Genomic DNA, 55,200 nt, shown 5'->3' on the forward strand with positions numbered 1-55,200 from the left:
TGATCAGAGCTTGAAGCTCAGCACGGTCGGCGGGGCCAAGGTAAAGGCAAATGTCATTGCGTCTCATGTCCCGAATATAGCACATCAGGCCCTCAATGGGAATCCTGTGTCAGGTGGGGAACACTAGCTACTACATCAACAGGAAACTTCTTGTTTGATATTAATGTGCGTCTTCTTCCGACCATAAGTAGACCGCACGCAACTAACCAATTTGTTAATCAAAGCGTCTTCAATACTGTAAGCTACCTTGCTGGTGTGCGCCGAGTAGATATAACAAGAGTATATCCCGAAGCCCTCGAAGACGCACGCCTTCTTCCAAGTGGTGCCGATTTAGCTTTGAATAAGCTAACGCACCACGATGGGACGGCCTTATCATTCTGGTCAGAAGCTCGCCCCAAAATCCTTGCCCAAGGCGAAGCTTGGCGCTTCTGGGTTGAGTGGTATGAAAACGCGCTCTATGGCCGCCCGCAAGACTACGACCTGCTCACCACGATCGCCCTCATCGACCCCGCCGACTGGGACAAAGGCGCCGACCACGTCAACGCGCTGATCGCGAAAATCTGGCTCGAACACATCGCCGAAACCCGTCCCTTGGGCGAGGACGAGATCGACATCGGCCCCGATGGTCTGTGGCACCGCACCGGCAAATCCGACATCGACGGTGACATTTTTCAAGACGCCGTCGAAAGCGTGCAGGATGAGATCGCAAACTTGCGAAGCAAGCTGCAAGGCCCGCAGGGCAACATGTTCACGGCGCTTGTGTCTGACCTCGACCTGCTCGACCAACGCATCGCCCGGCACCCCGACCGCCCTTTGCGCCTGCATGACGTATTCATCCGCGTCCAAGGCCACATCGCGCGCAACTTGCAGAGCGGCGAGTTGCCCGATGATGATTGCGTGCGCGACCTGTCCTCGGTTCTCGGCAACGCCGCGCTCGATATGTGCAACGCCTTCGACAAGACGAAATCGGTCGTTCAGAAGCGGATCGCTGTGCGGTTTGATGAGGCGGACGAACAGACTCGCGATGATCTGAAACTGATTGCCGACGGTGCGGCGCAGATTTCCGATGCAGAACTTGCAAAAGAGTTCATCGACGATGCAGAGGTAATTGCGGATGAAGCAATCCCGCTCGCGGAAAAGACGTCCACGCTCTACCGCTTGCAAACGAGGCTCGCTCGGATCGTTAGCAAAGATGGCAAAAACCTTGTTGATGCGCTCTGTTTAATTGGTGCAATGGGGAGTGGCATGGGCGGTTTGGCATGGGTCACAATGACGCTTCTTCGTTTTATCATCGGTCCCTAACCCCCTTCATCTTGCCCCAAATACTCACACTCCCGCCGCCCCACCACCAAGCGACCGCCCCGCATATCTGGACACCCTCCGCAACCTGCGCTACCCCACCCACATGCAACCCGACCAGATCGCCATACGCGGCCAACTCACCCCGAACCGCCCGCTCGACAGTCTGACATGGCTGCGCGTGGGTGGGCCTGCGGATTGGTTGTTCCAGCCCGCCGATGCGGAGGATCTGGCCGATTTCCTGCGCCAGCTTGCGCCTGAAATCCCTGTGTTCCCCATGGGTGTCGGGTCCAACCTCATTGTGCGGGATGGCGGTATTCGGGCGGTGGTGATCCGGCTGGGGCGGGGCTTCAACGGCATCGACATCGCCGAGCATATCACCGCCGGGGCCGCCGCGCTGGACGCCCATGTTGCCCGCAAGGCGGCGGATGCGGGGCGTGACCTGACCTTCCTGCGCACCATCCCCGGCAGCATCGGAGGTGCTGTGCGGATGAATGCGGGGTGCTACGGGTCATATGTCAAAGATCACCTGATCGAGATCACCGCCATCGACCGCACGGGCGTGACACACACCATCCCGGCGGACGCGCTGAACTTAACCTACCGCCAATCCGACCTGCCCGAGGGCATGGTCATCACCCAAGCCCGCTTTCACGCGTCCGAAGGCGACCCGGCCAGCTTGCATGCCCGAATGGAAGATCAACTCGCCAAGCGTGATGCAACGCAACCCACCAAGGACCGCAGCGCGGGATCGACCTTTCGCAACCCGGCGGGGTTTTCATCCACGGGCCAAGCGGATGACAGCCACGAGCTGAAAGCGTGGAAGGTGATTGACGCCGCAGGCTTGCGCGGGGCAAAGCTGGGCGGCGCACAAATGTCGCCCAAGCACCCGAATTTTCTGGTCAACACCGGTGGCGCATCCGCCACGGAGTTGGAGGCTTTGGGCGAGGAAGTGCGAAAAAGGGTTTTGCAAGCCCGCGGCCTTTCGCTACACTGGGAAATCATGCGTGTGGGCGAAGCAGGCCCATCCGCAAATCTGCCACCGTTGGTAACGGACGGGGCAGGGGCAGAATAACGCTTCGGAAAATCGAGGCATAACAGGCAACGGAATTGGGCATGTCGAGCAGGGCAGCCCCCCGTATATGTGTTTTGAAGGGCGGACTCTCGGCTGAGCGCGAGGTGTCCCTGTCTTCGGGCCATGAATGCGCGCAGGCGCTACGGGTGGCAGGATTCGAGGTGATCGAACTGGACGCGCGCGGCGATGTCGCGCAGCGTTTGACAGAGATTGCTCCCGATATCGTGTTCAACGCGCTGCATGGCCGGTTCGGTGAGGATGGCTGCGTTCAGGGTATCCTTGAATGGCTGCGCATTCCTTATACGCATTCCGGCGTTCTGGCTTCGGCCTTGGCGATGGACAAGGCGCGGGCGAAAGCGGCCTATGTCGCGGTGGGATTGCCTGTGGTCGACAGCCGGATTGCGCCCAAGGCCGAGGTCATGGCCGCACATGTGTTGCCGCCGCCCTATGTTGTCAAACCCAACAATGAGGGGTCGTCTGTCGGCGTCTATCTGGTGCAGGAAGGTGCGAACACACCGCCGCGCCTGTCTGACGATATGCCCGCAGAGGTCATGGTCGAAGCCTTCGCGCCGGGGCGCGAGTTGACGACCACAGTGCTGGGCGACCGCGCGCTGACCGTGACCGACATCCTCACAGATGGCTGGTATGATTACGACGCGAAATACAAACCCGGCGGATCGCGCCATGTGCTGCCTGCCGATGTGCCGCAAGACATCTTTGACGCATGTCTGGATTACGCGATGCGCGCGCATCGTGTGCTGGGCTGCCGCGGCATCAGCCGCACCGATTTTCGGTGGGACGAGAGCCGGGGGCTGGACGGGTTGATCTTGCTAGAGACCAACACCCAGCCCGGTATGACACCGACATCGCTTGTGCCCGAACAGGCGGCGCAGTGTGGAACCGCTTTTGCCGATTTGTGCCGTCTTCTGGTCGAGGATGCCTCATGCGACCGGTAAGGGATGATATGGATCGGGGCGGCGCGCCGGTTTCCGCGCAATCGCTGGAGCATTGCTTTTGGGACCATCTTGGCGCAACCCGTGCAGAGGAATACGCGTCGGAAGATATTCTGGACCTGTGTCCGGAGCCGGTGATGTTTCAAGACCCGCCTTTGGCGCCGGCGGAGCATCCTGAACCGGTCCAGGATCTGACAGGCGGTTTCGACGACACCCTGCACGTCGCGCCGATGGAAGATCCGCAATCCGAGCGTCCGGCGCAGCACGGGTTCAGAACCGATCCTGCCGTGCGGTGGGACAATATTCGACCGGTTCCTCCGCAGACGCTGCGCAAGGCCGTGTCATTGGCGCAGACCCGTCGCGCGCGCTTGGCATACCGGCTGCAACGTATCTGGCTGACGCCATTTTACCGTGCATGCATCACGCGGGGCCTGCCGCTTTTCTTGGTTCTGGGTGTGGTCGCGCTTGTGCTGTCCAATGCGCAGAACCGCGCTCAGATCGCACTTTGGGGCGACGCGGCCTATGCCGCGGTCGTTGATCGCCCCGAATTCATGGTGTCGTCGGTCACGGTGTCGCCTGTCGCGCCAGAACTGGACCGCTCTATCCGTGCGCGCTTGGCGGTGGAATTGCCTCGGTCGTCCTTTCGACTGGACCTGCCCGCGTTGCGTGCCGAAATCGAAGCTTACGACTCTGTCGCCGAAGCGGCGTTGCGCCTTGGCGCGGATGGCGCGCTGGTCGTGACGGTTCAGGAACGCGCGCCGGTCGTGTTGTGGCATTCCGGGCGTGAGCGGCAGTTGCTGGATATTGACGGGCATCGCGTTGCCATGCTGTCCGATGAGGCGGCCTTGCCCGATCTGCCCCTGATCGCGGGCGAAGGCGCCCAGGCCCATGTCCGAGAGGCGTTGGCGCTGCTGGATGCCGCGCTGCCCTTGGGGGAACGGTTGCGCGGGCTTGTGCGCGTCGGCGCGCGGCGTTGGGATGTGGTTCTGGACCGCGACCAACGTATCCGGCTGCCCGAGCGCGGTGCGATGCAGGCGCTGGAACGGGTTCTGGCGCTGGATCACGCCCAAGACCTGTTGGCGCGCGATGTTCTGTCTGTCGATATGCGTAACCCCGCACGCCCCATTTTGCATGTTAGCCCCGGCGCGCTCGAAACCCTGCGCGCGATACGGGTCAATCCTTCGGAGGCTTCACAGTGATACCCGACCCCTACGCGTCCCAACGTGCCATGCGCCAGATGCGGCGTCTTGCCATTCAGCGCGGTGTGATTGGCGTGATCGACATTGGCAGCTATAAAGTGGCCGCTCTTGTCCTGAAGCTGGAACAGACCGGCCCCCGCGCCACGCCGGGCATTGGCAATATGGCAGGGCAGGCGGGGTTTCGGGTGATCGGTGCGGGCACCACCCAATCTTGCGGCGTGCGCTTTGGCGAAATCGCCGCGATGGCCGAAACCGAAAGTGCCGTGCGCACTGCATTGCAGGCCGCGCAGAAAATGGCGCGCGCGCGGGTGGATCATGTCATCGTCTGCCTGTCGGGGGGGGCACCGCGCTCTTACGGGCTGGCGGGCGAGGTGGCGATCGACGGCGCCAGTGTGGTTGAAAACGATATCGCGCAGGTCATGGCGAATTGCGACATGCCCGATATTGGGCGCGGGCGCGATGTTCTGCATGCCCAACCCATCAATTTTGCGCTGGACCACCGCACCGGCCTGTCGGACCCGCGCGGCCAGTCGGGCCGGAGCCTGTCTTGCGATATGCATATGGTCACCGTCGATACCGCCTTGGTGCGCGACATCTGCAACTGCCTTCGCCGTTGCGACGTGGAGGTCGCCGGTGTAACCGCAAGCGCCTATGCCACCGGCATGTCGGCACTGGTCGAGGATGAGCAGGAACTGGGCGCCGCCTGTATAGACCTTGGGGCGGGCGTGTCGGGTGTGTCGATCTTCATGAAAAAGCACATGATCTATACCGACAGCGTGCGCATGGGCGGCGCGCTTGTGACCTCTGACATCAGTCAGGGCTTGCAGGTGGATTTCGCCACGGCGGAACGGCTGAAAACAATCCACGGCGGGGTGCAAGCCACCTCTATGGACGACCGCGAGATGATCGAGATCGGCGGCAATTCCGGCGACTGGGACAAGGATCGCCGCACCATCAGCCGGTCAGAGCTGATCGGCATAATGCGCCCGCGCATCGAAGAGATCCTTGAGCATGTCCGCGCGCGTCTGGATGCGGCGGGCTTCAACCATCTGCCCAGCCAGCAGGTCGTTCTGACCGGCGGGGCCGCGCAGGTGCCGGGGCTGGACGGGTTGGCGGCGCGCATTTTCGGCCAGCAGGTCCGGCTTGGCCGCCCCGTGCGTGTGCGCGGGTTGCCGCAAGCCGCCTCTGGCCCCGCGTTTTCCAGCGCTGTGGGTCTGTGCGTGCTGGCAACCCACCCGCAAGATGAATGGTGGGATTTCGACCTGCCCATCGAAAGCTACCCGGCGCGTTCACTGAAGCGCGCTGTCAAGTGGTTTCGCGACAACTGGTAACACCAATATATGCTTAGGCTGTGGAAATGCGGCAGTTTTACAACAAGGTAGGTGCAGATTTGGTGGCAAAACGTGACTTTTTTGATGACCTCTGCGGGCAAGACCTGTAGGATTCCTAGAAAATCGGCAAAACCGGCGCGCAGGGTGGTCTGCACAACGGCCGGTCAAAAAGAGGCGGAGTAGGCAATGGCATTGAATTTCGTGCAGACAGAACAGCGCAACGAACTGGCACCGCGCATCACCGTATTCGGTGTGGGCGGCGCAGGCGGCAATGCCGTCAACAACATGATCGAGCAAAGCCTTGAAGGCGTCGATTTCGTTGTGGCCAATACCGATGCGCAGGCCCTGCAACAAAACCGCGCGCAGGGGCGCATTCAGATGGGTGTGAAAATCACCGAAGGTCTGGGTGCCGGCGCGCGCGCCTCTGTCGGCTCTGCCGCCGCCGAGGAAACCATTGAAGAGATCATCGACCATCTGGCGGGCGCGCATATGTGCTTTATCACTGCTGGTATGGGCGGCGGGACCGGCACGGGTGCCGCCCCGATCATCGCGCAGGCTGCGCGTGAATTGGGCGTTCTGACCGTTGGTGTTGTCACCAAGCCGTTCCAGTTCGAAGGCGGCAAGCGCATGCGTCAGGCCGAAGAGGGCATCGAGGCGCTGCAAAAGGTGGTCGACACGCTGATCATCATTCCCAACCAGAACCTGTTCCGTCTGGCCAATGAGCGTACCACCTTCACCGAAGCCTTCGCCATGGCTGATGACGTGCTCTATCAGGGCGTGAAGGGTGTGACCGACCTGATGGTGCGCCCGGGCCTGATCAACCTCGATTTTGCCGATGTTCGGGCCGTGATGGACGAAATGGGCAAGGCGATGATGGGCACGGGCGAAGCGTCCGGCGAAGATCGTGCTGTGCAGGCCGCCGAAAAGGCCATCGCCAACCCGCTTCTGGATGAAATCAGCCTGAATGGCGCGCGTGGTGTCCTGATCAACATCACCGGCGGGCATGATCTGACTCTCTTCGAGCTTGACGATGCCGCCAACCGCATCCGCGAGAAGGTCGACCCAGAGGCGAATATCATCATCGGCTCCACGCTGGACCCGTCGATGGAAGGGATGATCCGGGTCTCTGTCGTGGCCACTGGCATTGATGTCGATGTCGAACACAAGGCCGAGGCACCGCGTGAGGCCGCGTCCTTTGTTGACCGCGCCGCCGCCGAGCCGTTGCGCATGGCTGAACCCGTGGCACGCGCGCCGCAGCCCCAGCCTGCGCCGCAAGCGCAGCCGGAACAAGCCAACCTGTTTGCGTCCGAGCGTGCGGCGCCTGCGCACGAGCAGCCCGCCGCCTACCAGCCGCGTCAGGCAGAAGCTCAGCCGCGGCCCTATGCACCAGAGCCACAGCGTCCGCGTTTCGGCGGCCAAGCCGCGCCGCAACCAAGCCCTGCAGCCTATCAACCCCAGCAACCGCAGCACCATGCCGAAGAGCGGTTCGACCTGGATGAGGTGTTCGAAGAACAGGCGCCGGCCGCTGAGCAGTCCGGCCCTTCAGGCTTTACCGCGCCGCGTCGCAATGCACCGGGTAGCCCGTCACCTGAAACGCTGGCTCGGTTGCAGCAGGCGGTTCGCAAAGAGCCGGAGAACCGCGGTGGCTACAGCCGTCCCGCGCATGCTCCGATGCCGCCGCGAGAGGCACCTGTCGCGGATCGCGCACCCCGTGCGCAGCCACAGCAACAGCCAGAGGCCGAGAAAACAGGGCGCTTTGGTATCGGGTCTTTCATAAGCCGGATGGCAGGGCAATCGCATGACAGCGGCAATGCGCATGCGCGTCACGCCGCCCAGCCGACCCCGTCTTACGAGGAAGAAGCAGAGCGTGCGCATCCCGATGAGCGGATTGAAATTCCCGCTTTCTTGCGGCGTCAGGCCAACTGACGCGCGAACACCGATCACATTGCAATCAAGAAATTGGCCGGATTACCCGGCCTTTTTCTATTTATATCAGTGTGTTGAGAGTGTTTTTTCAAAATGTGCGGTTTTTCGCCAATTGTCACGCCCGTTGTTACAATGGGTCACAATCTGTGAGTTGCGATTGAGGCGCCATCAGGATTACCAACGCGTAAACAGGCCCGCAGAGGTCACAGGCGTAGGTGGTAGACATGCAAAGAACGGTAACACGCGACATCGCGATCAATGGGATCGGGCTTCATGGTGGCAAGCCGGTGCGCATGGTTGTGCGTCCGGCACCGGCCGATACTGGCCTGTCCTTTTACCGTACCGACCTTGGCGGCAAGATAGCCGTGGACCCCGCGAACTGGGTGGAAGCCAGCCTTTGCACTATTCTGCGCAATGATGCAGGGCAAGAGGTGCGCACGGTCGAACACTTGCTGGCCGCGTTGCATGGCTGCGGCGTCCACAATGCGCTGATCGAAATTGACGGGCCGGAAGTGCCTATCCTTGATGGTAGCGCCGCACCTTTCGTGCGCCGGATTCTGGAAGCGGGAATGACCGAATGCAGCGCTCCCTTGACTGTGTTGCGTATCCTGCGGGAAGTCACCGTGCGGCGTGAAGAGGCGCGCGCGACTTTGCGGCCCGCCGATGAATTCCGCATGTCGTTCGATATTGCCTTCGCAGATCCTGCCATCGGCACCCAAACCGCCAGCATGGGCCTGCACAATGGCACATTTCTGCGCGAACTCAGCGATTGCCGTACATTTTGCATGCGCGGCGATGTCGAGAAAATGCAAGCGAACGGATTGGCGCTTGGCGGCACGCTGGAAAACGCTGTCGTGTTCGACCGCGGCCGCGTGCTGAGCCCCGGCGGCCTGCGCCGCCGGGATGAGCCTGTCCGCCACAAGATGCTTGATGCAATGGGCGATCTGTATGTTCTGGGCCGTCCGTTGCTGGGCCATTACGAGGGCGTTCGCGCCGGACATGCGTTGACCGGTCTGCTGTTGAAAGCACTTCTGGCAGACCCGCAAAACTACCGCATGGAGCAGTGCGATGCGCAGTTGCGTGCGCGGTTGCCCGGTATGGGAACAAGTTTGCGCGACCTTCCACTTTCCGCCTGACCGGCGCTTTGCGCAAAGTCGCAAAAGGCGTTTTGCGCCCGTGATTTTTCTGTGCTACGACCTTTCAAGATGCTGACGGGATGGGGTGCTGCCGACATGATCGCTGATCGTGGAATTCTGCGTTTTGGGCTGACATGCGCTGTCGTGGCGCTGCTTGCCGGTTGTGCGGCAAAGGATGGGCCCGACGAATCCCTGTCGTCCTTCTCTGCCGAAGAAATTTACAAGCGCGGCGAATATGAATTGGAAACATCACGCCGGTCTTCGGACTCGCTGCGGTATTTCAAGGAAATTGAACGGCTGTATCCGTATACCGAATGGTCGCGCAGAGCATTGATCATGCAGGCCTTCGCGCATCACCGCGCGCGCGAGTACGAGGATAGCCGCGCCGCGGCGCAGCGTTTTCTGGACACATATCCCGGCGATAAGGACGCGCCCTATGCTGCCTACCTGCTGGCGTTGTCGTTTTATGACCAGATCGACGAAGTGGGGCGCGATCAGGGGCTGACATTCCAAGCATTGCAGCATTTGCGCCGTGTGATCGAGGAATATCCCGATACCGATTATGCCCGGTCCGCGGTTTTGAAATTTGAGCTGGCTTTCGACCATCTGGCGGCCAAGGAAATGGAAATCGGTCGCTACTACCTGAAGCGCGGCAATTACAATGCGGCGATCAACCGGTTCCGCGTTGTGGTCGAGGATTTCCAGACTTCGACCCACACGCCCGAAGCGCTGCACCGGCTGGTAGAGGCCTATCTCTCACTTGGCCTGCGTGACGAGGCGCAGACCGCTGGCGCCGTTCTGGGTTACAACTTCGAGGCCAACCCCTTCTATCAGGATAGTTTTGCGCTGCTGACCGGGCAGGGGCTGTCCCCAGAGGTGCAGGGAGAGGGCTGGTTGCAATCCATCTACCGCCAGTCGATTCTGGGGAGATGGCTCTGACCGCGCAGACCTCTGCGCGGGCGGGCTGACCGCTCTCATGCTATTGTCGCTCGACATTCGCGATGTGCTGATCATCGACCATCTGGAACTCGCCTTCCAGCCGGGTCTGAACGTGTTGACCGGTGAGACGGGGGCGGGCAAATCCATCTTGCTGGACAGTCTGGGCTTCGTTCTGGGGTGGCGCGGTCGGGCCGAACTGGTGCGCCAAGGTGCGTCCCAAGGCGAGGTGATCGCCGAATTCGCGCTGGAGGATGACCATCCGGCACATGCCATCCTGTCCGAAGCGGGACTGCCACAGAGCGATACCTTGTTGCTGCGCCGGGTCAATTCGCGGGACGGGCGCAAAACCGGCTGGGTCAATGACCGCCGTGTCTCTGGCGAGGTGTTGCGCGCGTTGTCCGACACGCTGGTCGAATTGCACGGTCAGCAGGATGACCGCGGGCTGCTGAACCCGCGTGTGCATCGCGACCTGTTGGACAGTTTCGCGGGCGTGGACCTTGGTCCTGTGCGCGCGGCGTGGGCCGGATTGTCGCAAGCGCGCAAGGCACTGGCCCATGCCGAGGGCCAGTTGCAAAGCGTGCAGGCCGAAGAAGAGTTCTTGCGCCATGCGGTGGCAGAGCTGGACGCGCTTGCCCCCGAACCCGGCGAAGAAGCCCAGCTTGATGCGCAGCGCCGTCTGATGCAGCAGTCCGAACGTGTCAGCGCCGATATTGCCCGCGCCGCCACCGCCTTGTCCGATGAGGGTGCAGAGCGGTTGGTCGGCGATGCGGCGCGCTGGCTTGAAGATGTGGCCGATGCGGTCGAGGGGCGACTGGACCCCGCGCTTGATGCGCTGTCGCGTGCGATGGACGCTTTGGGCGAAGCGCACTCGACCGTGACCGCCTGCATGGATGCGCTGGAATTTCATCCCGGCGCGCTGGAGGAGTTGGAAGACCGTCTTTTCGCCATTCGCGGTCTGGCGCGCAAGCATGGCGTGCTGCCCGATGAGCTGAGCGCATTCGCCGATGATCTGCGCGGGCGGCTGGACCGTCTGGACAACTCCGCCCGTGACATTGCCGCGCTGAAACGGGACGTGACCGAAGCGCAGGCGGCCTATAGCGCCGCCGCCGCCACAGTTTCGGACACGCGGTCAGCGGCCGCACAAAGGCTGGATGCCGAGATGGCGGGCGAACTGGCGCCCCTGAAGATGGAGCGCGCGCAATTCGCCACGACGATCAAACCCGCCGAGGCGGGACAGGATGGCCAAGACAGTGTGACATTCGAGGTCGCGACAAACCCCGGCGCGCCGAAAGGGGCCTTGTCGAAAATCGCATCCGGCGGGGAATTGTCGCGCTTTCTGCTGGCGCTCAAAGTCTGTCTGACACGGGGTCAGCCCGGCATGACCATTATTTTTGACGAAATTGACCGTGGTGTGGGCGGGGCAACTGCCGATGCCGTGGGCCGACGCCTGCGCGCTTTGGCGCAAGACGCGCAAGTGCTGGTCGTCACCCATTCGCCGCAGGTGGCCGCGCTTGGGGCGCATCATTGGCGGGTCGAGAAATCCGTGACCGACGGACAGACCCTGTCGCGGGTTGTGCCACTTTCCGCCGAAGACCGGGTGCAAGAGATTGCACGCATGCTGTCGGGTGATAGGGTGACAGATGCCGCGCGGGCGGCGGCAGAGGATCTGCTATCCGCCGCGCCTCAGTCACAGTAAGAGGCTTGCCCATGTCCGTATCCCGCGCCGTTTGCATTCTTGCCGCTGCCGCCAGCCTTGGCGCCTGCACCCTGAACCCGATGACGCGGGCCTTGCCGATTGTGCCCGCGCCGGGCGGCGGGACACCGCCTGCGCCCGCAACCGCCGGGATGGACGGGGCAGAAGCCGCTTGCACCAATGCCGGGCGCGAGCGCGGTCTGGACGTGCTGGGCGTGGTCAGCACCCGTGATGTCACCGGCGCAACCGGCGCGCCAGAGCGCGATGTGATGCTGCGTGTCGCCCGCGACGGCACCCAGTTGGACGTGCGTTGCAATTACCAGCCCGAATCCGGGTTGGCGCGGATCATGCTTATCTAGCCCTTGCGCCCTTTCGGCTTGCCGGTCGTGCCGCGCGCCGCTTGCGCGGCCACGCGCAACTCTTCTGCGATTTCGTCGGCTTCGTCTGGATCGAAATCCATCGGCAGATCAACACCGTTTCCGGCAATATAGATGCGGACCATCCCCGTATCGGTCGGCCCGATCTGCAAATCCGCCGAAATCTCGGTTTCCGAATTGATGCCCATATGTGTGCCCTTTCAAAGCCCATGTCGCTTGGCATTGCGATAAGCCGGATGCAGGGCATTTTCAAGCGTAGCCCCTATTGCAATCGCCCGCCTGCGGCGGTATTTGCGCACGCAGGCCGCCTTAGCTCAGTTGGTTAGAGCGCTGGATTGTGGATCCAGAGGTCCCCCGTTCAAGCCGGGGAGGCGGTACCATCCCCCTCTTGTCAGTATGGGTTCCACCCTGTAGTGCGCAGCGGTGCCACCGTGCGTCAGAGGATCGACCTTGCCTGTTTTGCCGCGATATCAACTGCCGCACGCACCAGACGGGGCGACAGTCGGGCTTTTCGGCGGCTCTTTCGATCCCGCCCATGCCGGGCATGTCCATGTCACACGTCATGCCTTGCGCGCGCTCAAGCTGGACCGGATGTGGTGGCTGGTCAGCCCCGGCAACCCGCTCAAACCCAACGCGCCCGCTTCACTTGCTGCGCGGATGGAACATGCCCGCCGGTTGATAGATGACCCGCGTGTCATCGTCTCTGACGTAGAAGCGCGGCTTGGTACGCGCGCAACCTGCGACACGCTGGCCGCCCTGCAAACCCGATTTCCGCGCCTGCGCTTCGTCTGGATCATGGGGGCCGACAATCTGGCAGGGTTTCACCATTGGGAAAACTGGCGGTCGATTGCCGCGCGCGTGCCGATGGCGGTTATCGCGCGGCCCGGCGCGCAGCAAGCGGCGCTGGGGTCGGTGGCCGCGCGCAGCCTGCGCGGGCATCGTGTGCCACAGGCCCAAGCCGCGGCGCTTGCCTATCGCCCGGCCCCTGCTTGGTGCTTTATGACCATCCCGATGCGGGCAATTTCTTCCAGCGAGTTGCGCGCGACGGGGCGCTGGCCCAAGCGCTGATCAGATCGGAAACGCAGTGTTTCGCAAATGTGATCTGTGAATTCTCTTCTCTGCACGCTCGAATCACGGTTAAAACAACCATAGGCGAAGTTTTGCCAATTTGAGTTGGAATTTTTGGTGCAGGACGAATTGCCAATGAAGTTGCGGCGGCGCGATTTTCTCACGGCCCTAGCGGGGACGGGGGCGACACTTGCGCTTCCGGCTTGCGCGAACGCTCCCGAACGGTCGCTTATTCCGCCCCTGAAACCGGCGCAATCGGCTGACGGTATTGTCAGCCGCGCGGGGCTGGGCGGCGATATTGCCTATACACTTCTGGATATGAAAAACGGCAACCTACTGGAAGGGCGCGGCAGCAATACGCCGCTGCCGCCCGCAAGTGTGGCCAAGACGATCACGGCGCTCTACGCATTGGAAAAGCTGGGTCCGGACTACCGTTTCGCAACACGGCTACTGGCCACCGGACCGGTGCAGAACGGCGTTTTGCGCGGTGATCTGGTGCTGGCAGGCGGCGGCGACCCAACTTTGGACACAGATGCGTTGGCAAGTCTGGCCGCAACGCTTGCGCAGGGCGGTTTGCGCCGTGTCGAAGGGCGCTTTCTGGTCTGGGGCGGCGCATTGCCGGCTGTTGAGCAAATTGCCGACGATCAGGCCGTGCAGGCGGGCTATAACCCATCCGTCGGCGGGCTGAACCTGAATTTCAACCGTGTCTATTTCGAATGGGCGCGCCAGTCGAACGATTACCGCGTCACGATGGATGCCCGCTCTGACAGGTTCCGCCCCGAAGTGCGATTGGCACAGATGCAAATCGCCAACCGTGCCAGCCCGCTCTATACGTTCCGCATGGCCCGCGGGCGCGAGCAGTGGTCGGTGGCGCGGTCGGCCTTGGGCAATAGCGGGTCACGCTGGTTGCCGGTGCGCCAGCCGGACCTGTATGCGGGCGAGGCGTTTCAGGCCCTTGCCGCCGCGCAGGGGATCACGCTCTCTGCGCCCGCGCGCGCATCCACCGCGCCGCAAGGGCAACTTCTGGCGCAGCACCGCTCTGATAGTCTGGCGGAGATTCTGCGCGCGACCCTGCGCTATTCCACCAATCTCAGCGCAGAGTCGATTGGCCTGAGCGCGACGGTGGCCAGTGGCACGATGCCGCGGGATCTGTCCGCATCGGGCGCGGCAATGTCGGCTTGGGCGCGGGCGCGCTACGGGATGACCAGCCTACGGATGGTCGATCATTCCGGCTTGGGGGCCGCGTCGCGCGTGTCGATGTCGGACCTTGCCAATATGTTCCACCGCGCCGGGCGCGCGGGCGCGATCAAGCCCTTGCTGCGCGAACATCCGTTCCGCGATGGCAATGGTCGTCTTTTGCCCAACCAGCCTTTCGAGGTGCGCGCGAAAACCGGCACGCTCTATTTCGTATCGGCTTTGGCCGGGTATATGCGCAGCCCCGGAGGTCAGGACATGGCGTTTGCCATCTGCTCGTCCGATCTGAGGCGCCGCGCGCAAGTCGTCGGCTCGGGGCAAGACCGTCCAGAGGGCACGGCGGAATGGGCCCGCACCGCGCGCACCATGCAACAGGATTTGCTGTATCGCTGGGCGCGCGCCTATTCCTGACAGGCGCATGCGCCGCCTATTCGGGCTGGGGCGCCTCCAGGAACTTTTCCAGCCAATGGATGTTGTAATCGCCGGTCAGCACGTCGTGCTGGTCCAGAAGTGCGCGGAACAGCGGGATAGAGGTGTCGACACCGTCGATAATCAACTCTCCCAGGGCGCGGTTCAGCCGGGCCAGCGCTTCGGGCCGGTCGCGGCCATGCACGATCAGCTTGGCGATCAGACTGTCGTAATAGGGCGGGATCGTATAGCCGGAATACAGCGCGCTATCCATCCGCACCCCCAGGCCGCCGGGTGCATGGTAGGTGTTGACCTTGCCGGGGCAGGGGGTGAAATTCGGCAGCTTTTCCGCGTTGATGCGCACTTCAATGGCGTGGCCATTGACCTGCAACGTGTCCTGCGTGAATGACAGGGTCTCTCCTGCTGCGACGCGGATCTGCTCGCGCACAAGGTCGACACCAAAGATCGCTTCGGTCACGGGGTGTTCGACCTGTAGACGGGTGTTCATCTCGATGAAGAAGAACTCGCCGTTTTCATACAGAAATTCGATGGTGCCCGCGCCGCGATAACCAATATCGGCCACAGCCTTTGCGCAGGTCTCGCCAATACGCGCGCGGGTTTCGGAATCGATTGCGGGACCGGGCGCTTCTTCCAGCACTTTCTGGTGGCGGCGCTGCAAAGAGCAGTCGCGCTCGCCCAGATGCACCGCATTGCCGCGCCCGTCGCCAAAGACCTGCACTTCGATGTGGCGCGGCGCGCCCAGATACTTTTCGATGTACACTTCGTCATTGCCGAATGCGGCCTTGGCCTCTACCCGCGCGGTGCGAAACGCCGTTTCCAAGTCGCTTGCGTTGCGCGCCAGTTTCATGCCGCGCCCGCCACCGCCCGCCGTGGCCTTTATGATGACCGGGTAGCCGATGCCCTCTGCTACGGCCTGCGCGGTTTGCAGATGTGCCACGCCGCCGTCCGATCCGGGCACGCAGGGCACGCCCAGTGCCTTCATCGTGTCCTTGGCAGTGATTTTGTCGCCCATCATGCGGATATGTTCCGCCGATGGACCGATGAAGGCGATCCCGTGATCTTCGACCACTTGCACGAATTCGGCGTTTTCCGACAGGAACCCATAGCCGGGGTGGATCGCCTCTGCGCCCGAAATTTCGCAGGCTGAAATAATCGACGGCACCGAAAGGTAGCTATGGGTTGACGACGGCGGGCCGATGCAGATCGCCTCGTCGGCCATGCGCACATGCATGGCATTCGCGTCGGCCGTGGAATGCACGGCGACAGAGATGATCCCCATCTCGCGGCAGGCTCGGATCACGCGAAGCGCGATCTCGCCGCGATTTGCGATCAGGATTTTCTTGAACATGCCCACCCCGGTTTATTCGATGATCATCAGCGGCGCGCCGAATTCGACAGGCGACGTGTCGCCCACCAGAATGCGTTTGACCACGCCCGCGCGCGGGGCGGGAATATGGTTCATCGTTTTCATCGCTTCGATAATCAAGAGCGTGTCGCCCTCGGCCACCTGGCTGCCCACGCTGACAAAATTCGACGCGCCGGGTTCCGGTGCCAGATAGATCGTGCCGACCATTGGCGACGTGACGGCGCCGGGATGATCGGCCGGGTTGCCGCCTGTGCTGCTCTCATCCGATGGTTGCGGGGCTGCCGCAGGGGCAGGCGCAGCTGCGGGTGCGACAGGCGCTGCCTGCGTCTGCACAACCTGCGCGACCGATTTAGATACACGCACGTTCAGGCTGTCATTCTCGCCGTATTCGCGTTTGACGTTCACCTCTGTCAGCTCGTTCTCGTTCAGCAATTCTGCAAGGGCTTTGATGAAGGCGACATCTGCGTCGTTGCGGGACATGAATACCTCTATGACTGGCGAAAGGCGGCAAATTTTGCCACGCGTTTGGCCGCGGCTTATACGGGCTAACACAGGTGGTGTGAAGCGGCGTTTTCGCCAGTAGACCGCTTTGCCAGTCTGTCTGATCTTCACAGGCTTGTCAAAACCTGTAAATTGGTGCGCTGGAGGATCGTAAATGTCTCGCAGCGCCCTGACCGGCACCAGAATTCGTGCGCGCCGCACCCTGCGCGGCATACGCCAGACCGACCTTGCGCGGCGGGTTGGGGTGTCGCCATCCTATCTGAACCTGATTGAACATAACCGGCGCAAGGTCAGCGCGCCGCTTTTGAGTGCCTTGGCAACCGCGCTCGGGGTGTCTGCCGATGCGTTGGTCGAAGATAGCGACGCACGGCTTGTCGAGGGTGCGCGCGCCGCCGCGCTGCGGTCGGATACCGATCTGGGAGAGCTGGAGCGTATCGACGAATTGATCGGACGCTTTCCCGGCTGGGCGGCGGTACTGGCGGATACGCATGCGCGGGTCGAGCGGCTGGAGCGCGTGGTCGAGCAGTTGAACGATCGCATGACCCATGACCCTTATCTGGGGGATGCGCTGCATGAGATCATCTCTGCTGTGACCTCTGTGCAATCGACCGCTGCCATCCTGAACGATGATGATGCGCTTGCCCCGGAATGGCAGGACCGGTTCCACCAGAACATTCTGGATGATTCGGGGCGTCTTGCCGAAGGCGCGGTGGCATTGGTCAATTATATCGACAGCGCCAAAACCGGCGAGACCGGCATCGCGGCCCCACAAGAAGAGGTCGAGGCATGGTTGGCGCGGCAAGAGTTCCACCTGGATATCGCCGAGCGCCCGTCGCTGGACGGGGCAGAGGCGTATCTGGCGACGCAGGTCGAACTGGCCTCTGGCGCGGCGCGGCAACTAGCGGCGACATGGTTGGCGCAGATGTATGCCGATGCACAGGCCATTCCGCTAAGGGCATTGCGCGACGGGCTGGCCGAGCATGGCATGGCCCCCGATGTGCTGGCCGCGCATTTTGCGTGCGGTCTGGATGTCGTGCTGCGGCGGTTGGCCCATCTGCCCCCAGCGTTCCGGACGGAACTTGGGCTGCCAGTTGCCGGGCTGGCGATTTGCGACATGTCGGGCACGCTGTTGTTTCGCCGCCCCGTAGAGGGGTTTCCCTTTCCGCGCTTTGGCGGCGGGTGCCCGCTCTGGCCGCTTTATCAGGCCTTGCGCCAGCCGCACATGCCGCTACGCACCAAGCTTGTGACGGCGGGGCGCATGGGGCGACGGTTTACCGCCTATGCCATGGCTGCTGTCACGGGCCCGGCCCGTCTGGATGCGCCCCCGGTGCTGCGCGCGACCATGTTGCTGTTACCCGAAGAGGGGCAGGGCCCCGACAGCGCGGCGATTGCCGTCGGGGCCAGTTGCCGGACTTGCCCGCAACTCGATTGCGCCGCGCGACGCGAGCCGTCGATACTGGTCGCAGGCGGCTAGCGCGATGCTTGGGTCACATGCGGCTTTGACAGACCTGTCATAATGCTGAATAAAGTATCAGCGCCGCGTCGGGAGGAGCGGTGACGCTGGCGCGGACAATGGCCGCGTGCGCAGGGCGCACGCGGCAACTGCCAAGTGTCGTCCAAGCGACTGGGCTTTGACCGGGAGGGGTGGCCTATGGTGCAAAAGCGTGTGCTGGTGATTGAAGACGAGCCGAATATTTCAGAGGCGATCCGCTTTATCCTTACCCGCAATGGCTGGCAGGTCGATGTAGAAGCCGACGGGTTCGCCGCCTTGGCGCGCCTGCGCTCCGCCCCGCCCGATGCGCTGATCCTTGATCTGATGCTGCCAGATATGGACGGGTTTGAAATACTGCGCAACCTGCGCGCCGAGGCACCGACCCGCGATTTGCCGGTCCTGATGCTGACGGCCAAGGGGCAGGTCGCCGACCGTGATCTGGCGGCCAAGCTGGGGGTAACGCGCTTTATGACCAAACCCTTCGCCAATGCCGAAGTGGTCTCTGCGCTGCATGACATGGTTGCGTCGTGAAACCGCCCGCAGCCCCTCCGTTTCTGGCGCGGGACAGCTACCGCCTGCGCCGCCTGATGGATGCGGCCCGGTTCCTGCCCGCCTTCGGCTTTGTGCTGATGCTCTTGCCGCTTATGCGTGAAGACCCGCAAACGGGGACAGCCTCTGCGGCGAGCGAGGGGGCATATCTATTCGCGGTCTGGTTGATGCTGATCCTCTCTACTGCGCCGATGTCGCGCGGATTGCGCAAAACATTCGAGCCGCCGAAAACCGTGCCGCCCAAATCTGCGCCGTCTGGCTCCGAACCGCCCGGCGCCAAGGATTAGCGCGCATGTCCTTCAACCTGCTTGTGCTGACCTGTCTTGGCTATGTGGCGCTGTTGTTTGCCGTGGCCTCCCTGGCAGAGCGCAGCGCAGAGGAAGGGCGCGCGGGCTGGCTGCGCTCACCGCTGGTCTACACGCTGTCGCTCTCGGTCTATTGCACGGCATGGACCTTCTATGGCGCGGTCGGCTATGCCGCGCGCTCGGGTCTGGAATTCATGACCATCTACCTTGGCCCGACGCTGGTTTTCGTGGGCTGGTGGGTGATCCTGCGCAAACTGGTGCGGATCGGCCGCGAGAACCGCGTCACCTCGATCGCGGATTTCATCTCGTCGCGCTATGGCAAATCGAACCTGCTGGGGGTGATCGTCACCCTGCTGTGCATCTCTGCGGGGACGCCCTACATAGCGCTGCAACTGCAATCCATCGCGCAATCCTTCACGGTGTTCGTGACCGACATGGACAGCGCCCCGGTTGCGGGCGACCGCACCCTGATCGCGCTTTGGGTAGCCATTGGACTTGCGTTTTTCACTATCGTCTTTGGCACCCGCAATCTGGACGCAAATGAGCAGCACCACGGCGTGGTGACAGCCATCGCGCTGGAAGCGGTGGTCAAACTTGTCGCGTTGCTGGCGGTGGGCATCTTTGTTGTCTGGGGCGTGGCTGGCGGCCCGGCGGATGTGATGGCACGGATTGACGCACAGGCGCTGCCCGAATGGCAAATTCAGCCGGGGCGCTGGACCGGGCTTATCCTGCTTTCGGCCATTGCGATCATTTGTCTGCCGCGCATGTTTCAGGTGCTTGTGGTCGAAAACGTGAATGACAAGCATCTGGCCACGGCAAGCTGGGCCTTTCCAACCTACCTGTTCGCGATCAGCCTGTTCGTGCTGCCCATCGCCACATTGGGCATGGAACTCATGCCAACTGGTAGCAACCCGGACATGTTCGTCATGACCCTGCCGCTGCATCTGGGGCGCGATGATCTGGCACTTCTGGCCTTTTTGGGCGGGTTTTCCGCGGCCACATCCATGGTGATCGTGGCCTCTCTGGCGCTGGCCACGATGGTGTCGAACCATATCGTCGTGCCCTTGTGGCTGCGCCTGCGCGCGGCGCAAGGACAAGACACGGGCGATATGCGGCTTCTGGTGCTGAATGTGCGGCGGCTGTCCATCAGCATCGTACTGGGGTTGGGCTACCTCTATTACATCATGTCGGGCGGGTCAGAGGCGCTGGCGGCAATCGGCCTCATCGCCTTTGTCGGGGTTGCGCAAATCCTTCCTGCGCTGCTGGGCGCGTTGTTCTGGCGCGGCGCCAGCCGGACAGGGGCGGCGCTGGGCCTGTCGGCAGGCGCCGCGCTATGGGCCTATACGCTGCTATTGCCCAGTTTTGGCGCAGGTGTGATCCTGCCGGCCTCTGTCATGACCGATGGGCTGTTGGGCCTGCCATGGTTGCGCCCCTACAGCCTGTTCGGGTTGACCACGCTGGACCCGTTGCTGCATGCGCTGTTCTGGTCGCTTCTGGTCAATGTGCTGACGTTTTGCATCGGGTCCTTCCTCAGCTTTCCCAGTCCGATTGAGCGGGTGCAAGGCGCACTGTTTGTGAACATCTACGAGCGCCCCGGCCCGGCGCGCAGTTGGTCGCGGCCCATGGCGCAAGCCGAAGATCTGCTGCCCATGGCGCAGCGCATTATCGGGGCGAAACCTGCGCAAGGGTTTTTTCAGGAGCAAGCTGGCAGGCAAGGCAAGGCGGGGTTCCTGCCCGACATAACACCCGAATTCCTAGAGGCGCTGGAGCTTAAACTCGCCGGGTCCGTGGGCGCGGCAACCGCGCATGCCATGATTGCACAATCTGCGGGCACGGCGGTCGTGTCGGTCGAAGACCTGATGGCGGTTGCGTCGGAAACCGCGCAGATCATGGAATATTCCAGCCAACTCGAGGCACAATCCGAAGAACTGTCGCGCACCGCCCGCAAGCTGCGCGAGGCCAATGACAAGCTGCGCAAATTGTCGGTACAGAAAGACGCCTTCCTGTCGCAGATCAGCCATGAATTGCGCACGCCCATGACCTCGATCCGCGCGTTTTCCGAGATTATGATGGATGCGGACAGCCTGTCGCCCGAAGAGCAAGCGCATTTTGCCCAAGTCATCCATGACGAATCCATCCGGCTGACCCGGCTGCTGGATGATCTGTTGGATCTGTCTGTTCTGGAACACGGGCAAGTGCAGCTGGATATCGGCCCCGCCAATTTGCGCAAATTGATTGATCAGGCGGTGACATCGTCCAAATCGGTGCAGGCGGATCGACACTTCCGCATCCTGCGGTCCAGTGACGAGGAAGAGGTGATGCTCACCACAGATGCCGGGCGGCTGACGCAGGTATTCATCAATATCCTGTCGAATGCGCGTAAATATTGCACCAGCGATGCCCCGGAGATGTATATTCAGGTGCGACAGGCGCAGGACATGGTGGAAATTGATTTCACCGATAACGGCGCCGGTATTCCGACCGAAAGCCAGTCGCTTATCTTCGAGAAATTCGCCCGCCTGACGGATTCGATGCATGCAGGCGGCGCGGGGCTTGGCCTGGCGATCTGCCGCGAGATCATGCAAAATCTGGGCGGCGACATTATCTATGTGCCGGGGCAGGGGGGCGCTTCGTTTCGCGTCAGCTTCCCGCGTGTGCTGGCCGCCCGCGCCCCGCGTCGCGAGGCGGCAGAATAGGCAGCCGCAACCTTTACCCCAGCATCCGCCCGACCATCTCGCCCATATCGCGGCTAAGCGCGGGATGTTCCAGAACCCGGGTCAATTCGGCACGCATCAGCCCCTGGCGTGTCTCGTCATAGCGCGCCCATGTCTCGAACACGGTCGAGATGCGGGCGGCGGCCTGCGGGTTAGCCCCGTCCAGCCGAATTAGCCAGTCTGCCACCAGCGCGTATCCTGCGCCGTCCTTGCGGTGGAACCCCGCCGGATGCGCGCCCAGAACCCCGATGACCGAACGAAAGCGGTTGGGGTTGGTCCAGTCGAATGCCGGGTGGCGGGTCAGCTCTGCGGCGATCTCTGGCGCGTGCGCGGGATTGGCGAACATCACTTGGGCGGCGAACCACTTGTCCATCACCAGCCGGTCATCCTGCCATTGCCGGTGGAATTGTGCGCCTTCTTCGGCACCGTCGCCGGATGCCAGAAGCGCGGTCCATGCGCCGAATTGCTCGGTCATATTGTCGGCCTGTGCAAAGATCGTGCGGGCTTTGGCGCCGCCATCGGCATGGGCCAGCAAAGCTGCCGCCGCCAGACGCAGCGCGCGGCGACCGGCATCGCGCGCATCGGGGCTATAGGGGCCGGGCGTGGCCATGGCGTCGATCACTGCCGACAGATCGCCCGCCATCGCGTCGGCCAAGATATGAAGCGCGCGTTTGCGCGCGGCATGGATGGCATCTGGATCGGGCGTATGGCCCGCCGCGTGCAGGCTTTGTGCCAGTTCATCCTCGCCCGGCAAGCGCAACACCAATGCGCGGAACGCGGGGTCAAGCGTGTCATCCGTCAGCGCAAGGCGCATGGCCTCTAGGTATTCCGGGCCGGGGCGCGCGCCCTCCAGCACCATCGCGTGCAGGATGTCGCTGGCAAGGTTGCGCCCCGCTTCGAACCGCGCGAACGCGTCAGTGTCATGGCCCAGAAGCGTGGCACGCTCATGGCTTGATTGCGCATGCTCCAGCACCACTGGCGCCGAAAATCCGCGCAGCGCCGACACCACGGGACGCGCAGGCAGATCGGCAAAGGTGAACACCTGTTCGGGGCTGTCGAGTTCCAGCACCTGGGTCGGCAACAACTCCGCCCCATCCGGCCCGACCAACCCGATTGCCACGGGAACGAGCAGCGGCTCTTTCAGCGGTTGGCCCGGCGTGGGTGAGGTGTGCTGGCGCAGCGTCAGCGTCAATGTTTGGTCTGCCCAGTCCTCGACCAGCGTGACCTGTGGCGTGCCGGCCTGTTCATACCACCGCTTGAACTGCGACAGGTCGCGCCCGGCCGCTTCGGCAAAGACCGCGATCCAATCCTCGATTGTGCAGGCCTGCCCGTCATGGCGCGCGAAATACAGGTCCAATGCCGCAGCGTAGCGGTCCTCACCCACCAGAAGGCGCAGCATTCGGATCAGCTCCGCACCTTTTTCATACACGGTGGCAGTGTAGAAATTGTTAATCTCGACATAGCTTTCGGGGCGAACAGGGTGGGCGAGCGGCCCGGCATCCTCGCGGAACTGGCGGGCGCGCAGGGTCAGAACATCCTCGATCCGTTTCACCGCATGGCTGCGCATGTCGCCCATGAATTGCTGATCGCGAAACACGGTCAGCCCTTCTTTCAGCGAGAGTTGGAACCAGTCGCGGCAGGTAATCCGGTTGCCGGTCCAGTTGTGGAAATACTCATGCGCGATAATTCGTTCGATGGCCGCGAAATCACTATCGGTTGCTGTCGCACTCGAGGCCAGAACGTAGCGAGAGTTGAAAATGTTCAAGCCTTTATTCTCCATCGCGCCCATATTGAAATCATCCACGGCCACGATGTTGAAAATGTCCAAGTCATAGGCGCGACTGTAAACCTGCTCGTCCCACAGCATCGACCGTTTCAACGCGTCCATTGCATAGGCGGTCTTGCCCTCATCGCCCTTGCGCACCCAGATATTGAGCGCGACCTCGCGCCCGTCCATCGTGGTAAAGCGGTCCTTTGTGGCGACCAGATCGCCCGCGACCAGTGCGAACAGGTAGCTGGGTTTGGGGTGCGGATCGTTCCATTCGGCCCACCCTTTGCCCGCGCCCGCCGGATTGCCGTTGGACAGCAATACAGGCAGGTCGCTTTCAATGCGCACCCGGAACGGGGCCATGACATCGGGGCGGTCGGGGTAGAAGGTAATCTTGCGAAAGCCTTCGGCCTCGCATTGAGTGCAATACATGCCGTTCGACATATAAAGCCCGTCCAGCGCGGTGTTGCTTTCGGGCGCGATCTCGACCTCGGCCTGCCATGTGAAGGGGCCATCCGGCAGGTCGGCGGCATCCAGCGTCAGTCCGGTCGCATCCGGCGTCACGTCCTGGGCGACACCGTCTATGCTGACCGAGATCAGCCGCAAGTCCTCGCCATCCAGCCGCAAGGGCTGGCCGGGCATTGCCGCCGGGTTGGGCGCAAAGCGGATCCGGCTTATGACGCGCGTGGTGCGTGGCGCAAGCCTGAAGGTCAGATCGACCTGTTCGACCAGAAAGGCGGGCGGCTGATAATCGGCAAGGTAGATCGGCTGGGCGGTGTCGCGCATCATATCCTCCGGGAGTTTCGCCCTAGGGGTAGTGCAGTTGCAGCATAGGTGCAATCAGCACTGCCCGCCGAAGACCTGCACCCAATGCGGCCCCTGCGCGCGGCCCAGCCCCACATGCGTCAGCCCCGCATCGAGAAGGTTCGCGCGGTGGCCGGGGGAGCGCAGCCATATCGCCATGACGGTCGGAATATCCTGCTGACCGCGCGCAATATTCTCGGCCAGTTGGCAAAAGCCCATCAGGCCCGCGCGGGTCGCGCGGTCGAACAGGCCGCTGCCATCGGGGGCGGTATGGTCGAAATAACCGCGAGTGGCCATGTCGCACGCATGGTCCCGTGCCATCCGCGACAGCCCCGCATCCAGGGCCACAGGCGCAAGCCCGGCATCGGCGCGTGCCGCGTTGATGCTTGCCAGATGCACCTCAGCCTCTGGCATGGTGACGGGCGTGCAGGCCTGAACGGGGCCACACAGCACAGCAAAAACAAGAGCAACAATCCGCATCCCCCTTTATAGCAGCCAGCGCCGGAACGCGCAGTCACATTCTAGCGTGCGTGAGTGAACATATAGTGAACAAATTGCTTGACGCCCCGAACAGGAGCGATACATCCGGCGAAATGAGCGCGCCTGTCCTTCTTTGGTACAAACGTGACCTGCGGGTCACCGATCACCCTGCGCTGGCTATAGCGGGGCCGCATGTTCTGCCGGTTTATATTATAGAGCCTGATTATTGGGCCTTGTCGGATACATCGGCGCGGCAGTGGGCCTTTACCGCCGAAGCGCTGCACAGCCTGCGGGCGGAACTGGCGGAGTTGGGGCAACCGTTAATCATTCGCAAGGGCGAGGCGATTGCGGAGCTGTCGCGTCTGTGCCGCCGTTTCAAGATAAAACGCATGGTCAGCCATGAGGAAACCGGCAACGCTTGGACTTATGCGCGCGACCGCCGTGTGGGCGCATGGGCGCGCGCGCAGGGGATAGACTGGCAGGAAGTGCCGCAATGCGCCGTCGTGCGACGGCTGGCCAGCCGGGACGGGTGGCAGGGCGCGCGCAATCGCTTTATCCGGCAAGGCAGGGCCGAAACGCCGGAGGCTTTGGAACCTGTCTGCACCACCGATCTGCCCGACCGCCTGCCAGATGCGCGCGGCTTGGGGATGGCTTCAGACCCCTGTGCGCACCGCCAAAACGGCAGCCACCGCGCCGCGCGCGCCACGCTCGACAGTTTTCTTGCGACGCGGGCCGAGGGCTACCGCGCAAAGATGTCGTCGCCCTTGACCGGCGAGCGGGCCTGCTCTCGTCTGTCGCCCTATCTGGCGCTGGGCGTGCTGTCGGTGCGCGAGGTCGAACTGGCACGACAGGCGGCACCCGTGGACCGGGCCGGTTGGAAAGCGTCGATGACAAGTTTTGCCAAGCGGTTGGCGTGGCGCGATCACTTCATCCAGAAGCTGGAAGATGAACCCGCGCTGGAGCAACGCTGTCTGCACCCGGCCCATGAGGGGCTGCGCGACACCGACTCGGCGCGGTTGACCGCTTGGGCCAGCGGCCAGACCGGCGTGCCTTTTGTCGATGCGTGCATGCGCTATCTGACCGCCACGGGCTGGTTGAATTTCCGCATGCGGGCGATGCTGATGAGTTTTGCCAGCTATCACCTATGGCTTGATTGGCGCGATACCGGCGCGGTGCTGGCGCGGCGCTTTACCGATTACGAGCCGGGTATTCACTGGAGCCAGTGCCAGATGCAATCGGGCACGACGGGCATAAACACGTTGCGCATCTACAACCCCGTGAAGCAGGGGCATGATCAAGACCCGGAAGGGCGGTTCATCCGCGCTTGGGTGCCCGAACTGGCGCAGATTGCGCCGGCGCATCTGCATGAGCCTTGGACCGCGCCCAATGCCGGCGCGGTCTTGGGCACGCGCTACCCAGAGCCGTTGGTCGATCTGGCCCAAGCCGCGCGGCGGGCGCGCGATGTGATGTGGGGGCTGCGTAAGGATGCCGGGTTTGGTGACGCCGCCCGCGAGATCGCGGTCAAGCATGCGTCGCGGGCGCGCGGGACCGACCGTAGCAGCGCTGGCGCAAAGCGTGCGGCAACACGCAAACGCCCCAGCAAAAAAGGGTCGGACCCTGCGCAGCTTAGTTTTGATCTTTAGGGCCGCAGATAGGCATAGCCCTCATATTGCAGTTCCATCAGCCGCACGGCGCCGGATGGCACGGTCGTGGCCTCTGGCAGCAGTGGAACATCGGATTGCATGCGTTGCTGCATGGCTTGGACCGTGTTCAGACAGGCCGAAAAGCTGAGGTTTTCATGCAGCAGCCCCATTTCGGAAATCCGCGCACTGACCGGCGACGTGTCGGCGCGCAGCATGTGCAGACCGGGACCATAGGTGACGATCTCGACCGTGATCTCTTCGCCAAGCCCTTCATAGTGCTTGATAATATTGGCCGCATTGTTCAGCGCCATGTTCATGGTGCTGACGTTTTCTTCGTCCACATGGATGGCGACTTTTGCGCCCTCTGCCAGTGCTGCCAGAGGGGCAAGCGCGATAAGGCCCGCCACAAGGCCGGATTTTATGATGTTTCGCATGGTTTTCCTCCCAGAAAGCGAGCCACTTTCTTGCGCCTCGCAGCACAAGCATGCGCGGCAAGCTGCCACAGCGCAAGAAGAACATTCGAATATTCGTATGGGTTGCGCTTTGACCGGGGTTCGTATGAGGCTAGTTTTTGTTTGCACCCAAGGAGTGCAGGATGGCGCGGCATTTGAAAAAGGGCGATTTGCCCAGCAAGACCTGTGCGACCTGCGGACGCCCTTTTGCGTGGCGCAAGAAATGGGCAAAGGTCTGGGACGAGGTGCGATATTGCTCGGACAAGTGCCGCGCGGCCCGCAAGGGTCAGGGTTCAGGCCCCGCGTGCCTTGCGGTAAAGTGATGGCGCTGTCCCGGTATGGGCCGAAAACGCGCGCGAAAAATAGCCGGGTGTCGAGAACCCAAGATTGCGCGCGATGTCCTGCACGGGCACATCGGTTTCGCTGAGCAGGCGCCGCGCCTCGTACAGGCGGCGTTCCTGCACCAGTTGCAGTGCGGTGCGCCCGCAACTCGCCCGGCAGGCCCGTGTCAGATGGGTAGGTGTCACCCCAAGCGCCTGTGCATAGTCGCCGACATTCAACGCAGAGCCGAAACTGCGTTCCAGCAGGGTCGAATAGCGTGCCGTCAGCCGTTCGTTCGCATTGGTCGAGGACAGGCCGCGGGGGCTGTCATCGCCCGCACTGCTGCGCTGACGCTCCAGCCAGATCGCCAACAGCCCGATCTGATGACGTGCGGCGCGTTCTGCGAAGTCTTTTGCACCCTCCAGTTCGCGCTGGATCGCATCCATGATCTGCGCAACCTCTGCATGTTGCGACCCGTCGCGAAGGCGCAGGTGCAGCGGCGTTTCGGGCAGATCAAGGCCGGTCGGATCACCCATATGCAGTGCAACACCCTGCGTGCGGGTCATGGCCTGAAAGCCATACATTGTTCCGGGGGGGATGTAGATCGCGTTATGCGGGTGAACCCCGCGAGTGCTACCGCCGAGCGTGATGCGGCCTTGGCCTGCTGTGAACCAGAAAAACACCGGCTCGCGCAGAGCGCGCAGTGTTTCAAGCTGCCATTTCGGGGCGGCGGCCAGTTTCGAGATTGGAACAATGCGCAGGCGTTTTGGTTGGTCTGGTATGCGAGTCATCTGGCCTCTGTCCCCCCGGATCTGGGCAAGATTAGGACAGTGGCAGGGCAGGGGAAGACCATATCCTCACGCAACCGTGAGTCGTGGGCGCCTTTATGGCGATGCGTTGCAATTCGGTGACTCTGGCAGTCGCCGCTACAGCAGCCGTTCCCAGCCTGACATACGCGCCCGAAACCAAGTGCGCTGGCGCTTTGCATATTGGCGCGTGGCAAGTGTTGCGGCGTTGGTGGCCTCTGACAACGAGATATGGCCTTGAAGATGCGCAATCAGTTCCGGTGCGCCGATCGCCTTGGCCCATGGCGCACGCGGGGCCCAGTGGGGCAACACGGCGCGTGCTTCGTCCAAAGCGCCTTGTGCGATCATCTGCTCGAAGCGCGAGGCGATTCGCGAAGCGGACCATTCGGGCGTTGGCAGCATAAGATATGCCGTCGCGTGCTCCAGTGGCAGCAAGGGTGGTGGCGTGGCGTCCTGCCATGCGGCAAGCCCCTGTCCCGTGGCGCGCTGCACCTCCCACGCGCGCTGCACGCGGGCGGGGTTTTGCATGTCGATCCGCGCGCGAGTGTCAGGGTCCAGCCCGCCCAGCAGCGGCGCAATGCCGTCGCCTGCGACCAATGCATCGGCCTCGGCCCGCACATCTGCGGGTGTGGGTGGAATTTCTGCAAGTCCTTCGGTCAGGGCGCGAAAGTAAAGGCCGGTGCCGCCCACGACCACGGCATTGGGGTGGTCCGCCAGAATACTGCGCATGGCGCGCAGCCAGTGGCCAACCGACCACTCCGCTCCCGCGCCAACGGTGCCGTATAAAAAGTGCGGCGCTGCCGCGCAGTCCTGCGCATCGGGGCGCGCGGTCAAAATCCTCCACATATCATAGACTTGCAGCGCATCGGCATTGACCACGGCACGGCCCTGCCTGCGTGCAAGTTCCAACGCCAAGCCGGATTTGCCGCTTGCGGTAGGGCCAGCCAACAGCACCGGGCTATCTGGTTGTGGCGGATCGCCAAGCAAACGTGACAGCGCATCGGCAATTTCGGGCATGACCTTCGCTTTCACGTTGAACCTTGTGCCGTTTTCCGACATTTTTGCGCCGGATGAAAGCGCCTGCGGCAAGGATGACGCCGCGCGCCCATGGAAGGAAGCCCGATGACCGATCCCGCCGACCGCCCGCACTACAAGCGCGTCATGCTTAAAGTATCGGGCGAGGCGTTGATGGGCGATCAGGGCTACGGGCTGCACCCGCCCACCGTGGCGCGCATCGCTGAAGAGGTGAAATCGGTTCACGAGATGGGCGTCGAGGTCTGCATGGTCATCGGCGGTGGCAACATCTTTCGCGGGCTGCAAGGGTCCGCGCAGGGGATGGAGCGCACGACAGCCGACTATATGGGAATGCTGGCGACGGTCATGAACGCGCTGGCCATGCAGGCGGCGCTGGAAACGGTGGGCGTGTTCACCCGCGTTGTCAGCGCCATTCCGATGGACCAGATCTGCGAACCTTATATTCGCCGTCGCGCCGTGCGCCATTTGGAAAAGAAGCGCGTTTGTATCTTCACCGCCGGCACCGGGAACCCGTATTTCACCACCGATACGGCTGCTGCCTTGCGCGCCTCTGAGATGGCCTGTGACGCGATTTTCATGGGTAAGAACGGGGTCGACGGGGTGTATGACAAAGACCCACGCCAGAATGCGGACGCCAAACGCTATGACAAGATCAGCTATGACGAAGCACTGTCGCGCAATCTGAAAGTGATGGATACCAGCGCACTCGCGCTGGCGCGCGACAACAACCTGCCGATTATCGTGTTCGGGCTGGACCAGCCGGGCGGGTTCCGCAGCATTCTGGCGGGCGAGGGTCCGCATACAATCGTAGAACGCTAGCGCGCGGGCTACCACTGCGGGCTACTTTTCGGTATCAAGGGGCGTGGCGGCACTATGCCGCGCCCGAGCAAGGGGACAAAACAGGCATGTCTGACGAAATTGAGATTGATCTGGACGATCTGAAACGCCGCATGGACGGGGCCATGGGCGCGCTGAAAACCGAATTTGCGTCATTGCGCACGGGGCGCGGGTCAGCCTCTATGCTGGACCCGATCATGGTCGAGGCATATGGCCAGAACACCCCGATTAACCAGGTTGGCACCGTGAACGTGCCAGAACCGCGCATGGTGACGATCAATGTCTGGGACAAGTCCTTGGTCGGTAAGGTTGAAAAGGCCATCCGCGAATCCGGTCTTGGGATAAACCCGCAGTTGAACGGCACCATCATCATGCTGCCGATCCCGGAACTGAACGAGGAACGCCGCCGCGAGTTGAGCAAGGTTGCCGCACAATACGCCGAACATGCCCGCGTTGCCGTGCGCAACATCCGCCGCGACGGGATGGACCAGTTGAAAAAGGCCAAGGCGGCAGGCATGTCAGAGGACGAGCAAAAGCTCTGGTCCGAGGAAATACAGGATTTGACCAACACCTATATTGGCAAGGTCGATGCGGCACTTGATAACAAGCAAGAAGAGATCATGCAGGTTTAGGCCCGCACAAGTCTTCAGGCGACAGGCGTTTTTAGTATGACATTTGACCAGCGCAACGATGACGACCAAGACCCGGCCTTGCAGAACCATCTGCATGTCGCGATCATAATGGATGGCAACGGGCGCTGGGCCAAAAACCGGGGGTGGCCACGGCTCGTCGGCCACCGCAAAGGGGCCGAGCGGGTTCGCGAACTGGTCGATTCCTGCCCCGAAATCGGTGTCCGGTATCTGACGCTCTATGCATTCTCGACCGAGAATTGGAAACGTTCGACCGAGGAAGTGCTTGGACTGATGTCGCTCTTCGGGCGCTACATAAAGCGCGAGGCCGGACGCATGAACCGCGAAGGCGTTCGGATGCGCATTATCGGTGATCGCAAGCGGTTGGACCCGAAACTGCAAGCTCTGTTCGACTGGATAGAGCAAGACACGGCAAAGAATGACCGGGTGCACCTGACCGTGGCCATCAATTACGGCGGCCGCGACGAGATTGCGCGCGCTGTCCGCGCCGCTGCGCGCGACGTGGCGGCGGGTAAGCTGGATCCGGCGACGATCAGCGATACGCATTTCGCGTCATATCTGGACACCTCGGATCTGCCCGATCCCGATCTTGTTGTGCGCACCTCGGGTGAAACGCGGGTGTCAAACTATCTGCTGTGGCAGGCCGCCTATTCCGAATACGTATTTACGCCAGTCCTGTGGCCCGATTTCACGCCGCAGACCATGGCCGATATTCTGCACGAATACGGGCTGCGCGAACGCCGCTTCGGCGGGGTCAAATAGCGTGGCCGAATTCTCTGACCTGCGCGCGCGGGCCTTGTCCGGCGCGGCCATGGCGGGGCTTGGCGCGGGGGCGATCTGGCTGGGTGGCCCGGTCTTTAGGGTATTGGTCTGCGTGCTATCGGGGCTGATGGTGTGGGAGCTGTCGCGCATGCTCGACCCCGACGCGGCCTTCGGCAAGGCCGAGGCAGCGGGCTTCACCGCCGCCGTTGTGCTGATCGTGTTTATTTGGCGCTTTGACGGTATGGTGCTGCTGTCGCTGACGGCGCTTGTCGCGGTTCTGCTGGCATGGCGTTTCCCAAAGGATCGTAGTGTGGCCGGGGCCTATCTGGGGCTGATCCTGCTGGCAGGGCTGGGCCTGATCGCGCTGCGCGGTGATTTCGGCGCGCTTTGGGTGCTCTGGCTGGTTGCACTGGTGGTTGGGTCCGATGTCGCGGGGTATTTCGCCGGGCGCATCTTTGGCGGGCCAAAGCTGTGGCCGCGCGTCAGCCCCAAGAAAACATGGTCCGGCACGGTCGCGGGCTGGGCGGTCGCTGTCGCGGTTGCGCTGCTCTTCATGCCGCTTTTGGCGGCGGGGCCGGGGCTGATTGTGGCGTCGGTTCTGATCGCCATGGCGGGGCAGGCCGGCGACATCGCGCAAAGCGCGATCAAGCGGCACGCGGGCGTCAAGGACAGTTCCAACCTGATCCCCGGGCACGGCGGCGTCATGGACCGCTTCGACGCACTGGTCGCGGCTGCGTTGGTCGAACTTGTCCTCGCGCAGACCGGCTTTCTGGGGGGCTGATCGCATGCGGGTGTCTGTGTTCGGCGCGACAGGGTCCATCGGGGAAAGCACCTTTGACCTGCTGCGCGCGCGGCCCGATATTCAGGTCGTGGCCCTGACCGGCGGTCGCAACGTGGCGCGTTTGGCGGAGCAGGCGCGCGAATCGCGGGCAGAATTGGCGGTAACAGCCTATGACGACTGCCTGGAGCCTCTGCGCGCGGCGCTGGCTGGTAGTGGCACAGAGGTCGCGGCGGGCACGCAGGCGCTTATAGAAGCGGCAAGCCGCCCTGCCGATTGGGTCATGTCCGCCATAGTCGGCGCAGCAGGGTTGGAGCCGGGGTTCCGGGCACTCGCCCAAGGCGCGACGCTGGCGTTGGCCAACAAGGAATCGCTTGTCACCGCAGGCCCGCTGTTGATGGCAGAGGCCGCCCGCCACGGCGCGCGCATCCTGCCGGTGGATTCCGAGCATTCCGCCGTGTTTCAGGCGCTGGTGGGCGAGGATATGGCGGCGGTCGAGCGTGTTATCATCACCGCATCGGGCGGGCCTTTCCGCACATGGAACAAGGCGCAGCTAGAAGATGCGACACTTGCGCAGGCGCAGACACACCCGAATTGGTCCATGGGCCAGCGCATTACCATCGACAGCGCAACGCTGTTCAACAAGGCGCTGGAACTGATTGAAACGCGGGAATATTTCGGCATCGCGCCCGATCAGATCGAAGTGTTGGTGCATCCGCAATCCATCATCCATGCAATGGTCGGGTTCCGTGACGGCGCGCTTATGGCGCATCTTGGTCCGCCCGACATGCGCCACGCCATCGGCTACGCGCTCAACTGGCCCGAGCGGTCGGAATTGCCCGTCGCGCGGCTGGACCTTGCTGCCATGGGCCAGTTGACCTTCGAGGCACCGGACCCCGACCGCTTCCCCGCGCTGCGCTTGGCGCGGCAGGTCATGGACCTGCACGGCCATGCCGGGGCGGTGTTCAATGCTGCCAAAGAGGTGGCGCTTGATGAGTTTATCGCCGGGCGTCTGAGGTTCTTGCAGATGGCAGCGCTGGTCGACCGCACGATTGACACGCTTTTGACCGATTCTCGCCTGACTGCGCCAGTATGCACGCTTGAAACCGTGCAACAGATGGACCACTTGGCTAGAGAGACCGCGCGCCGGATCGCCGCGGACCTGACCTAGCATACCCGATTGAAGGACAGCATTTTGGACGCTCTTGGCCTCTTGCCCGATTTCGGCAATTTCTTTGCAACCATCGCGGCCTTTGTCGTGGTCCTGTCCATCATCGTAGCGGTGCATGAATACGGCCACTACATTGTCGGGCGCTGGTCGGGTATCCATGCCGATGTGTTTTCAATAGGCTTCGGGCCGGTTCTGGCCCAACGCACGGACAAACGCGGCACGGTCTGGCAATTCGCGGCAATCCCTTTGGGCGGCTATGTGAAATTCGCAGGCGATTCCGGCGCAACATCTGGCAAGGATGATGGTGCAATGTCGGGGCTGAGTGCCGCTGAGCGCCGTCGCACCATGCATGGCGCACCGCTCTGGGCGCGCGCCGCAACCGTTGCGGCCGGCCCTGTGTTCAATTTTATATTTGCCTTCGTCGTCTTTGCAGGCCTGATCGTGTATGAGGGCATTGCCGTAGATGAACCCGTTGTGGGCGAGATTACCGAGCTGCCCGCAGCTCCATTCCAGTTGCAACAGGGCGACCGTATTCTGGCAGTCGGCGGCATTCAGACCGAAACTCTGTCGGATTTTCTGGGCAGCGCCCAAGACTTGCCAGCGCAAGCGGTGCTGGATTATACCGTGCTGCGCGACGGGCGCGAAATGCAGGTCACAGGTCCGCATCCCATGCCGCCGCTTGCGGGGTCGGTCGCGATGCAATCGGCTGCGCGCGATGCGCAGATGCAGCCGGGTGATGTGATCTTGTCAATAAACGGCGATCAGATCGCCACTTTCAACCAGTTGCGCGACAAGGTTGCCGCGTCAGAAGGTGCGCCGCTGGACCTGACAGTCTGGCGCGGGGGCGATGAACTGGCGCTGACGCTGGAACCGCGCAGCACCGACCTGCCACTGCCCGGAGGCGGGTTTGAAACCCGTTACCTGATTGGCCTGACATCCGGCGCGGTGTTCGAATACGGCACCCGCAGCCCCGGCGTGGTCGAAACCGTGACAATCGCGGCCGGGCAACTCTGGACCATCACCCGCACCTCTATCGAGGGGTTGTATTACATGATCGTCGGGCAGATCAGCACCTGTAATCTGTCCAGCCCCATCGGGATTGCCGAAGCCTCGGTCGCGAAAGCGTCGGATGGCTTGGTGGAATTCATCTGGTTTCTTGGCGTGATCTCTGTGGCGATCGGGTTCCTGAACCTGTTTCCCATACCGCCACTCGACGGCGGGCACCTGATGTTCCACGCCTACGAGGCCGTGGCCCGCCGTCCCGCGAACGATCAGGCCGTACGCGTGCTGATGACGCTGGGCATGGCACTTGTCCTGACCCTGTTCCTCTTTGCCCTGTTCAACGATCTGACCTGCTAGGCGAAGGCCGTTTCCTTGAAACGGCCACGCCCGCGCCACATTCCCGCCCCGATTGCCCGGCATACCGTCCGAAACGATGGAGGGGCGCATGGCTTATCTTGACGCAGAGTTCAATAATATCCGGCTGATCTGGTCGCGCATTGGCGACCGTGTGCTGGTGGCGCTTCTGGTCGCGATGGCCATGGGCCTTGCCAGCTTTGTCGCCATCCAGTTGGGGCACGGACCGATTCAAATAACCCCCTGACCGGCAAGAGCCTTATTTTTCAAGCGCATCCGGCCCATGCCGGGTGCGTTATGCTTTCGGTGTAGTGCAACATTCCATTGCAGCGCAGGCACCGACGGGCTGCAAGGCTCCGCGAAACGGGGTGATTGCTTTGACAACCCCCGCGTAAGCCGCTAGTCACGACTCCAAAATAATGCGGTAAAACGGGGCCCGAAATGCGCGGAATCTTTAGGATGCTGCCATCGCGCAAAGGGAGTGTGGCAAAGCGCCTGCGCTTCTTGACTGTGATGGTTTTATGTTTCTTTTCAGTAAGTTCTTTTGCCCTGCCAACCTCTGCCGAGGCGCAGAGCTACAATTTTTCGACCATAGATATTGATGGAAACGTCCGCGTAGACGATTCTACAATTCTGAGCGTCGCCAGAATCGGTACCGGGCAAACGGTAACCGCGGCCCAGATCAGCGCTGCCTATGGGAACCTGACGGCGTCGGGCCTGTTCGAGACAGTCGAGATGACGCCGCGTGGCAACCGTCTTGAGATCCGGGTAGAGGAATTTCCTGTCATCGGGGTCGTCAATTTCGAGGGCAACCGCCGTATCGATGACGAGATCCTGGCCGAGGCCGTGCAGGTGCAGGCTGGACGGGTGCTGTCGCCCACTCAAGTGGAAGCCGACGCCCGTGCCATTGCAGAAGTGTATGCGCAGCGCGGTCGCACTGCGGCAGAGGTCACGCCCCAGATCCTGCCGCGCGGCAATAACCGTGTCGACCTTGCCTTTGTGGTACGAGAAGGCGACGTGGTCGAGATCGAGCGCATTTCCTTTGTCGGCAACCGCGCGTTTTCCAACTACCGGCTGCGCAACGTGCTCAACACCAAGCAGGCCGGTATTCTGCGCCGCCTGATTCAACGTGACACATTCGTTGCAGAGCGCATCGCGCTCGACCGCCAATTGCTGTCGGATTTCTATCTGGCACGTGGCTATGTGGACTTCGAAATCCTGTCTGTTACGCCCGAGCTGGCGCGCGAGAGAGACCGGTTTTTCCTGACCTTCAACCTGCGCGAAGGCAACCAGTTCCGCTTTGGCGATATTTCGGTCGTGAGCGAGGTCGAGGGCATCGACTCCGCCGATTACGAGGCTGAAATCCGGGTGAATCCGGGCGATATTTTCGCACCGACAACGCTAGAGATGAACATCGCCCGCATCGAGCGTCTGGCAGAAAGCCGCGGGCTTCGGTTTATCCGCGCAGATCCGCGCTTCACCCGCAATAACCGCGACGGCACGATTGATGTCGAATTCGCCATCGTGCGCGGCGAGCGGGTGTTCGTGGAACGGATCGATATTCAGGGAAACACAACAACGCGCGACGATGTGATCCGGCGCCAATTCCGTGTTGCCGAAGGTGATCCGCTGAATCCGCGCAAGATCCGCGAAGCCGCAGAGCGTATTCGCGCGCTGGGCTATTTCGCCGAATCTTCGGTCGAGCCGCGTGCGGGCTCTGCACCGGACCAGGCCGTTGTCGATGTCGAGGTGGAAGAAACCACGACAGGGTCTTTGGGCTTCTCTGTTAGCTACGGCGCGGAGCAGGGGGTTGGCTTCGGCATTTCCTTTTCCGAGCGGAATTTCCTGGGGCGTGGCCAGCAGGTTGCTGCCAGTTTCAACACCGTGAAAGGGTCGCGCGATATCTCCGTATCTTTCACGGAACCTGCGCTGATGGGCCGTGATCTGTCCTACTCGTTCGACCTCGGTTACCGCGAGACCTCCAGCTTCAACGCCAATTTCGACACGCGAGAGGCGTTTATCAACAATTCGATCGGCTTTCCCGTCAGCGAGTATGGTCGCCTGACACTGCGTCAGGGGCTGTTGGCGGAGCGGTTGACGGGTTTGGAGGAGTTTGAAGCCGATGGTGTAACCCGCAGAGATTCTGTGCGCCTGATCGACGACCAAATCGGGGGCACGAGTATTACCGGCACCCTTGGCTACACCTATGCCTATGACACGCGGAACCGCGGTGTGGACCCGTCCAGAGGGTGGGTGTTCTCGCTGACGCAAGATATCGGCGTTGGGAACAACCAACGGCGCTTCCTGAAGTCTGAAGCGCGCGCCGGGTATGAAATGGCCGTGCTGAATGAGAATGTGACGCTGAAAGCCGACGGGCGTTTGGGTGTTCTACACATGGCCAGCGGTCGTTCGCGCTACCGCGACCGGTTCCAACTGGCCAGCGTCATGCGCGGTTTTGCTGCCGGCGACTCCGGTCCGCGGGATTTTGCGTCCGCCGCAGATGACGTGCTGGGCGGGACGCGCTACGCCGTGGTATCGCTGGAAGCGCAATTCCCGCTGGGTCTGCCCGAGGAATACGGGCTGAGCGGCGGTGTCTTTGCCGATGTCGGGTCTGTCTGGGGGGTCGATGGTATTGATGGACGTCCCCCAACCGCCATCAACACATCGGACGGCACCAGCGACTCGGCCGACCTACACCTGCGCGCCACCCTCGGCGTATCGCTGTTCTGGGACAGCCCGCTTGGGCCATTGCGCTTCGACCTGTCGCGTCCGTTGAAGAAGCAGCCTTACGACGAATCGCAGAACTTCGACTTCTCGATCGTCTCTACCTTCTAAAGATGATCCGGGGGCGGGCCATCGTGTTCGGTGCGGTCGCAGGGCTCTGTCTTGCGACCGCTGCCATTGCGCAGCAAGGTGGCGGCTTTTCCCTTGGGCAGAGTGTTGAACGGGCAATCGGGGCTGATCTGGTCCTGCGCAGCGTTGACGAGGAACGATTGTTCCGTGACTCCGAATTCGGCCAGCGGGTGCAGGCGGATATCGATGCCGCGTCGCGCGCGCTTGAAGCAGAGAATGCGCGTCTTTTGTCGGAGTTGACCGCGCGTGAGGAAGAACTGACCGGGCTGCGCGACAGCCTGCCGCCCGATGAGTTCCGCGCCCAGGCCGACGCTTTCGACCAGCGCGCCGAAAGGATCCGTCAGGATCAGGCGCAAAAGCTCTCGCGGTTCGCGCAATTCGAGGAGTCCGAGCGCCGCCGGTTTTTCGCCCGTTCCGGCGTGATATTGCAACAGGTGCTGGAAGATGAGGGTGCGCAAATCCTGATCGCGGCGCGTGCGGTAATTATCGGTGTGCCGGAAATGGATATGACCGGGGCCGCCATCGCCGCGATTGACGCAGAGATCGGTGATGGCGGTGCGCCGCCTTTCCCGCTGACGCTGCCCTGAGCGACGCTTGCCAGTTGCGCCTTGCCTTGCTAATCGCAGTCAGGCGCGGCCTTCGCGGGGTCGGGCCACTGCCGTTTCAAAAGGATGACCATGTCTGACATCGCCCCCAACCCCGCCACAGAGGCCGATCTGGCCACGATCATGAAGATCATTCCGCACCGCTACCCGTTTCTGCTGGTCGACAAGGTCCGGGATGTGGTGGCGCGTGAAAGCGCCGTGGGCATCAAGAACGTCACCTTCAACGAGCCGCATTTTCAGGGCCATTTTCCCGGTGCGCCCATCATGCCCGGCGTGACCATCGTGGAAGCGATGGCGCAGACCGCCGCCGTGTTGGTGGGGATGACCATCGGTTATGGTGAGAAGGCCCCGCTGGTGTATTTCATGTCCATCGACAAGGCCAAGTTCCGTCGCAAGGTGGTGCCCGGCGATGTGCTGGAACTGCATGTGAAAGTGCTGCGCGGGTCCACCAAGATCTGGAAATTCGAAGGCACTGCCATGGTCGAAGGCCAAGTTGCCGCGCAGGCCGAATTCGCCGCGATGATAGACGCGTCGGCGACGGCATAAGGGCGAACCCATGTCAGCAATAGACTCCAGCGCGCAAATCCACCCCATGGCGGTGGTGGAAGAGGGTGCGGAAATTGGTGCAGGGTGCATCATCGGCCCCTTCGCCATCATCGGGCCAGAGGTCAGTTTGGGCGCGAATGTCACGGTTAAACCCCACGCACTTGTCACTGGCTGGACCGCCATTGGTGAGGGGTGCACGATTTTCTCGTTCGCGTCTGTGGGTGAGGTGCCGCAAGACCTGAAATATGCGGGGGAGCGGACGCGACTGATTGTCGGGCGCAACTGCCGCATTCGGGAAAACGCGACATTGCACATTGGCACCGAACAGGGCGGAGGTGTGACCCGCGTGGGCGATGGTTGCCTTGTGATGGCCGGTGCGCATGTCGGCCACGACGCGCAGGTCGGCAATAATGTGATATTGGCGAACTATGCCGGTGTCGCCGGACATGTTGTGATAGAGGACAACGTCATTGTCGGCGCGCTGTCGGGCATCCATCAATTCGTGCGCGTGGGTGAGGGCGCGATCATCGGTGGTGTCAGCCGTGTCACGCATGATGTGATGCCGTTCGGCATGGTCGCCAGCACCGATGGCACACTGAACGGTCTGAACCTGATTGGTCTGAAGCGGCGCGGCATGTCGCGCGAGGATATTGCCGCTTTGCGTGATGCCTATCGCACCCTTGCCCAAAGCGATGCGCCTTTGGTGGACACCGCGCGCGGCTTGGCAGAAAAGACCGACTCTGACGCGGTGCGCAAACTGGCGGCGTTTTTCACCGAAACGTCGGGCCGCAATTTCCTGCGTCCGCAATGACCCGCACGGCGCTGATTGCAGGTCGGGGCGATCTGCCCGAACGTGTCGCAGCGCGGCTGTCGCTAGAGGGCGCGCCCCCTGTGCTGGCAGAGCTGGAGGGGTTTGAAAGCCTGTCACTTGCGCGCGACGGTGTAGTGCGTTTCCGGCTGGAGCGTTTGGTGCCCTTCCTTGACCGGTTGGTTGATCTGGGCGTGACCCGCGCGGTCTTTGCCGGTGGCGTGCACCGCCCGCGGCTGGACCCCGCGCTCCTCGACCCCGCAACGATGCAGCTTTTGCCCCGTATCATGGCGGCGATGGGCCAGGGCGATGACGGTGCGCTGCGCGAAGTCATCGCGCTTATGGATGAATGGGGCATAGAGGTGGTGGGCGTGCAGGACATTTGCCCCGAGCTGTTGCCAGACCCCGGCCAGCTTGGCACGCAGGCCCCGACGGCGCAGGACATCAGCGATATCGCGCGTGGCTTTGGCATTTTGCAGGCCATGGGGGCGGCGGATGTGGGGCAAGGATGTGTCGTGGCGCGTGGTCAGTGCCTTGCGATGGAAGCGCTGCCCGGAACCGACGCAATGCTGGCACATCTGGCACACCTACGCCCCGGTGCGCTGCCAGAGGGCGGCGTGTTTTGCAAAGCGCCCAAGCCCGAACAGGATCGCCGCATCGACCTGCCCGCCTTGGGCGTGGCCACGGTCGAGGCCGCGCACAGCGCGGGCCTGCGCGGCATTGCGGTCGCAGCTGGCGGCGTGCTGTTGATAGACCGCGAGGCGATGATCGCGCGCGCCGACGAGTTGGGACTTTTCCTGCTGGCAGAACCATGAAGGTCTTTTTGATCGCGGGAGAGCCGTCCGGCGACAGCCTTGGGGCCGCGCTCATGCAGGGGTTTGCCGACCTGTCGTCCGATTGCAGCTTTGCCGGTATCGGCGGCGAGGGGATGGAGGCGGCGGGCCTGACCCCGCTATTTCCCATGTCGGACCTGTCGGTCATGGGGCTGGCCGAAGTCTTGCCCCGCATTCGGTTGCTCCGCCGCCGAATTGCGCAGACCGCGCAGGCGATTGCAGATTCGCGCCCCGATCTGGTCGTGACCATCGACAGCCCCGATTTCTGCCTGCGAGTCTTGCGAAAGGCGCGCGCGGCCCGTCCCGACCTGCCTGTGGTGCATTACGTTGCGCCCTCGGTCTGGGCATGGCGGCCGAAACGCGCGGCGCGCATGGCCCCCTTGGTAGATCACGTTCTGGCGCTTTTGCCGTTCGAGCCGCCCTATATGCAGGCTGCTGGCATGTCCTGCGATTTCGTGGGTCATCCGGTTGTGGCCGCGCCTCGCGCATCAGAGGCAGAGGCGCAGGCGATCCGCCAGTCGGACACGGTTGTGCTGGCGCTGCCCGGTTCGCGCGGTGGCGAAATCGCCCGCCTTGCCCCGCGCTTTGGGCAGGCTTTGGGCCAAGCATTGCCCAAGGGTGCGCAGGTTTTGGTGCCGACGGTGGCTTCCCAAGCCGAGCAGATGCGCGCGCAGGTGGCGCAATGGCCGGTTCCTGCGCAGGTCGTGACAGACCCTGCCCGGAAACGCGCGGCCTTTCGCGCGGCGGATGTGGCCCTTGCCGCGTCGGGCACGGTCAGTCTGGAGCTGGCAGCCAATGATACGCCCATGGTGATCGGCTATGACATGGCCCCGCTGACGCGCATGATCGCGGAACGGCTGGTCAAGCTGGACACGGTGACCTTGGTCAATCTGGTGTCGGACACGCGCGCTGTGCCAGAGTATCTGGGCCGCGCCTGCACTGTGGACAATCTGGCGCAGGGTGTGCGCGACCTGCTGGGCGACCCCGCCCGCCAAGCCGCACAGCGCGCCGCGATGCGCCTGACGATGGACCGGCTAGGGCAGGGGGGCGAGCGCCCCGGTCATCGTGCGGCCGCGTCCTGCCTTGCCTTCATGTCCCGGAAAGCGGGTGGTGGTCCAGCACCAGCGCCTTGAGGCGTTCTTCCAGCACATGCGTATAAATCTCTGTCGTGCCGATATCGGCATGGCCCAGAAGCGTCTGAATGGCGCGCAGATCTGCGCCACCCTCCAGCAGATGCGTGGCAAAGGCGTGGCGCAGCACATGCGGGCTGACGCGCGTAGGGTCCAGCCCTGCGGTCATGGCCATTTCTTTCAGCGCCAGAAAGAACCCGACGCGGCTAAGATGCCCTGCCTTGCCGCGCGACGGAAAGAGCGCCTTGGGTTCTGGCTTGCGCGCGCTGCGCAGGGCGCTGGCCTGCCGGTCCCATTCGGCCAGCCACGCCGTCAGCGCCGTGCGCGCGGGTTGCGACAGGGGCACCATGCGGTCCTTGTTGCCTTTGCCATTGACCAAGATCATGCGCGGATCGCCCCGAACCGCATTGACCGGCAGGCTGACCAGTTCCGTCACGCGCAGCCCGGTGGCATAGAGCAGTTCCATCAGGCAGGTGTTGCGCAGGCGCTCGGCCTTTGTGCGCCCGGTGCGACGGGCGGCGTCCAATAGCGCCGTCACATCGGCGGGGGACAGGGTTTGCGGCAGTTTGGCCGCCTTGCCCGGTCCCGCGATGCGGGCGGCGGGATCGCTGTCGCGCCAGCCTTCGGCATAGGCAAAACGGAACATCTGCCGTACCGATGCCAGTCGGCGCGCGCGGGTGGCGCGTGCCAAGCCTTGCGCATCCAGATCCAGCAAATAGGCTTCGATCCGGTCCTGCCCCAGCGTTGCGAAATCCAACCCATTGCGATCGCACCAGCCGGCAAAATCGCGCAGGTCGCGCCCGTATGCCAATTGCGTGTTGCGCGCGGCCCCGGCCTCTGCGGCGGCGGCTTGCAGAAAGGTCGATATCCAGCGCGCGGACTCTTGCATGGTGCTATCCGCGCCGTTCCAGAAGCAGCAACTCCAGCGCGATCTGGCGGGCGTCACGCGTCAGCCCCAAGGCCAGCAGGCTGGCCAAGCCACGTTCGGTGGCCAGCATATCGCCTTGGGTCGCGCCTGCGATCTGGTCCAGCGCATCAAGCGCAAGCCGTCCGCGCTCACCATCGTCCAGCCACAGGTTTTGCGGCATCGGCAAGGTATCCGTGCCAAAGGCTGCGGCAATTGCCGGGCCAACCCCGGACACGCCGCTCGGCGGTAAATCCGCCCCGATAGCCAGCGCCATTGCAAACCGCCCCAAGGGGGTATCCGGCGCGATTTGCGCCGCGCGGTCGGGTCGATGTTCCGCCAGCAACAAGATAGCCCATTGTATCCGAACCGCGGGTCCGGTCAGGTCGTGATCTGCCAACCGCTCGGCAAAAATGCGGGCAAAGGCGCTATCAAGCTCGACTTGCTCGAATAAGGGCCATGCCATGACAAGGGCAGTGCCGATTGCATCTGCCTGTCCGCCGTCCAGCGCATCATCGAGCGACTGAACCGCGCGCACACGGTCCCAGACCCCGCCAGAGGCAGCGGCACGCCGATGGGTGTAAATTCCCATCAGGCGGCCCGGCTGCATAACCCCTGTGCGCGTCAGGCGTTCTGCTGCGTCAATCTGGGCGCGCCAGCCGCTGGTGCCGCGCAGATCTGCATGGGCAAAGGCCACGGGCAATGTGCCGGTGCCGACCGGTTCGCCCAAAGCTTCCAGCACGCGCCATCCCATCGGGGTCAGGTCGGTTGGCGGCGCAAGGGTCAGATCCTGCTCCTCTTCCTCCAGAAAGCGGGTCAAAAGCTGCGCTTCGGTCGTGGTGAGCCCGCCCAACGCGCGGGCGGCGCCCAATGCCGCATAGGCAGATTGCCATTGCCCTTGTCGGGCCAGACAGAAAATTCGGGCCGCTTCGCCGCTGTCGCCTGCCAACTGGCCCTGCAAGCGGGCACAGGCGCGGTCCTCTTCGCCCAGCAACAGTGCAATGTCGAAGGCGCGCCCGTTCAGCGCTGCCGTCTGGACCGGCGCGGCTTCGATCAGTTGGGTGGCCTGTTCCAGCGCGCCAATTTCGATCAGCTTGTCCAACCGTGCGACCAACAACCTGCCGGGTTTGTCCTGCGGTCCAAGTTGGGGTGGTGCGAATTCTGCCACCAGCAAGCGCAACATCAGCCGTTGTGCGGCGGGCATCATGGCGGGCGACAGTCTTGCGACGGCTTCTGCCAGTTGCGTCACATCGCTTGGCCCCCACAGGTCGCGCGGCAGGCCAATGCGCGTGGCGGCAAACAGGCCGGTGCTGTCCAGCGTCGATTGTTGCAGCGGGCGGGTCTGGATCGGGGCAATATCGGTGCTTGGCGAAGGTTGCGGCGCGACAGTACGCGGCGGGGCGGCCGGGCCCAGCGGCTGCGTCAGCGCCTGTTCCAGCCAGTCAATCGCCGACAATGGTGTGCCTTGCTGCGCTGCGCCCGCGCCGGGAAGGCATATCGCCAGAACAAGGCCAGCCGCGCGCCAGCTCACTCTGCCTCCAGCTCTATCGGTTCGGACACGGGCGCGCGCTGCGCAGACATGTCACCGATATAGGCATAGGCCACGACGGCTATGGCCGCGAGCACAACAAGGATAAGGATCAGTCGAAAGAGATATTTCATAGACCTGTTCGCGCCTTCCGGTTGCCCCCTCATTGTGACGCGCTGCGTCTTGGGGGGTTTTCCTTTCGTCCCGCTGGCAATATCACGATCACGCAAGCGCAGGCCATGAAAACTTCGGCACGCGCAGATCACAAGGGCGCATTCGGCATGAAACTGCACAAGACCGTGGTGCTGGTCGGCATGATGGGCGCGGGCAAAACCGCGATCGGCAAGCATGTCGCACAGGTGCTGGGCGTGCCGTTCCGCGATTCGGACGAGGAAATCGTCTCTGCTGCGCAAATGTCGATTGCCGAGATTTTCGCCCGCGATGGCGAAGCGTTCTTTCGCGCCCGAGAGGCCGAGGTGATCGCCCGTCTGCTGCATACCACGCCCGGCATTCTGTCGGTGGGCGGTGGTGCGTTCCTGCGTGCGGATACCCGCGCGCTGATCCATGCCGATGGTGTGTCGGTCTGGCTGCGTGCCGATCTGGACCTGTTATGGAACCGCGTGCGCGCCAAGACCACGCGCCCCCTGCTGCAAACCGACGACCCGCATGCCACGCTTGCGCAGCTACTTGCCGAACGCACCCCGCATTACCAACAGGCCGATCTGGTTGCAGATGCCGACCCTGCCTATTCGATTGCCGATATGGCGCAGGCCGTGCTGGCACAACTGGCCACACGCCCCGATGTGCTGGAAGGATACACACCATGAGCATTCAGACCGTCCACGTCCCCTTGGGCGACCGGGCCTATGACGTTGTCATCGGGCGCGGCCTGCTGGCAGAGGCCCCGCGCTATCTGGCACCGCATTTGCACCGCGACCGCGTGGCCATTTTGACCGAATCCCGCGTCGCGGCGCTGCATCTGGGCGCGGTGCAGGCGGGCTTGGGCGATATTGTCAGCAGCGCGCTGCAACTTGCGCCGGGCGAGGGCACCAAGAACTGGGCGGGCCTTGCGCAATCCGTAGAATGGCTGCTGGATGAAAAGGTCGAACGTCGCGATCTGGTCATGGCCTTGGGTGGCGGCGTGATCGGCGATCTTGGTGGCTTTGCGGCGGCCGTGTTGCGGCGTGGCGTGCGCTTCGTGCAGGTGCCGACCTCGCTTCTGGCGCAGGTCGACAGCTCAGTCGGGGGCAAAACCGGCATCAACACCCGCCACGGCAAGAACCTTGTCGGCGCGTTCCACCAGCCCGTGCTGGTACTGGCCGATATCGACCTGCTGGACACGCTGCCCCGTCGCGATTTTCTGGCGGGCTATGGCGAGGTGGTGAAATATGGGCTGCTTGGCGATGCCGCGTTTTTTGAATGGCTGGAAGCGAACGGCCCCGCGCTGGCTGCGGGCGACCATGCCTTGCGACAATATGCCGTGCACCGTTCCGTGCAGATGAAGGCAGACATCGTCGTGCGGGATGAAACCGAACAGGGCGACCGGGCGCTCTTGAACCTTGGGCATACGTTTTGCCACGCTTTGGAAGCTGCGACAGGCTATTCCAACCGTCTGCTGCATGGCGAGGGCGTGGCGATTGGCTGCGCGCTGGCCTTCGAGCTATCCGCGCGCATGGGCCTGTGCCCGCAGGAAACCCCAAGCCGCGTGCGCGCACATCTGCGGGCCATGGGAATGGCCACCGATCTGGCCGATATTGGCGGCGACTTGCCCGATGCCGACGCGCTGATCACGCTGATGGGGCAGGATAAAAAAGTGCAGGACGGTCGCCTGCGTTTCATCCTTGCGCGCGATATTGGCGCGGCCTTTGTCTGCGACGATGTGCCGGGCGATGTGCTTCGCGCGGTGCTGGACGATGCTTTGGCGGCGCGGCGCGACTAATACTGGCCAAGCGTGCGGCGCGCGTTAGGTCGTTGCAAAACAACCGAAAGGCCACCCTATGCTTCACACGCGTCGCTCGCTCGTTCTTGGGTCCATCGCGCTGGCAGGCTGCGCGCGCATCCCCGCCACGCCGCACCGCGCACTCGACCCGATTACGCTGGAACAGGCTTTCGCCGGGCGCGCTGTGGGGGCGGGGCTTTTCAAGGTCTCTCTCACCGGATCGGAACGCCGCTTCCGCGCGCGTTTGAATGGGCGGCTGGAAGGCGACCGACTGACCGTGGTGGAAGATTTCATCTATGACGATGGCGAGGAAAACCGCCTGACATGGGTGTTCGACCGCGCCGGGCCGGGGCGCTGGACAGGTCGGCGCGAGGATACTGTGGGCGTCGCAGACGTGGTTGAAACCGGAACGGAAATCCGCTTGTCCTATACCGCTGATTTCATGTCCGAGGGCGATGTCACGCGGCTGGGGTTCGAGGACGTTATTTATTTCGGCCCGGATGGCCGTGTCATCAATGACGCCGTCGTGACGCGTTGGGGCCTGCCGGTGGCACAGGTGCGCTTTGAGATGGTAAAGCTCTAGGCACAGCCTTGTTTTTGACGCATCGCATATATAAATAAAACTGAATAAGTCCGTAGGCGCGCAGGCGTTGTTGGAGATATCTTGAAGCATTCCACACCAAAACGCCGTGACCCGTTCGAGATGCTTTCAGAAGCGTTGCAAACGGGTTGGCACACGCTCGACACGGTCCCGCTGAAAGGCGATGGCGAATTTCTGGTTCTGACCGTATCAGGGTTGGTCCGGCTGGCACGCAACGGCAAAGAGTTTCGCAACCCGCGCAAGGCGGATGCCTACGGGCCAGAGCGTATGACGGTCAATTCTGTCAAGACCGGCAATTATCTGGGGGCCATCGCATGGCGGTGGCCAGAGGGGCGCTGATAGCACCCGTTCCGCCTTATGGTGGTTGGCCACGCCTTATCGCACCACTGCATACCGGTCTGCTTCTTCGAACACGTCGATGACGCGGGTGCCTGCGGCGATGCGGGCACTGGGCAGCACCCCTGCCGGGATTGTGTAGCTGTCTCCGGGGCGGCGGATGGCGGTTTCCTCCCCAATGGTCACTTCGATCTGCCCGGCGATCACCGTGCCCCATTGCGCGCCATGCGCGTGGGCTGGCAGGTCCATGTCCTGCAAGAAGGTGAAGAACACCACCAACCCCTCCGCAGAGGCGACTGCGTTGGCCCGCACCACATCCGTCGGGAACGGAATGTCCAGACCGGGCAGGGCCGTAATGAAAGCGGGCAACTCTACCGCGTCAGACACGCTCTACCGTGACCTTGCCGGCGTCAAAGGCCATGTAGCCTTCCAACTGCTTGGCCGCGTCACTGGGCCCGGTGATGCTGTAGGCGGCATTCTCGATCAGCCCCTCTGGGCTGGAGACGTGAAAGAACACCCCCGTCCCACGATCATCGCATTCCAGCTTGCGCGGCGACGGGTCGAGCACCGCGCCCGCGACATCCTCGCGCGGGAAGTAGATGACAAATGGCCAGTCGCGTTGCACCAGTTCCAACGCGCGGTTGCTTTCCCCAATGACAGAGCCGCCAGCGCGGACCACCCAAGTGCCTTCGGCAGGATATATCTTCAGAATGCTCATCGGCATGTCGCGTTTTCCTTTTTCCAGTGGCGCGCGCGTGGCGCTGTATGTGTTCGGGCCTGTCAAACCCTTAAAGGGGCGCAGGCCATGTCCAGCCAGTCACGGGTCACGGGCGATACAAGCGGTGACAAAGACATGCGAACGCGCGCGTGATAGGCATCTAGCCAGTCGCGCTCGCCCTCCGTCAACTCGTCAACCACTATAAGCCTGCGATCAATAGGGGCAAGCGTCAAGGTCTCAAACTCCAGCCAATCTCGTGGCTCGCCGCCATCCGGTGCCACCCCTTGCCGCACCGCGACAAGGTTTTCCAGCCGAATGCCAAAGGCCCCTTCGCGGTAGTAGCCCGGCTCGTTCGACAGGATCATTCCCTCTGCCAAGGGCACCTGACTGACGCGGGACAGGCGTTGCGGCCCCTCGTGCACCGACAGATAGGCCCCCACGCCATGCCCCGTTCCATGGTCATAGTCCAACCCAGCCAGCCAGAGCGGATAGCGCGCCAGTGCATCCAGATGTCCGCCCGCAACGCCACGCGGAAAGCGTGCCCGCGACAGCGCGATCATGCCTTGCAACACGCGGGTGAAGCACGCGGATTCCAGCTGTGCCACAGGTCCAATGGCGATGGTGCGTGTAATATCGGTGGTTCCATCCAGATATTGCCCGCCGCTATCGACCAGCATCAGGTCGCCGGGCCACAGGCGGCGGTTGCTGTCCTCGGTCACGCGGTAATGCACGATAGCGCCGTTCGGGCCGGACCCCGCGATCGTGTCGAAGCTGATATCGCGCAACGCGCCTGTGGCCGTGCGACAGGCTTCCAGATGGCGCACGATATCGATTTCCGTCACCACATGGGCCGGATCTTCCAGCAGTTTCTGCGCCTGACCGTCCAGCCAGCACAAAAACTCTGCCATTGCCGCGCCGTCACGCAGATGTGCCGCGCGCGCGCCGTCCAATTCTGCGGCGCTCTTGCGCGCTTTGGGCGCAAGGCAGGGGTCTTGCATGGGCGCTATCTCTATCCCGGCCTCTGCCAGAATGTCGCACACAGCGACCGGCGCGGTCGCGGTATCCACCCGCACCGGACCCGACAGGCTGCGCAGCGCAGGCTCGAACGCCTCTGCGGGGCGCAGGTTAATGCCCGCCTCGAGTGTCAGGCCGTCAAATTTCGCGCCATGGGCGAAAAGGTCCACCCGTCCGTCAACGTGCAGCACTGCCAAGGCCTGCACCACCGGCAGACGCGGCAGGTCCGCACCGCGCAGGTTCAGCAACCAGCAGATACTGTCAGGCTGCGTCAGAACTGCGGCTGTCTGGTCATTCTGGTCAAGCGCCAGCGCCGCATCCGTCCGTTTCTGCGCGCTGCCGGTGCCCGCCAACGCTTCGGGATAGGCCATTGCGCTGCCCATCGGCGGCGCGGGGCGGCCCTGCCACAGCGGGTCGATCATGTTGGGGGTGCGGGTCAGCGCAATGCCGCTGCCCGCCAGCCCGCGCTCCAGAACGTCAAGTTCGTCGCGGGTGTGCAGCCAAGGGTCAAACCCGATCACCGCGCCATTGGGGCAGGCCATGCGCAGCCAGTCGGCCGGGCGGGTTTCCGGCCATGGTGCGATGTCGAACGCCTCTGCGCACTGCGCGCGGGCCTGAACGCGGTAGCGCCCGTCAACGAACAGCCCCGCGCGCTCATGAAGCGCAATGCAAAATCCGGCAGATCCGGTAAACCCTGTCAGCCATGCCAAGCGTTCGTCACATGGGGCGACATATTCGCCCTGATGCAGATCGGCGCGCGGAACGATCACGCCGTCTACGCCCCTCGCTGCCATAGAATCGCGCAGCGCGGCCAACCGGGGCGGGCCGTCTTGCGGGCGCGACTGCGCGGAAAAGGATTGAAGCATTGGGCACTGTCCTGCGCAATATTCTGACCCCCACTTGGTAGAGAGGGCGTGCATTCCGGTCAATGCCGCAGGCGCAAAAGAAATACCCCCCGCGCCATCGCGCGAGGGGCAGGACGGGCACAGGCGCCTGTCAGGATCAGTTGCGGTCCTTGTCCACCATCTTGGACGCGCCGATCCACGGCATCATCGCGCGCAGCTTCTGGCCGACTTGCTCAATCTCGTGCTCGTCATTGATGCGGCGTGTGGCCTTGAAGAATGGCTGGCCAACCGCGTTTTCCTGCATGAAGTCACGCACGAACTTGCCCTGCTGGATGTCGGTCAGAACCGCTTTCATGCGGGCTTTGGTCTCGTCATAAGGCAGAATGCGCGGCCCGCTGACATATTCGCCATATTCGGCGGTGTTGGAAATCGAATAGTTCATGTTGGCGATGCCGCCTTCATAGATCAGGTCAACGATCAGCTTCACTTCGTGCAAACACTCGAAATAGGCCATTTCCGGCTCGTAACCGGCTTCGACCAGCGTCTCGAACCCCATGCGGATCAGCTCGACAAGGCCACCGCACAGCACGGCCTGCTCGCCGAACAGGTCGGTTTCGCATTCCTGGCGGAAGTTGGTTTCAATGATCCCCGAACGCCCGCCACCGATGGCAGAGCAATAGGACAGGCCCAACTCCATCGCGCGGCCCGTCGCGTCCTGATGGACGGCCACCAGGCAGGGCACGCCGCCGCCCTTGGTGTATTCGCCGCGCACGGTGTGTCCGGGGCCCTTGGGCGCCATCATGATGACATCGACGCCGGGCTTCGGCTCGATCAGGCCGAAATGCACGTTCAGACCATGGGCAAAGGCAATCGCCGCGCCGTCGCGCAGGTTGTCATGGATGTATTTCTTGTAGGTTTCTGCCTGCAATTCGTCGGGCATCGTGAACATGATCAGATCGCACCAGGCAGCGGCCTCGGCAATCGCCATGACCTTCAAGCCCTCGGCTTCGCATTTCTTGGCGCTGGCGGACCCTTCGCGCAGCGCGACAACCACGTTTTTCGCGCCCGAATCGCGCAGGTTCAGCGCATGGGCGTGGCCTTGGCTGCCATAGCCCAGAATTGCGACCTTCTTGTCCTTGATCAGGTTCACATCGCAATCGCGATCATAGTAGACGCGCATAGCCGTCCCTCCATTGGTGTTGCATTGGGGCGCAGCATAGGCCGTGTGCAGGAAAAATCGTTTCAAACTTCCAAAATTTTCGCGTATATCTGTAAATATCATTCGCCTAATCAAATAAAATGAATAAATCATGCAGATCGATGATACTGACCGCCGCCTGCTCCGGCAGCTTATCGCCAATCCCATGGTCACGACCGCCGATCTCGCCAGCCGCGCGGGCGTGACAGAGGCCACCTGCTGGCGCAGGCTCGACCGCCTGCGCGCGCGCGGTATTCTACGAGGCCAGCAAGCGGTCATCGACTGGCGAGCCCTCGGGTTCCAGGTCGAAGTTTCGCTGCGCGTCACGCTCGACAAAACCAACCCGCGCGCATTTGACGAATTTATCGCAGCCGCGCGCCTTGTTCCCGAAGTGCTGGAAATCCAAACCTTCCTCGGGCGCGTCGATCTGCGCCTCAATATCATTGCGCGCGATATGGCCCATTATCAGGACATCTACCGCGACCGTATTCTGACCCTGCCGCATATTACCGATCTCGAAGCGCTGATGCATCTCTCCGACATCAAATCCGACGAAAGCCTGCCGATATGATCTTCATCTTGCCCAAAATACTCCGGGGTGAATGGGCCGCGCATGCGGTCCAGAGGGGCAGCGCCCCTCGAATATCGCTCGCAACTTCATGATCACGCTCGACGATCTCGACCGCCAGATGCTCCGCCTGCTGGCCAAAGACGCGACCCTGTCGGCGGGTGCGCTTGGCCGTGCGCTTGGCCTCAGCCAGCCTGCCGCATGGCGTCGCCTCAAACGTCTGCGCGATGCAGGTGCGATTGCGCGCCACCGGCTCGACCTCGACCTGCCTGCTTTGGGCTTCGGCGTGACCGTGTTCCTTGGCATCACACTGGCGGCCAAGGGCCGCGTCAGCCTTGCCGATTTCGAACGCGCCGTCGCGGCTATCCCAGAGGTGCAGACCGTGCAGCATGTCCTTGGCCTCTATGATTACCGCCTGCGCGTCGTCGCCCGCGACCTGTCCGATTTCGAGCGCGTCTTGCGCCGGCGGATCATGACCTTGCCGGGCGTCGGCGCGGTGGATGCCAATGTGTTGCTCAGCGAAGAACGTCTGCCCGGCCCCCTATAGCCGATTGACCAAGCCGCGCCCTTGGGGCATGACGCGCGCATGCTGATTTACAAGATCTTCCGCCGTCCCGAATGGGATGACCTAAAGGCAACCGGCCAGACACTTGGCGCGCCGATTGATCTGGCCGATGGCTTCATCCATTTTTCCACGGCTGCGCAGGTGATGGAAACCGCCGCCAAGCATTTCGCGGGCGAATCCGACCTCGTTCTCGTTGCCGCCGATCCTGATAAATTGGGTGCTGCACTGAAATGGGAAGTGTCGCGCGGTGGCGCGCTCTTCCCGCATCTCTTTCGCAGGCTCACAATGTCAGATGTGGTCTGGGATACCTCGCTGCCCCTGGGCGCAAGCGGCCATATCTTCCCCGAGGGGCTGGTATGAGGGCGCTCGAGCGCCTTGGCCTGACGGCCTTGCGTGGATTTGATCCCGAAACCGCCCATGGCTTTGCCATTCAGGCGTTGCGCGCGGGTCTTGCGCCCTTGCCCCGCCCGGTGCTGTCGCCGCGCTTGCAAACGCGACTGGCCAGTCTGATCCTGCCCAATCCGGTGGGTCTTGCGGCAGGGTTCGACAAGAACGCACAGGCGCTGCACGGCCTGTCCCGCGCGGGCTTTGGCTTTGTCGAGGTCGGCGCGGCCACTCCGCGCCCGCAGCCCGGTAACCCGCGTCCGCGCCTCTTCCGGCTGCCGCAGGATCGCGCGGTCATCAACCGTTTCGGCTTTAACAACGATGGCGCGGATGTCATCGCCGCCCGTCTGGCCAAACGTCCCGAAGGCATGGTTCTGGGCCTGAACCTTGGGGCCAACAAGGACAGCGCCGACCGTGCGGGCGATTTCGCCCAAGTGCTGCGCAAATGCGGCGCACATGTCGATTTCGCCACTGTCAACGTCTCGTCGCCCAACACCGAGAAGCTGCGCGACCTGCAAGGCGCTGCGGCCCTCACCGCGCTGTTGCAGGGCGTGATGCAGGTGCGCGCCGAACTTGCCAGCCAGATCCCGGTTTTCCTGAAAATTGCGCCCGACCTTAACGCAGATGAACTGGCCGAAATCGCTGGTATTGCGCAGCAAGCGGGTGTTGACGCGATCATTGCCACCAACACCACGCTGGCGCGCAAAGGTTTGAAAAGTGCCAGTGCCGCTGAGAAAGGCGGGCTTTCGGGGCAGCCATTGTTCGAAATGTCCACGCGTGTGCTTGCACAGCTCTCAAAGCTGACGGATGGTCGCATGCCGCTCGTCGGGGTCGGCGGTATAGGCACGCCCCAGCAAGCCTATGCCAAACTGCGCGCCGGTGCCTCTGCCGTCCAGCTTTACTCAGCGCTGGTCTATGACGGGCTGTCGCTTGTCCCCCGCCTGAACCAAGGACTGCTCGATCTGATGGACCGCGATGGTCACGCAACCGTGGCAGACATCATCGGCACGGGCCGCGCAGACTGGCTCTAGCCCTTTCATTCTTGCAAAAATATCCTGGGGTGAATGAGGCCAAGGGCCTCAGAGGGGCAAAGCCCCTCATACCCCGCGTGCCACCCGCCGCTCCAGCCGCGGATAAAGCGCGCCCAGAAACACCGCACGCAACAGGTTCAGCAGCATGAGCGCCGACCACAGAGCAGGGTTGCCATAGACCGGCACAAACGCCCAGATCGCGAGTGCATAGATCGCCACGGCCAACACCACCGTGTTGCGCATCTCGCGCGTTCCGGTGGCACCGATAAATATCCCGTCCAGCATATAGGCGGCGCAGCTTGTCAGCGCCAAGGCGGCGACGAAGGGCAGGTAGGCGATGGCCGCAACCTGCACCTCTGGGTCGCGGGCCATCATCATGATCACGCTCGGGCCGCCCAGCAGGAACACCGCTGCCATCAGACCGGCCATGCCGAACGCCCAGAGCGATGCCCGCAATCCTGCGCGGCGCATATCGGTCACAGCACGCGCGCCGACGGCCTGTCCGACCAGTGCCTCTGCGGCAAAGGCAAAACCGTCAAGCGCATGGGCGATGATCATCAAAAATTGCCAGAGGATCTGGTTGGCGGCTAGTTCCACGTCGCCAAACCCCGCCGAAGTGAACAGGAACCCCGTCATTGCGCCTTGCAACGCGATCGAGCGCAGCATGATGTCGGAATTGACCGACCACATGCGTTTCAGCCGCGCACGGTCAAAGACGCGCGGCCAGTCGCGCCACTGGTTGCCGGAAAATGCCGCGCGGCACAGCCATAGCCCCAAGCCAAGCGCCGTGACCTCGGCGATCAGCGTTGCCGCAGCTACCCCCGGCACGCCCCATCCCAAGCCCAGCACGAACCACAGGCTAAGGACCACGTTGAGCCCGCTCATCCAAAGTTGCAGCGCCAGCACGCTGCGGGTGCGTTCGGTGGCGATCAGCCAGCCATTCAGGGCATAGAGCGCGATGGTTGCGGGCGCGCCCCAGATGCGGATGGCAAGGTAGTCGCGGGCCAGTGCCTCGACAGTGTCGCTGGCGGGTGCGATCAGAAAGGCGGCCTCCATCAGCGCGACCTGTCCCAGCACCATGACAACGCCTGCACCCAGCCCGATCATCAGCCCGCGCATCAGGATTGCGCCGCTTTCCGCCAGATCACCCGCGCCGGTGGCCTGCGCCACAAGCCCCGTGGTGCCCATGCGCAAAAAGCCGAATACCCAGTAAATGCTGGTCAGGATTACTGCGCCCAGACCCACGGCACCGATGGGCGCGGCTTCCCCCATCTGCCCGATAATGCCGGTATCGACCGCGCCCAGTAGCGGCACGGCGATATTGGCCAGCAATATGGGCGCGGCAATGCGCAGGATGCGTCGGTCGGTGATCGCTTGCATTTCAGCCGGTCTGCGGCATCAGGAAATGCCCGGTCGCCTGCGCGAACAGCCGCGCGCGGTTGTCCTGCCACGCTTCGACATGCACGCTGGCATAGCGACGCCCCGATCGGTTGACCCGGGCGCGGGCATAGCCATCGCGCGGCAGGCCAGAGCGTAAGAAATCCACTGTGAAATCAATGGTTTTTGGCAGGCGTGGCAGGTTTTGTGTCATCTCTTCCGGGGTCAGTCGGCCCGCTTCCAGGTCAGCCCAGATGGTGGTCCACCGCAGTTCTATAATTGCCGCCACTTCCAGGAAAGAGGCGATGACACCGCCATGAATGGCAGGCAGCGCGGGGTTGCCGATCAGCTTGTCGTCATAGGGCAGCAGGGCGGTCAATTCATCGCCATGGCGCTCGAAATAGATGCCAAGGAATTGCGCATAGGGCACAGCATCGACAAGGCTGGCCAAAGCGCTGTCGCGGCGTTGCTTGACGGCTTGGACGGGTTCGGGCGGGGTCATGACGTCGGCTCCTGCCCGGTGAAGGTGAATGCGCCTGTCGCACTGGCCAAGGGCGCGTCGCCCCCGTCATGCGCGGTTGCCCTCACGAAGGCCACGTTGCGTGTGACATGGTAGCATTCGGCGCGGGCCACAAGGCGGGCACCGGGCTTGGCGGCGCGCATATAGTCGATGCGCAGGTCGATCGTGGCGGTGGTTTGCGCACCCGGATAAGACAGAACCGCCGCGCCGCCGCAGGTGTCCATCAGCGCAGAAACCGCGCCGCCATGAATGACCCCGGTGACGGGATCGCCTACGAATCGCGCATCCCATGGCATAGAGATTTCGGCATGCCCATCGCCAAGACTGTCGAGCCGCATGCCAAGCGCCTTGGCGAATGGCAGGGCGTTAATGAAGTTTTGGGCATTCATCGGCAAACTCCGGCTGGAATGCTCTTATCTGCACGCGAGACACGGGCAAAGGCAAGAGGCAGCGGTTGACGCGACGTTGTCCTTTACGTTAACGTCAAC

General features: G+C 62.7%; 57 protein-coding genes and 1 tRNA gene. 40 read left to right on the top strand and 18 right to left on the bottom strand.

Annotation, left to right across the window (positions count from 1 at the left end):
- The first annotated feature begins 150 nt into the window (after positions 1-150).
- The 10 genes from ROE7235_RS09685 (at position 151) to ROE7235_RS09730 (ending at position 11,910) form a co-directional block, all read left to right on the top strand.
- Positions 151-1,302 carry a hypothetical protein gene (locus tag ROE7235_RS09685; RefSeq protein WP_147434192.1) on the top strand — a complete coding sequence of 384 codons (1,152 nt, stop codon included), beginning with the start codon at positions 151-153 and terminating at the stop codon, positions 1,300-1,302.
- Positions 1,303-1,405: 103 nt separating this feature from the next.
- The gene (murB, locus tag ROE7235_RS09690) at positions 1,406-2,374 is read left to right on the top strand and encodes a UDP-N-acetylmuramate dehydrogenase (protein WP_121095086.1); all 969 of its coding nucleotides are present in this window, start codon (positions 1,406-1,408) and stop codon (positions 2,372-2,374) included.
- Between the two features lie 41 nt (positions 2,375-2,415).
- On the top strand, positions 2,416-3,330 hold the full coding sequence (locus ROE7235_RS09695; protein ID WP_183073447.1) for a D-alanine--D-alanine ligase: 915 nt from the start codon (positions 2,416-2,418) through the stop codon (positions 3,328-3,330).
- Positions 3,318-4,526, top strand: a complete 1,209-nt coding sequence (locus ROE7235_RS09700) for a cell division protein FtsQ/DivIB (RefSeq protein WP_121095088.1) — start codon at positions 3,318-3,320, stop codon at positions 4,524-4,526. The genes ROE7235_RS09695 and ROE7235_RS09700 overlap by 13 nt, the downstream gene beginning before the upstream one ends.
- Complete coding sequence (gene ftsA, locus ROE7235_RS09705; RefSeq protein WP_121095172.1) at positions 4,526-5,857, top strand: cell division protein FtsA; 1,332 nt, start codon at positions 4,526-4,528, stop codon at positions 5,855-5,857. Before ROE7235_RS09700 ends, ftsA begins: the two co-directional genes overlap by 1 nt.
- Before the next feature lie 186 nt (positions 5,858-6,043).
- On the top strand, positions 6,044-7,783 hold the full coding sequence (gene ftsZ, locus ROE7235_RS09710; RefSeq protein ID WP_121095090.1) for a cell division protein FtsZ: 1,740 nt from the start codon (positions 6,044-6,046) through the stop codon (positions 7,781-7,783).
- 224 nt (positions 7,784-8,007) lie between these two features.
- Entirely contained in the window at positions 8,008-8,919 is a 912-nt protein-coding gene (lpxC, locus tag ROE7235_RS09715) for a UDP-3-O-acyl-N-acetylglucosamine deacetylase (protein ID WP_121095092.1), read from the top strand.
- Positions 8,920-9,015: 96 nt separating this feature from the next.
- Entirely contained in the window at positions 9,016-9,858 is an 843-nt protein-coding gene (locus ROE7235_RS09720; protein ID WP_121095174.1) for an outer membrane protein assembly factor BamD, read from the top strand.
- A 37-nt stretch (positions 9,859-9,895) separates the two neighbouring features.
- Positions 9,896-11,554 carry a DNA repair protein RecN gene (gene recN / locus ROE7235_RS09725; protein ID WP_121095094.1) on the top strand — a complete coding sequence of 553 codons (1,659 nt, stop codon included), beginning with the start codon at positions 9,896-9,898 and terminating at the stop codon, positions 11,552-11,554.
- 11 nt (positions 11,555-11,565) lie between these two features.
- The gene (locus tag ROE7235_RS09730) at positions 11,566-11,910 is read left to right on the top strand and encodes a hypothetical protein (protein ID WP_121095096.1); all 345 of its coding nucleotides are present in this window, start codon (positions 11,566-11,568) and stop codon (positions 11,908-11,910) included.
- Here ROE7235_RS09730 and ROE7235_RS09735 read toward each other — a convergent pair.
- Positions 11,907-12,116, bottom strand: a complete 210-nt coding sequence (locus ROE7235_RS09735) for a DUF6324 family protein (RefSeq protein ID WP_121095098.1) — start codon at positions 12,114-12,116, stop codon at positions 11,907-11,909. The two genes, ROE7235_RS09730 and ROE7235_RS09735, sit on opposite strands and share 4 nt — an antisense overlap.
- Positions 12,117-12,231: 115 nt before the next feature.
- Here ROE7235_RS09735 and ROE7235_RS09740 point away from each other — a divergent pair.
- The 3 genes from ROE7235_RS09740 (at position 12,232) to dacB (ending at position 14,601) form a co-directional block, all read left to right on the top strand.
- Positions 12,232-12,308, top strand: a tRNA-His gene (locus tag ROE7235_RS09740).
- Between the two features lie 79 nt (positions 12,309-12,387).
- Complete coding sequence (locus ROE7235_RS09745; RefSeq protein WP_245963928.1) at positions 12,388-12,996, top strand: nicotinate-nucleotide adenylyltransferase; 609 nt, start codon at positions 12,388-12,390, stop codon at positions 12,994-12,996.
- A gap of 135 nt (positions 12,997-13,131) precedes the next feature.
- The gene (gene dacB, locus ROE7235_RS09750; RefSeq protein ID WP_121095178.1) at positions 13,132-14,601 is read left to right on the top strand and encodes a D-alanyl-D-alanine carboxypeptidase/D-alanyl-D-alanine endopeptidase; all 1,470 of its coding nucleotides are present in this window, start codon (positions 13,132-13,134) and stop codon (positions 14,599-14,601) included.
- 16 nt (positions 14,602-14,617) lie between these two features.
- Here the strand turns inward: dacB and accC are convergent, their stop codons facing one another.
- Complete coding sequence (accC, locus tag ROE7235_RS09755) at positions 14,618-15,967, bottom strand: acetyl-CoA carboxylase biotin carboxylase subunit (protein WP_121095180.1); 1,350 nt, start codon at positions 15,965-15,967, stop codon at positions 14,618-14,620.
- A 12-nt stretch (positions 15,968-15,979) separates the two neighbouring features.
- Positions 15,980-16,465, bottom strand: a complete 486-nt coding sequence (gene accB, locus ROE7235_RS09760; RefSeq protein WP_121095100.1) for an acetyl-CoA carboxylase biotin carboxyl carrier protein — start codon at positions 16,463-16,465, stop codon at positions 15,980-15,982.
- 175 nt (positions 16,466-16,640) lie between these two features.
- Between accB and ROE7235_RS09765 the strand changes: the two genes are divergently transcribed.
- From ROE7235_RS09765 to ROE7235_RS09780, 4 genes are all read left to right on the top strand, one after another.
- Complete coding sequence (locus tag ROE7235_RS09765; RefSeq protein ID WP_121095102.1) at positions 16,641-17,960, top strand: helix-turn-helix domain-containing protein; 1,320 nt, start codon at positions 16,641-16,643, stop codon at positions 17,958-17,960.
- A 177-nt stretch (positions 17,961-18,137) separates the two neighbouring features.
- Positions 18,138-18,509: a response regulator transcription factor gene (locus ROE7235_RS09770; RefSeq protein ID WP_370743611.1), complete on the top strand. Its 372-nt coding sequence runs from the start codon at positions 18,138-18,140 to the stop codon at positions 18,507-18,509.
- On the top strand, positions 18,506-18,814 hold the full coding sequence (locus tag ROE7235_RS09775; RefSeq protein ID WP_121095104.1) for a hypothetical protein: 309 nt from the start codon (positions 18,506-18,508) through the stop codon (positions 18,812-18,814). Before ROE7235_RS09770 ends, ROE7235_RS09775 begins: the two co-directional genes overlap by 4 nt.
- Positions 18,815-18,819: 5 nt before the next feature.
- Positions 18,820-21,528 carry an ATP-binding protein gene (locus tag ROE7235_RS09780; protein ID WP_121095106.1) on the top strand — a complete coding sequence of 903 codons (2,709 nt, stop codon included), beginning with the start codon at positions 18,820-18,822 and terminating at the stop codon, positions 21,526-21,528.
- A 13-nt stretch (positions 21,529-21,541) separates the two neighbouring features.
- On the opposite strand, the gene pepN is transcribed toward ROE7235_RS09780, so the two are convergent.
- Both pepN and ROE7235_RS09790 read right to left on the bottom strand, forming a co-directional pair.
- Entirely contained in the window at positions 21,542-24,100 is a 2,559-nt protein-coding gene (gene pepN, locus ROE7235_RS09785; protein WP_121095184.1) for an aminopeptidase N, read from the bottom strand.
- Between the two features lie 54 nt (positions 24,101-24,154).
- Positions 24,155-24,598 carry a CAP domain-containing protein gene (locus ROE7235_RS09790; RefSeq protein WP_220669549.1) on the bottom strand — a complete coding sequence of 148 codons (444 nt, stop codon included), beginning with the start codon at positions 24,596-24,598 and terminating at the stop codon, positions 24,155-24,157.
- A gap of 113 nt (positions 24,599-24,711) precedes the next feature.
- On the opposite strand from ROE7235_RS09790, the gene ROE7235_RS09795 reads away from it, so the two are divergent.
- Positions 24,712-26,241 carry an FAD-binding domain-containing protein gene (locus ROE7235_RS09795; protein WP_121095108.1) on the top strand — a complete coding sequence of 510 codons (1,530 nt, stop codon included), beginning with the start codon at positions 24,712-24,714 and terminating at the stop codon, positions 26,239-26,241.
- Here the strand turns inward: ROE7235_RS09795 and ROE7235_RS09800 are convergent.
- A complete protein-coding gene (locus ROE7235_RS09800) occupies positions 26,238-26,675 on the bottom strand; it encodes a DsrE family protein (RefSeq protein WP_121095110.1) in 438 nt (145 codons plus the stop codon). The genes ROE7235_RS09795 and ROE7235_RS09800 overlap by 4 nt on opposite strands.
- A 161-nt stretch (positions 26,676-26,836) precedes the next feature.
- Between ROE7235_RS09800 and ROE7235_RS09805 the strand changes: the two genes are divergently transcribed.
- Complete coding sequence (locus tag ROE7235_RS09805) at positions 26,837-27,016, top strand: DUF2256 domain-containing protein (RefSeq protein ID WP_121095112.1); 180 nt, start codon at positions 26,837-26,839, stop codon at positions 27,014-27,016.
- Here ROE7235_RS09805 and ROE7235_RS09810 read toward each other — a convergent pair.
- Together ROE7235_RS09810 and miaA are read right to left on the bottom strand one after the other, a co-directional pair.
- On the bottom strand, positions 26,987-27,805 hold the full coding sequence (locus ROE7235_RS09810) for a helix-turn-helix transcriptional regulator (RefSeq protein WP_121095114.1): 819 nt from the start codon (positions 27,803-27,805) through the stop codon (positions 26,987-26,989). The genes ROE7235_RS09805 and ROE7235_RS09810 overlap by 30 nt on opposite strands.
- 135 nt (positions 27,806-27,940) lie before the next feature.
- Positions 27,941-28,837 carry a tRNA (adenosine(37)-N6)-dimethylallyltransferase MiaA gene (gene miaA, locus ROE7235_RS09815; protein ID WP_245963925.1) on the bottom strand — a complete coding sequence of 299 codons (897 nt, stop codon included), beginning with the start codon at positions 28,835-28,837 and terminating at the stop codon, positions 27,941-27,943.
- 105 nt (positions 28,838-28,942) lie between these two features.
- Here miaA and pyrH point away from each other — a divergent pair, with 105 nt between their 5' ends.
- The 13 genes from pyrH (at position 28,943) to lpxB (ending at position 41,187) form a co-directional block, all read left to right on the top strand.
- Positions 28,943-29,674 (top strand): UMP kinase, encoded by a 732-nt coding sequence (gene pyrH, locus ROE7235_RS09820; protein WP_370743617.1) that lies wholly within the window; start codon positions 28,943-28,945, stop codon positions 29,672-29,674.
- Positions 29,675-29,760: 86 nt separating this feature from the next.
- Entirely contained in the window at positions 29,761-30,324 is a 564-nt protein-coding gene (frr, locus tag ROE7235_RS09825; protein ID WP_121095119.1) for a ribosome recycling factor, read from the top strand.
- Positions 30,325-30,360: 36 nt separating this feature from the next.
- Positions 30,361-31,104 carry a polyprenyl diphosphate synthase gene (gene uppS, locus ROE7235_RS09830; RefSeq protein WP_121095121.1) on the top strand — a complete coding sequence of 248 codons (744 nt, stop codon included), beginning with the start codon at positions 30,361-30,363 and terminating at the stop codon, positions 31,102-31,104.
- A 1-nt stretch (position 31,105) separates the two neighbouring features.
- A complete protein-coding gene (locus ROE7235_RS09835) occupies positions 31,106-31,885 on the top strand; it encodes a phosphatidate cytidylyltransferase (RefSeq protein ID WP_245963926.1) in 780 nt (259 codons plus the stop codon).
- Positions 31,886-31,889: 4 nt separating this feature from the next.
- Positions 31,890-33,053: a 1-deoxy-D-xylulose-5-phosphate reductoisomerase gene (dxr, locus tag ROE7235_RS09840; protein WP_121095123.1), complete on the top strand. Its 1,164-nt coding sequence runs from the start codon at positions 31,890-31,892 to the stop codon at positions 33,051-33,053.
- Between the two features lie 24 nt (positions 33,054-33,077).
- Positions 33,078-34,412: an RIP metalloprotease RseP gene (gene rseP, locus ROE7235_RS09845; RefSeq protein ID WP_121095190.1), complete on the top strand. Its 1,335-nt coding sequence runs from the start codon at positions 33,078-33,080 to the stop codon at positions 34,410-34,412.
- A gap of 88 nt (positions 34,413-34,500) precedes the next feature.
- Positions 34,501-34,656 carry a hypothetical protein gene (locus tag ROE7235_RS20115; RefSeq protein ID WP_183073450.1) on the top strand — a complete coding sequence of 52 codons (156 nt, stop codon included), beginning with the start codon at positions 34,501-34,503 and terminating at the stop codon, positions 34,654-34,656.
- A 266-nt stretch (positions 34,657-34,922) separates the two neighbouring features.
- Positions 34,923-37,244: an outer membrane protein assembly factor BamA gene (gene bamA, locus ROE7235_RS09850; protein WP_121095192.1), complete on the top strand. Its 2,322-nt coding sequence runs from the start codon at positions 34,923-34,925 to the stop codon at positions 37,242-37,244.
- 23 nt (positions 37,245-37,267) lie between these two features.
- The gene (locus ROE7235_RS09855) at positions 37,268-37,849 is read left to right on the top strand and encodes an OmpH/Skp family outer membrane protein (RefSeq protein ID WP_183073451.1); all 582 of its coding nucleotides are present in this window, start codon (positions 37,268-37,270) and stop codon (positions 37,847-37,849) included.
- A gap of 90 nt (positions 37,850-37,939) precedes the next feature.
- Positions 37,940-38,413 (top strand): 3-hydroxyacyl-ACP dehydratase FabZ, encoded by a 474-nt coding sequence (fabZ, locus tag ROE7235_RS09860; protein ID WP_121095194.1) that lies wholly within the window; start codon positions 37,940-37,942, stop codon positions 38,411-38,413.
- 10 nt (positions 38,414-38,423) lie between these two features.
- Positions 38,424-39,224: an acyl-ACP--UDP-N-acetylglucosamine O-acyltransferase gene (gene lpxA, locus ROE7235_RS09865; protein ID WP_121095127.1), complete on the top strand. Its 801-nt coding sequence runs from the start codon at positions 38,424-38,426 to the stop codon at positions 39,222-39,224.
- Positions 39,221-40,036: an LpxI family protein gene (locus ROE7235_RS09870; protein ID WP_121095129.1), complete on the top strand. Its 816-nt coding sequence runs from the start codon at positions 39,221-39,223 to the stop codon at positions 40,034-40,036. Before lpxA ends, ROE7235_RS09870 begins: the two co-directional genes overlap by 4 nt.
- Positions 40,033-41,187: a lipid-A-disaccharide synthase gene (gene lpxB / locus ROE7235_RS09875; RefSeq protein WP_121095131.1), complete on the top strand. Its 1,155-nt coding sequence runs from the start codon at positions 40,033-40,035 to the stop codon at positions 41,185-41,187. Before ROE7235_RS09870 ends, lpxB begins: the two co-directional genes overlap by 4 nt.
- Here lpxB and ROE7235_RS09880 read toward each other — a convergent pair.
- Genes ROE7235_RS09880 through ROE7235_RS20805 form a run of 3 tightly spaced genes read right to left on the bottom strand, consistent with a single transcriptional unit; the run spans position 41,144 to position 43,750 of the window.
- On the bottom strand, positions 41,144-42,073 hold the full coding sequence (locus ROE7235_RS09880; RefSeq protein ID WP_121095133.1) for a tyrosine recombinase: 930 nt from the start codon (positions 42,071-42,073) through the stop codon (positions 41,144-41,146). The genes lpxB and ROE7235_RS09880 overlap by 44 nt on opposite strands.
- Positions 42,074-42,077: 4 nt before the next feature.
- Entirely contained in the window at positions 42,078-43,619 is a 1,542-nt protein-coding gene (locus ROE7235_RS09885) for a hypothetical protein (RefSeq protein ID WP_121095135.1), read from the bottom strand.
- Entirely contained in the window at positions 43,616-43,750 is a 135-nt protein-coding gene (locus tag ROE7235_RS20805) for a hypothetical protein (RefSeq protein ID WP_281272848.1), read from the bottom strand. Before ROE7235_RS20805 ends, ROE7235_RS09885 begins: the two co-directional genes overlap by 4 nt.
- 105 nt (positions 43,751-43,855) lie before the next feature.
- Between ROE7235_RS20805 and ROE7235_RS09890 the strand changes: the two genes are divergently transcribed.
- From ROE7235_RS09890 to ROE7235_RS09905, 4 genes are all read left to right on the top strand, one after another.
- Complete coding sequence (locus tag ROE7235_RS09890; RefSeq protein ID WP_121095196.1) at positions 43,856-44,443, top strand: shikimate kinase; 588 nt, start codon at positions 43,856-43,858, stop codon at positions 44,441-44,443.
- Positions 44,440-45,555, top strand: a complete 1,116-nt coding sequence (gene aroB, locus ROE7235_RS09895; protein ID WP_121095137.1) for a 3-dehydroquinate synthase — start codon at positions 44,440-44,442, stop codon at positions 45,553-45,555. The genes ROE7235_RS09890 and aroB overlap by 4 nt, the downstream gene beginning before the upstream one ends.
- 58 nt (positions 45,556-45,613) lie before the next feature.
- Complete coding sequence (locus tag ROE7235_RS09900; RefSeq protein WP_121095139.1) at positions 45,614-46,138, top strand: DUF3833 family protein; 525 nt, start codon at positions 45,614-45,616, stop codon at positions 46,136-46,138.
- Positions 46,139-46,219: 81 nt separating this feature from the next.
- Complete coding sequence (locus tag ROE7235_RS09905) at positions 46,220-46,495, top strand: hypothetical protein (RefSeq protein ID WP_147434193.1); 276 nt, start codon at positions 46,220-46,222, stop codon at positions 46,493-46,495.
- Between the two features lie 36 nt (positions 46,496-46,531).
- On the opposite strand, the gene ROE7235_RS09910 is transcribed toward ROE7235_RS09905, so the two are convergent.
- The 4 genes from ROE7235_RS09910 to ilvC form a co-directional block, all read right to left on the bottom strand.
- Complete coding sequence (locus ROE7235_RS09910) at positions 46,532-46,879, bottom strand: cupin domain-containing protein (protein ID WP_121095143.1); 348 nt, start codon at positions 46,877-46,879, stop codon at positions 46,532-46,534.
- Positions 46,872-47,216 carry a DUF427 domain-containing protein gene (locus ROE7235_RS09915; protein ID WP_245963927.1) on the bottom strand — a complete coding sequence of 115 codons (345 nt, stop codon included), beginning with the start codon at positions 47,214-47,216 and terminating at the stop codon, positions 46,872-46,874. Before ROE7235_RS09915 ends, ROE7235_RS09910 begins: the two co-directional genes overlap by 8 nt.
- 56 nt (positions 47,217-47,272) lie before the next feature.
- Entirely contained in the window at positions 47,273-49,090 is a 1,818-nt protein-coding gene (locus tag ROE7235_RS09920) for an aminopeptidase P family protein (protein ID WP_121095145.1), read from the bottom strand.
- A 136-nt stretch (positions 49,091-49,226) separates the two neighbouring features.
- Complete coding sequence (ilvC, locus tag ROE7235_RS09925; protein WP_121095200.1) at positions 49,227-50,249, bottom strand: ketol-acid reductoisomerase; 1,023 nt, start codon at positions 50,247-50,249, stop codon at positions 49,227-49,229.
- A 130-nt stretch (positions 50,250-50,379) separates the two neighbouring features.
- Here ilvC and ROE7235_RS09930 point away from each other — a divergent pair, with 130 nt between their 5' ends.
- The 4 genes from ROE7235_RS09930 to ROE7235_RS09945 all read left to right on the top strand — a co-directional run bounded on the left by ROE7235_RS09930 (position 50,380) and on the right by ROE7235_RS09945 (position 52,815).
- Entirely contained in the window at positions 50,380-50,838 is a 459-nt protein-coding gene (locus tag ROE7235_RS09930) for an Lrp/AsnC family transcriptional regulator (RefSeq protein ID WP_121095147.1), read from the top strand.
- A gap of 88 nt (positions 50,839-50,926) precedes the next feature.
- Positions 50,927-51,382: an Lrp/AsnC family transcriptional regulator gene (locus ROE7235_RS09935; protein WP_121095202.1), complete on the top strand. Its 456-nt coding sequence runs from the start codon at positions 50,927-50,929 to the stop codon at positions 51,380-51,382.
- Between the two features lie 39 nt (positions 51,383-51,421).
- Entirely contained in the window at positions 51,422-51,760 is a 339-nt protein-coding gene (locus ROE7235_RS09940) for a DUF952 domain-containing protein (protein WP_121095204.1), read from the top strand.
- The gene (locus ROE7235_RS09945) at positions 51,757-52,815 is read left to right on the top strand and encodes a quinone-dependent dihydroorotate dehydrogenase (protein ID WP_121095149.1); all 1,059 of its coding nucleotides are present in this window, start codon (positions 51,757-51,759) and stop codon (positions 52,813-52,815) included. Before ROE7235_RS09940 ends, ROE7235_RS09945 begins: the two co-directional genes overlap by 4 nt.
- Before the next feature lie 66 nt (positions 52,816-52,881).
- Here ROE7235_RS09945 and ROE7235_RS09950 read toward each other — a convergent pair whose 3' ends face one another.
- Genes ROE7235_RS09950 through ROE7235_RS09960 form a run of 3 tightly spaced genes read right to left on the bottom strand, consistent with a single transcriptional unit; the run spans position 52,882 to position 55,101 of the window.
- Complete coding sequence (locus tag ROE7235_RS09950; RefSeq protein WP_121095151.1) at positions 52,882-54,195, bottom strand: MATE family efflux transporter; 1,314 nt, start codon at positions 54,193-54,195, stop codon at positions 52,882-52,884.
- A gap of 1 nt (position 54,196) precedes the next feature.
- Positions 54,197-54,694: a PaaI family thioesterase gene (locus tag ROE7235_RS09955; protein WP_121095153.1), complete on the bottom strand. Its 498-nt coding sequence runs from the start codon at positions 54,692-54,694 to the stop codon at positions 54,197-54,199.
- The gene (locus tag ROE7235_RS09960; protein ID WP_121095155.1) at positions 54,691-55,101 is read right to left on the bottom strand and encodes a PaaI family thioesterase; all 411 of its coding nucleotides are present in this window, start codon (positions 55,099-55,101) and stop codon (positions 54,691-54,693) included. Before ROE7235_RS09960 ends, ROE7235_RS09955 begins: the two co-directional genes overlap by 4 nt.
- Between the last annotated feature and the right edge of the window lie 99 nt (positions 55,102-55,200).

This window comes from Roseinatronobacter ekhonensis (assembly GCF_900499075.1).
Lineage (GTDB): Bacteria > Pseudomonadota > Alphaproteobacteria > Rhodobacterales > Rhodobacteraceae > Roseinatronobacter > Roseinatronobacter ekhonensis.

Excerpts from the sequence above, each read along its gene's own strand:
- ROE7235_RS09870 (WP_121095129.1), top strand. The coding sequence starts at position 39,221 with ATGACCCGCACGGCGCTGATTGCAGGTCGGGGCGATCTGCCCGAACGT.
- pepN (WP_121095184.1), bottom strand. The coding sequence starts at position 24,100 with ATGCGCGACACCGCCCAGCCGATCTACCTTGCCGATTATCAGCCGCCC.
- fabZ (WP_121095194.1), top strand. The coding sequence starts at position 37,940 with ATGTCTGACATCGCCCCCAACCCCGCCACAGAGGCCGATCTGGCCACG.
- accB (WP_121095100.1), bottom strand. The coding sequence starts at position 16,465 with ATGTCCCGCAACGACGCAGATGTCGCCTTCATCAAAGCCCTTGCAGAA.
- ROE7235_RS09880 (WP_121095133.1), bottom strand. The coding sequence starts at position 42,073 with ATGCAAGAGTCCGCGCGCTGGATATCGACCTTTCTGCAAGCCGCCGCC.
- ROE7235_RS09950 (WP_121095151.1), bottom strand. The coding sequence starts at position 54,195 with ATGCAAGCGATCACCGACCGACGCATCCTGCGCATTGCCGCGCCCATA.
- ROE7235_RS20805 (WP_281272848.1), bottom strand. The coding sequence starts at position 43,750 with ATGAAATATCTCTTTCGACTGATCCTTATCCTTGTTGTGCTCGCGGCC.
- aroB (WP_121095137.1), top strand. The coding sequence starts at position 44,440 with ATGAGCATTCAGACCGTCCACGTCCCCTTGGGCGACCGGGCCTATGAC.
- dxr (WP_121095123.1), top strand. The coding sequence starts at position 31,890 with ATGCGGGTGTCTGTGTTCGGCGCGACAGGGTCCATCGGGGAAAGCACC.
- ROE7235_RS09945 (WP_121095149.1), top strand. The coding sequence starts at position 51,757 with ATGAGGGCGCTCGAGCGCCTTGGCCTGACGGCCTTGCGTGGATTTGAT.
- ROE7235_RS09915 (WP_245963927.1), bottom strand. The coding sequence starts at position 47,216 with ATGCCGATGAGCATTCTGAAGATATATCCTGCCGAAGGCACTTGGGTG.
- ROE7235_RS09700 (WP_121095088.1), top strand. The coding sequence starts at position 3,318 with ATGCGACCGGTAAGGGATGATATGGATCGGGGCGGCGCGCCGGTTTCC.
- ROE7235_RS20115 (WP_183073450.1), top strand. The coding sequence starts at position 34,501 with ATGGCTTATCTTGACGCAGAGTTCAATAATATCCGGCTGATCTGGTCG.
- miaA (WP_245963925.1), bottom strand. The coding sequence starts at position 28,837 with ATGCCCGAAATTGCCGATGCGCTGTCACGTTTGCTTGGCGATCCGCCA.
- ROE7235_RS09800 (WP_121095110.1), bottom strand. The coding sequence starts at position 26,675 with ATGCGAAACATCATAAAATCCGGCCTTGTGGCGGGCCTTATCGCGCTT.
- pyrH (WP_370743617.1), top strand. The coding sequence starts at position 28,943 with ATGACCGATCCCGCCGACCGCCCGCACTACAAGCGCGTCATGCTTAAA.
- lpxC (WP_121095092.1), top strand. The coding sequence starts at position 8,008 with ATGCAAAGAACGGTAACACGCGACATCGCGATCAATGGGATCGGGCTT.
- accC (WP_121095180.1), bottom strand. The coding sequence starts at position 15,967 with ATGTTCAAGAAAATCCTGATCGCAAATCGCGGCGAGATCGCGCTTCGC.
- ROE7235_RS09730 (WP_121095096.1), top strand. The coding sequence starts at position 11,566 with ATGTCCGTATCCCGCGCCGTTTGCATTCTTGCCGCTGCCGCCAGCCTT.
- uppS (WP_121095121.1), top strand. The coding sequence starts at position 30,361 with ATGACATTTGACCAGCGCAACGATGACGACCAAGACCCGGCCTTGCAG.
- ROE7235_RS09795 (WP_121095108.1), top strand. The coding sequence starts at position 24,712 with ATGAGCGCGCCTGTCCTTCTTTGGTACAAACGTGACCTGCGGGTCACC.
- ROE7235_RS09810 (WP_121095114.1), bottom strand. The coding sequence starts at position 27,805 with ATGACTCGCATACCAGACCAACCAAAACGCCTGCGCATTGTTCCAATC.
- ROE7235_RS09695 (WP_183073447.1), top strand. The coding sequence starts at position 2,416 with ATGTCGAGCAGGGCAGCCCCCCGTATATGTGTTTTGAAGGGCGGACTC.
- ROE7235_RS09720 (WP_121095174.1), top strand. The coding sequence starts at position 9,016 with ATGATCGCTGATCGTGGAATTCTGCGTTTTGGGCTGACATGCGCTGTC.
- ROE7235_RS09735 (WP_121095098.1), bottom strand. The coding sequence starts at position 12,116 with ATGGGCATCAATTCGGAAACCGAGATTTCGGCGGATTTGCAGATCGGG.
- ROE7235_RS09765 (WP_121095102.1), top strand. The coding sequence starts at position 16,641 with ATGTCTCGCAGCGCCCTGACCGGCACCAGAATTCGTGCGCGCCGCACC.
- ROE7235_RS09935 (WP_121095202.1), top strand. The coding sequence starts at position 50,927 with ATGATCACGCTCGACGATCTCGACCGCCAGATGCTCCGCCTGCTGGCC.
- frr (WP_121095119.1), top strand. The coding sequence starts at position 29,761 with ATGTCTGACGAAATTGAGATTGATCTGGACGATCTGAAACGCCGCATG.
- recN (WP_121095094.1), top strand. The coding sequence starts at position 9,896 with ATGCTATTGTCGCTCGACATTCGCGATGTGCTGATCATCGACCATCTG.
- ROE7235_RS09920 (WP_121095145.1), bottom strand. The coding sequence starts at position 49,090 with ATGCTTCAATCCTTTTCCGCGCAGTCGCGCCCGCAAGACGGCCCGCCC.
- ROE7235_RS09805 (WP_121095112.1), top strand. The coding sequence starts at position 26,837 with ATGGCGCGGCATTTGAAAAAGGGCGATTTGCCCAGCAAGACCTGTGCG.
- lpxB (WP_121095131.1), top strand. The coding sequence starts at position 40,033 with ATGAAGGTCTTTTTGATCGCGGGAGAGCCGTCCGGCGACAGCCTTGGG.
- ROE7235_RS09770 (WP_370743611.1), top strand. The coding sequence starts at position 18,138 with ATGGTGCAAAAGCGTGTGCTGGTGATTGAAGACGAGCCGAATATTTCA.
- ROE7235_RS09955 (WP_121095153.1), bottom strand. The coding sequence starts at position 54,694 with ATGACCCCGCCCGAACCCGTCCAAGCCGTCAAGCAACGCCGCGACAGC.
- ROE7235_RS09930 (WP_121095147.1), top strand. The coding sequence starts at position 50,380 with ATGCAGATCGATGATACTGACCGCCGCCTGCTCCGGCAGCTTATCGCC.
- ROE7235_RS09960 (WP_121095155.1), bottom strand. The coding sequence starts at position 55,101 with ATGAATGCCCAAAACTTCATTAACGCCCTGCCATTCGCCAAGGCGCTT.
- ROE7235_RS09790 (WP_220669549.1), bottom strand. The coding sequence starts at position 24,598 with ATGCGGATTGTTGCTCTTGTTTTTGCTGTGCTGTGTGGCCCCGTTCAG.
- lpxA (WP_121095127.1), top strand. The coding sequence starts at position 38,424 with ATGTCAGCAATAGACTCCAGCGCGCAAATCCACCCCATGGCGGTGGTG.
- ROE7235_RS09780 (WP_121095106.1), top strand. The coding sequence starts at position 18,820 with ATGTCCTTCAACCTGCTTGTGCTGACCTGTCTTGGCTATGTGGCGCTG.
- ROE7235_RS09940 (WP_121095204.1), top strand. The coding sequence starts at position 51,422 with ATGCTGATTTACAAGATCTTCCGCCGTCCCGAATGGGATGACCTAAAG.
- murB (WP_121095086.1), top strand. The coding sequence starts at position 1,406 with ATGCAACCCGACCAGATCGCCATACGCGGCCAACTCACCCCGAACCGC.
- ftsZ (WP_121095090.1), top strand. The coding sequence starts at position 6,044 with ATGGCATTGAATTTCGTGCAGACAGAACAGCGCAACGAACTGGCACCG.
- ROE7235_RS09890 (WP_121095196.1), top strand. The coding sequence starts at position 43,856 with ATGAAAACTTCGGCACGCGCAGATCACAAGGGCGCATTCGGCATGAAA.
- bamA (WP_121095192.1), top strand. The coding sequence starts at position 34,923 with ATGGTTTTATGTTTCTTTTCAGTAAGTTCTTTTGCCCTGCCAACCTCT.
- ROE7235_RS09900 (WP_121095139.1), top strand. The coding sequence starts at position 45,614 with ATGCTTCACACGCGTCGCTCGCTCGTTCTTGGGTCCATCGCGCTGGCA.
- ilvC (WP_121095200.1), bottom strand. The coding sequence starts at position 50,249 with ATGCGCGTCTACTATGATCGCGATTGCGATGTGAACCTGATCAAGGAC.
- dacB (WP_121095178.1), top strand. The coding sequence starts at position 13,132 with ATGAAGTTGCGGCGGCGCGATTTTCTCACGGCCCTAGCGGGGACGGGG.